Origin of the sequence: Microbacterium sp. 11MF (assembly GCF_000383475.1) — a bacterium.
Classification (GTDB): Bacteria; Actinomycetota; Actinomycetes; order Actinomycetales; family Microbacteriaceae; genus Microbacterium; species Microbacterium aquilitoris.
In genome coordinates, this window is record NZ_KB911461.1 from 54,226 (window position 1) to 107,990 (window position 53,765).

Consider the following 53,765-nt stretch of genomic DNA (forward strand, 5'->3'; position numbering starts at 1 on the left):
CGCGCGTTCCAGGAGCCCAAGGGCATCCACACCGAGTCGTGGGGCCCCCTCGGGCAGGGCAAGTACGACCTGTTCGGCGAGAAGGCCGTGGCGGATGCCGCCGAGGCCCACGGTGTGAGCCCGGCTCAGGTCGTCATCCGCTGGCACCTGCAGGAGGGCCTCATCGTCTTCCCCAAGTCCTCGACGCCCGAGCGCATCGCGACGAACTTCGACGTGTTCGGCTTCGAGCTGAGCGCTGACGAGGTCGCCGGTATCAACGCGCTCGACCGCGGCCAGCGTGTCGGTGCCGACCCGGACACCGCCACCTTCTGATCCATCCACGAGGGGAGGGCGCCGAGGAATCGGCGCCCTTTTCTTGTGCGACCCCCCTTTCGGCGCCCAGGGTGGGCTCGGTACAATCGATCGTCCTCGAATCGATTCGAAATCCCCCGAAGCCCCGAAAGCCCGCATGGCCACCTCTTTGACGACGGGCCGCCCTTGGCGCGTCATCCTCCTGTTCACCCTGCCGCTCATGATCGGCAACGTGGTGCAGCAGATGTACCACTTCGCCGACACGATCGTCGTGGGTCGGCTGCTCGGCGTCGACGCGCTCGCCGCCGTCGGCGCCACCGGGAGTCTGCTCTTCCTCCTGCTCGGCTTCGCGTGGGGACTGACCTCGGGTTTCGCCATCCCGACCGCGCAGGCCTACGGAGCGATGGATGCCGCGGGCGTCCGCCGCTCGGTCGCGACCGGCGCGTTCCTCAGCGGCATCACGACGATCCTCCTTACCGTCGGCGCCCCCCTCATCGCCGAGCCGGCACTCGTCGCGCTGCAGACTCCGCGCGAACTCCTCACCGACGCGACGGTGTTCACCCAGATCAGCTTCCTCGGCGCCGGTGCGCTGATGTTCTTCAACTTCCTCTCCGCCGTCATCCGAGCCATCGGCGACTCGCGGACGCCCCTCATCTTCCTCATCGTCTCGTGCGGCCTGAACGTCGTGCTCGTCATCGCCGCCATCGCCTGGCTCGGCATGGGCGTCGCCGGAGCGGCCCTCGCGACCGTGATCGCGCAGGCGACGTCGGTGCTCCTGTGCCTCGAGTTCGTGCGCCGCCGCATCCCCGAACTGCACCTGCGCCGCGAGGACTGGCGCATCACCCGCGCCGACATCGTCGCGCACCTGCGCCTCGGCCTCCCCATGGGGTTCCAGGCGTCGATCATCGCGATCGGTGCGCTCACCGTGCAGGTCGCGCTCAACACGCTCGGCGGCGAGGCGATCGCCGCCTACACCGCGGCATCCCGCGTCGACGGTCTGGCCGTCGCCCTCCTGCAGTCCATGTCGCTCGCGGTCTCGATGTACGTCGCGCAGAACTACGGCGCAGGGCGCCCCGACCGCATCCGCCGCGGCGTCGTGCAGGCGACGTGGATCGCGCTCGGCACGGCGGTGGCTCTCGGCATCCTGCTGATCTCCTTCGGCGGTCCCATCGTCCGGATCTTCGTCGGCGACGGCGCGGACGAGGTCGTCCACCTGGCCGTCTCGATGCTCGTGATCAACGGTCTGAGCTACACGGCCCTCGGCGTGCTGTTCGTCACGCGCGGTGCGCTGCAGGGGCTCGGCAACGCCGTCATCCCGACGGTCACGGGCGTCGTGGAGCTCATCGCGCGCGCGGCCGCGGCGATCCTGCTCGGGTCGCTGTTCGGCTTCATCGGCGTCGCGTGGTCGAACCCCCTCGCCTGGATCTCGGCCGCCGTCATCCTCATCCCGTCGTACATCCGCGCGCACAAGACGCTCGCGACCATGCCGATGGCGCCCATGACGATCACCCCGACGACCCCGATCGCGGTCATCGGCCCGGTCGACGGATCCATGACGGTCGAGACGGTCGTCACGCAGCCGGTGCCGCTGCCGCAGCATCCGTCCCGTATGCGTCAGGCGCTCCGGCGCCGCCCCCGCGCGCCGCGTCGGCTCTCGCGCAAGCGCTGACCCCGCGGCGCCTCGCGCGGGTGCCGGCGCCGAGGTCCCACTCCGGCCGGGAATCCGCTCGACGTTACCGGCCCGGTCGGGACCTCGATCGGGCCCCAGGCCGCCGCCTGCGCGTCAGGAGGTCGCGCCGTCCTCCAGACGCGCCCGTGCGCGGTCGTGGCGGCGGCCGATCTCGACCAGTCCGGTCGCGGCCCCCAGGCCCATCGGGGGAGTGTCGACGTAGATCGACTCCGCGGCCGCGACCCGGTAGGTCTCGTGCCACACGCCGATCGCGCCCGGGTGCTTCCGCGCGTTGCGGTTGAAGCTCGTCCACGCGGGGCGGTGCGCCTGCTCGGGCGCCGACGCGTAGGCGTAGAGCTTCTCAAGCGACGACCAGTACTGCACGAGGTACGGCCCGCGGCGTCCGAGGAGCATCGTCGAACCGAGCAGGCCTGACTCGGGGTCGCTGAACAGCTCGCCGAGCATCTTCGGCATGCTGGCGGACACCGGCATCCACACGTCGGGACGCCACCACTTCTTGATCGTCATACCGATGTGGAAGACGACGAGCTCGCCGTCGTACGAGTGGGTCATGCGGGCCATGTCGACGCCTTTCGATAGTGTCACTATCCAGAATGGATAGCAGTACTATCGATGTCAAGGGGGAATCGATGCGGATCTCAGAACTCTCCACCGAGACGGGCGTCCCGGTCGCGACGATCAAGTACTACCTGCGCGAGAAGCTGCTCCCCGAAGGTGAGCGGACCTCTCCGACGCAGGCCGTGTACGGCCCTGCACACGTCGAAAGGCTGCGGCTGATCCGCGCGCTCGTCGACTCCGGCGTCGGGATCGCCGCCTCGCGACAGGTCATCGCCGCGCTCGACGATCCGCCCGCCAACCCGAACCATCTCCTGGGAATGGCGCATGCCGCCGTCTCGCCGCCGGCGCTCGACGATCTCGATCTGTCGGCGGCCGAAGCGCTGATCTCGCGGTGGGGATGGAACCCCGACGCCTGCGGTCCGCAGCAACTCGCCGGCGTCGCCCGTGCTCTCGACACCCTCGATCGGGCCGGCTTCACCGTGCCCGAGGCCACCATGGACGCCTACCTCGCCGGCATCCGTCGGATGGTCGACGCGGAGATCGACGCGATCCCGACGACATCGACGGATGCGGCGGTTCGGTACGTCGTGCTGGGGACGGTGCTCGTCGAACCGCTCCTCCTCGCGCTGCGTCGCGTCGCCGAGGAGTTCGTCTCGGGCGACCGGTACGGCGACGCGGTTTCCTGAGGGGAACCTGGGGGGTGCACAATCGGGGGATGACCACCGTCTTCCCCGCGTTGACCGAGACCCCCGACCCGCAGTTCGTCATGGTCGGCGACGGGTACCGGATCGCGACCTACGAGTGGGGACCGGCGGATGCCCCGACGGTGCTCCTCGTGCACGGGTTCGCCTCGAGCGCGCGTGACAACTGGGTCAACACGGGCTGGGTGCGCGACCTGCTGCGTGCCGGATACCGTGTGCTCGCCGTCGACCAGCGCGGTCACGGCGCCAGCGACAAGCCGCACGAGTCGCGGGCCTACGCGCTCCGGACGATGGTCACCGACGTCGAGGCGGTGCTCGACACCTACCTCGTCGACGAAGCGCTCTACGTCGGGTACTCGCTCGGCGCCCGCGTCGGCTGGGAGGTCGCCCGCGACCTGGAGCCCCGCATCCCGCGCGTCGTCCTCGGCGGCGTCCCCGACGGCGTTCCGCTCGGACGACTCGACCTCGACCAGGTTCAGGCGTACGTCGATGAGGGCACGCCGGTGACGGATGCCGTGACCCTGAACTACATCACCCTCACCGAGCGCGTGCCCGGCAACGACCTGCGCGCCCTGCTCGCGATCGCCCGCGGCATGCGCGCGACCGGCACCGTCGACCCCGACCCGGGCAACGCTCCCGCCCAGCCGGTGCTCTTCGCGACGGGGACGAAGGACGGCATCATCGAGGGCTCCCGCACGCTCGCGGCGGCGACCCCGCAGGGCCGGTTCGTCGAGATCCCCGACCGCCACCACTTCAACGCGCCCGGCTCCCGCGCGTTCCGCGAGGCCGCGCTGGCCTTCCTCGCCGAGTAGGGCGCGGCATCCGTCGAGGTCCCGTTCCGGCCGGGAATCGCCGGGGCATACGCGGCCCAATCGGGACCTCGCGGCGGACTACGCTCGCGTCATGACAGACCTCTCGTCGTGGGGCGTGGCATCCGACTCGCCGACGGCGGAGCACTACCGCACGTTCGGCTCCGTCGAGGCCCGCGGCTCGTCCGACACATACGAAGGCTGGGCCCTCGGCGTCGCGGACGACGCCGAGATGCTCGCGCTCATCGATGAACTCCCCCGAGCCAAGCGGCAGGCGAACCTCGTCTTCGCGGCGGTGCGCGTCGCCGGGGTGCCGGTCGCGTCGTGGCGCGATGCCCGCAGCGCGGCGATCGCGCGCTGGCCGCGCATCCGCGACATCGCACTCACCCACGCGACCCAGACGAACGAAGCCGCGCGCTGCGCCGTGCTGCTGCCGCAGCTCGCGCGCATCCCCGGTCCGCTCGCGCTGCTCGAGGTCGGTGCCTCCGCCGGGCTCTGCCTGTATCCCGATCGCTACGCATACCGCTACACCTCCGCCGACGGCACCGTCACGACGCTCGACCCGACGGAACCGTCCGGCGTCGTGATCGACTGCGACCTCTCGGATGCCGAGCCCCCGATGCGCCTGCCCGAGGTCGTCTGGCGCGGGGGCATCGATCTCAACCCGCTCGATCCCGCCGACCCCGACACGCTCGCCTGGCTCGACGCCCTCGTGTGGCCGGAGCACGAGGACCGGCGCGCCCGCCTCCGTGCCGCCATGGCGGTCGCGGCATCCGATCCCGCACCGATCCGCGCCGGCGATCTCAACGACCTGATCGCGGATGCCGCGGCATCCGCCCCCGCCGACGCGACCCTCGTGGTCTTCCACACCGCGGTGCTCGCCTACCTGAGTCCCGAGGATCGCGAGCGCTTCCGCCGCACGATGGCCGACACGGATGCCGTCTGGCTCTCGAACGAGGGGCTCGGCGTGTTCCCGGAGTTCGAGCGGATCGTCCCGCCGGGGGAGCGGCACCGATTCGTCCTCGCCGTGGACGGCGAGCCCGTCGCCCTCACTCACCCCCACGGCCGCAGCTACCGCGGCCTCTGATCGCGCTCCGGGGACGCCACGCGCCGCTTCGGCGGCATTCCCGCGACACCACGCGTCCCCGGAACCGACCCCCTCGCCCCGCACCCCCGCACCTGGCAACATCGGCAGAAGACACCGAGAGGATCGACCATGGCAGGCAAGACCAGTGACGGCGCCGGCTTCAGCGACGCCGAGAAGGCCGCGATGAAGCAGCGCGCCGAGGAGCTCAAGGCGATGAAGGGACTCAAGGGCCTCGCGAAGATCGAGAAGGAGAACCAGGCCTGCCTCGACGCGATCGAGGCGCTCGAGGGCACCGACCGCATCGTCGCCGAGCGGCTGCACGTCATCGTCCTCGAGGAGGCGCCGCACCTCAACCCGAAGACGTTCTACGGCTTCCCGGCCTATGCGAAGGACGGCAAGGTCGTCGTCTTCTGGCAGCCGGCATCCAAGTTCAAGACCCGCTACGGCACGGTCAGCTTCGACGAGACCGCGCAGCTCGACGACGGTCCCATGTGGCCGGTCTCGTTCGCGGTGATCGAGATGACGGATGCCGTCGAGCAGCGCATCCGCGAGATGGTCAGGACCGCGGCACCGCGAGACTGACGATCCGGTCGTCGCCCTCCCGCGGGGACCCGCGTCCGTCGGTGTTGTTCGTCAGGACGAACACGGTGCCGTCCGGGCCGACGGTCACGTCACGGAGCCGGCCGTAGTCGGCGCTGAGCTCGGTGGACGTCGACGGGTCCGCCACGGGGACGGCGCGCAGCACGCGCCCGCGCAGGTTGGCGATGAGGATCGTGTCGTTCACGATGGCGATGCCGCTGGGGCTGGCGGCATCCGTCGGCCAGGTCTGGACGGGATCGATGTACCCATCCGCCTCGCCGCCGGTGCCCTCGACGGAGGGCCAGCCGTAGTTGCCGCCCGGCTCGATGACGTTGAGCTCGTCGCGGTAGTTGCGACCGAATTCGCTCGCGAACATCGTCCCGTCCCTGGCCCACGCGAAGCCCTGCACGTTGCGGTGTCCCAGGCTGTAGACCGCTGACTGCGGGTCGGGATTGTCCGACGGGATGCCGCCGTCCGGGGCGATCCGCAGGATCTTGCCCGCCAGCGAGCCCGGGTCCTGCGAGGCCGGTTCGTCGCTCGTGTCGCCGTTCGCGATGTAGAGCATGCCGTCGGGACCGAACGCGATACGACCGCCGTTGTGGTGGGTGCCGGCCGGCATCCTGTCGATGACGGCCGCCGGCTCTCCGAGACCGTACGAGCCGGGAGTCCCGGTCAGCGGGTACTTCTCGACGCGGTTGCCGCTGCGGGCGGTCGAGTAGACGTACAGCGCGTCGCCGTCGGTCGCGAGGCCCAGGAGCCCGCCCTCGTCGCTGTGCACGACGCCCTCGACGGTGGCGGCGACGCGCGTGGTCCCGTCGAGGGATACCTCGAGGATGCGGGCGGTGTCTCGCTCGCTGACGAACACGACGTCGCCGACCACAGCCATCGACCAGGGAGCGTCGAGCCCGCTCGCGACGGTGCGGGGCGTCACCGGTACGGGCGTCGGTGTCGGTGTCGCGGTGGGGGTCGGGCGCGGGCTCGCGCTCGGCGTCGAGGAGGGTGTCGGGGATGCGGCGTCGGGGTCCTCCGCCGGGGCGCACGCGCTCAGCAGCAGGGCGGCGGCGACACCGACCCCGGCGACGGACGAGGAGGTGCGGCGGCGCGGCGACATGCGCCCAGTCAACCGCATCGGACCCCGCGGAGAGCGAACCCAGGTGAACGACCTAAACTGGGGGCATCCCGTTCCTGTCTGTGAGAACCACGCCTGTGTCTGACGTCGCCCCCCGCACCTTCGAGGTGCGCCACCTGCAGATGGGGCGCGCCCTCTTCGCGGCTCTCGCGGCGATCATGATCACGTTCTCGGTCGACCATTCCGCGCCGGTCGGGATGTCGGTGTTCAGCGGGTTCGCGATCGCCACCGCGCTGATCCTCCTGCTCTCGGCCTGGCTCGTCTTCCGCGCCGGCGAGCGTTGGCAGGCGGTGCTCCTCGGCTCCCTGACCCTCGTCGCCGGGATGGTCGCCTCGTTCCCGGCGCTCCGCACGGTCGACGGGTTCTTCACGACCGTCCTCGTCTGGGCGCTCGTGACGGGGGCGGCCGAACTCGTCATCGGCATCCTCGGACGCCGTCGCGGCGACGCCGCCGCGCGCGAGGCGGTGTTCGTCGGCAGCCTCACGGTGCTCCTCGGCGTCGCACTGCTGTTCGTCCAGCGGGACTACCTGCTCGAGTACTACATCGCCCAGGCGCGACAGTCGTTCAGCCTCACCGGCATCACGATCGGCGTCGGCGTCCTGGGAGGCTACGCGGCGATCGTCGCCGTGTACCTGGGAATCGCGGCGTTCTCACCCCGCCCCGACGCGGCGGCCGCCGTCGAGACGGCCGACACGGATGCCGCTGGAGGCCGCGCATGAGCGAGAAGAACCCCACCCGTCGCGATCTGATGCGTCCGGTGCAGCTGCTCGGATTCGCCCTGCTGGCGGCGGTGTTCGCCGGTGTCGTCACGCTCGTCTCGATGGGCGTGCTGCAGGATCAGCGGCCGGGGAGCGACGTCGACCAGCACCTGCGTGCGTGGGCTGTCGCCGGCATCGTCACGGGCATCACCTTCATCGCGACCCTCGTGATCATGGCGCTGTCGCTGCTCGCCGTCGACCCCGCGCAGATGGCCAAGCCGGTCGAGCGGGGACTGCTGCTCGACGCCGAAGACGAGTCGACGCCCGGTGACGGCGACGCGGGTCGCCGTCCGGCCCCGCCCTCCGGGGACTGACCCAGGCTTCGGCCTGCGCGGTGCGCCGGCCAGCGCTGCGGCATCCGCTCGGCTCGGTTGCCGCGTTCAGTCGTGTCAAAGTGCGAGTTCGCGCGCGCTGAACCCGCCTTTCGGCGCGACTGAACGGTAGGGCCGGCGTTCAGCCGCGTCAAAGTGCGACTTCGCGCGCGCTGAACCCGCCATTCGGCGCGAGCGGATGCCGGGGCCACACGCCCCCGCCCCCGCCCCCGCGCGTCAGCGCAGCAGGTCGACGAGCCGGTCGGCGAGGCCCGCGTAGCCGGCGGGCGTCAGGGCGAGCAGGCGCTGCTTCGCGGCATCCCCGATGTCGAGCCCGTTCACGAACTCGGCGAGCTCCGGAGCGCCGACGCGGCGGCCGCGGGTGAGGTCCTTCAGCAGCGCGTACGGGTCGGTGATCTGCGAGCGACCGGCGACGATCTCGGCGCGGACGACGGTCTGGATCGCCTCGGCGAGCACTTCCCAGTTCGCGTCGAGGTCCGCGAGCAGCACGTGGCGCGACAGCGAGATCTCGGTGAGACCGCGCTGCAGGTTGTCGAGCGCGAGCAGCGAGTGCCCGAACGCGACGCCGATGTTGCGCTGCGTCGTCGAGTCAGTGAGGTCGCGCTGCTGACGTGAGGTCACGAGCGTCGACGCGAGCGTCCCGAACAGGCCGCCGGCGATCTCGAGGTTCGCTTCGGCGTTCTCGAAACGGATCGGGTTGATCTTGTGCGGCATCGTCGACGACCCGGTCGCCCCCGCGACGGGGATCTGGGCGAAGAAGCCCATCGAGATGTAGGTCCACACGTCGGTGGCGAGATTGTGCAGGATGCCGCCCGCGTGCCGCACGCGGTCGTAGAGCTCGACCTGCCAGTCGTGCGACTCGATCTGCGTCGTCAGCTCGTTGAAGCCGATGCCGAGACCCTCGATGAAGCCGCGCGACAGGGCGGGCCAGTCGACGTCGGGCTCGGCGGCGAGGTGCGCCGACCACGTGCCGGTCGCACCGGAGAACTTCGCGAGGTACTCGCCCTGCGAGATCTGGGCGGCGACGCGCTGCAGGCGCCAGGCGAAGACGGCGAGCTCCTTGCCCATGGTCGAGGGCGTCGCCGGCTGACCGTGCGTGCGCGACAGCATGACGGCATCCCGGTGCTCTTCGGCCAGCTGCGTCAGCGACTCGACCACGGCATGGAGCTTCGGCAGCCACACGCGCTCGACGGCGCGCTGGACGGTGAGGGCGTACGAGGCGGAGTTGATGTCCTCGCTGGTGCAGGCGAAGTGCGTGAGCTCGGCGATCGCGTCGAGTCCGAGGGTCGAGAGGCGGTCGCGGACGAGGTACTCGATCGCCTTGACGTCGTGGCGGGTGACCGCTTCCTTCTCGGCGAGCCAGCCGATCTCGTCGGCGCCGAAGTCGCGGTAGAGGGCGCGGAGCGACTCCTTCTGCGCGTCCGTCAACGCGGACGAACCGAACAGTCCGCGATCGGTGAGCGTGATGATCCACTCGACCTCGACCTCGACGCGGGCCCGGTTCAGGCCGGCTTCGGAGAGGTACTCGGTCAGGGGAGCGACGGCGGGGGCGTAGCGTCCGTCGAGGGGGCTCAGCGACATCGAGGGCAGGGAGGACACGCGACTCCGTTCGGTGGGGGGTGCGCTCACCGGCGAAGCGCGGGTTCGAGCTGCCGGAACAGAGCCCGGCTCGCGCTCTCGATCATACCGAGCACCTCGTCGAACATCGTGGGGCCGCCGTAGTACGGGTCCGGGACGTCGAGCGCACCGTCCGCGCGCGCGTCGAAGTTCAGCAGGAGGGCGAGCTTGTCGACGTCAGCGGGGCTCCGTGCCCACTCCGACAGGATCCGTTCGTGCGAGCGGTCGAGCGCGATCACCAGGTCGTTGCGGTCGAAATCCTCACGCGAGAACTGCTTCGCCCGGTGGCGGGTGCCGTCGTAGCCGCGCCGCTCGAGCGCATCGAGGGTGCGGCTGTCCGCGCGCTCCCCGACGTGCCATTCGCCCGTGCCGGCGCTCGTCGAGACGACGCGGTCGCCGAGTCCCGCCTGATCGGCGAACCACCGGAAGACGACCTCCGCCATGGGGGAGCGGCAGATGTTCCCGGTGCACACGAAAACCACGCGAAAAGCATCATCGGGCGCGGGCACCACTCCATTGTGCTGATCGAAGCGCCTTCTGCACAGACCGGGGGGTTCCTGAGGCATCCACCGGGCTTCGTCAGGGTCGCTCGCAGACGGATGCCGCGGGCCACCCTCGACGCATGTCCGATGTCGTCGCGCCCTACCCGTACCTCTGGGGCACCCCTCTCGAGGAGCGTCTCGCCACCTTCGATCAGGCCCTGGCCCTCCTGAGGCAGGCTGACGGGGAGGCACTTCGCCTGCTCGCCGACGTCCGCGGTCTCGCGCACCTCGTGGATTGGAGTGCGGATGCCGCCGATGCATTCCGCGCAGCGGTGTCGGCCTGGGAGAGCGAGCTGGTGCAACTGACCGCCGCCATCCAGGCCGTGATCGACCAGACCTGTCTCGACCGGCGTGTGGCGGAGGCGGCGGGCTGATGGGCGATCTCGAGATCCGCAGCGGGCGGGTCGTCGCGGTGGACACCGAGACGCTCCGACATGCGGCCGCGCGAGCCGACCTGGCCGTGGCCGATGCGGAGACGCTCGGCACGACGCTGCGACAGGCGGACCAACTGCTCGACATCACCGTGACCGGTGTGATGGTCGGCCACCCCGTGACGATCGCTCAGACGGTGACCGAGCAGGGGCGGATGCTGGTGACCGCGCTGCGCGACACCGCCACGGCCTACGAGCTCGTCGAGCTGCAGGCGCGTCACGCTGCCGCGGCGGCAGGGGACGCCGCGGATCGTCGTGACGCGGTGCTTCTCGCCCGCCGGATCGAGCAGCTCGAAGCATCCTCTCCCGCGGCCGCAGCGCTCGCGGAGCAGGCGGTCGCCGATGCTCCGAACCCCTTCGCGACGGTCGCGCGCGAGCTGTTCTGGCCGAGCCTCCTTCTCGGCACGCTCGGCGCCGGCACCATGGGTCTCTACGGCGCGGGGACGCTCGCGATCCGCGCTGCGGGGAAGGGGGCGATCCCCGACGGCAGCAGACTCGTGGGAACGCCGAGGACACCGACCGTCTCGCTGATCACGGTCGCGAAGGGCACGGCGCCCGAGTCGATGTCGGCCCTCGCCCGGCGGCAGCCGTCGACGGAGCGACCGGGAGACATCCGCGTCGAGCGGTACACGATGCCCGGCGGAGGTCGGCGGTTCGCTCTCTACGTCTCGGGGACGCGCACCAAAGGGGACGTCGGCACCTTCGGCATGGGGACGAACGTGCCGCTGTACCTCGGTGCCGCGTCGTCGTCCTATGAGTCCGTCCGGATCGCGCTCGAGAAGGCGGGCGCGAAGCCGGGCGACTCGGTGATGGTCAGCGGGCATTCGCAGGGCGCGATGATCGCCAGCCGCGTCGCGCTCGAAGAGGAGTACGAGGTGCCGATGCTGGTCGGATTCGGCAATCCCGTGCAGGCCGACGTCGGCGCCGACACCCTGCAGGTCGACCTCCGCCACAGCGACGATCTTGTGCCCCTCCTGGCTGCCGGAGGGCATGACGGATCGATCGGCGCTCAGGGCAGCATGGTCGTCGAGCGGGACGTCAGTCCCTGGCCGGGTCTCGACTCCCACCAGATGGACGCCTACACCGAGACCGCCGAGATGCTCGACGCATCCTCCGACCCGCGGGTGGATGCCGTCCGGCAGCGTCTCGCCGAGTTAGGGCAGGCCGAATCGGTCGAGGTGTTCGTCTACGACACCGAGGAGGGTGTCACGCCTTCGTCTGCGGACGCAGGATAATCCCGAAGACGAAGTTGATGATCGAGATGATGAGGGCGGCGACGACGCCGAGCCAGAAGGACTCGACCGTGAGGCCCCAGCCCCACCACTCGGTGAACCATCCGGTCAGCCAGAACAGGAAGCCGTTGATCACGAGGGAGATGAGACCCAGGGTCAGGATGTAGAGCGGGAAGGCGAGGATCTTCAGCACCGTCCCGATCACGGTGTTCACGATCGCGAACACGGCCGCCACGGCGAGGAGCGACAGCACGAGCTGCAGCGTCTCGCCGGGGGCGAACGGGGTGACCTCGACGCGCAGCGGCTCGATGAGGGTGACGACCCAGATCGCGAATGCGTTGATCACGACGCGGATGATGAAGCGCATGCTCGCAGTCTCCCACGCGCGCCGCCACGCCGCTCGTAGACTCGTCGCGTGACCGACATCCCCATCCGGGTTCGCCCTGAGATCGCCGCCCTCCCTTCGTACAAGCAGGGCAAGCAGGCCGGCGCCACCGCCTACAAGCTCTCCAGCAACGAGAACCCGTTCGAGCCCCTGCCCGGCGTCGTCGACGCGGTGCGGGGTGCGGTCGCGTTCAACCGCTACCCCGATGCGCTCGCCGGCCGGCTCCGAGCCCGGCTCGCCGAGCGGTTCGGCGTGAGTGACGACCGCATCCACATCGCCGCGGGCTCCGTGTCGATCCTGTACCAGCTCGCTCAGGCCGCGGCATCCGTCGGCGACGAGATCGTCCTGCCGTGGCGCTCCTTCGAGGCGTACCCCGGCATCGTGACGGTCACGGGTGCGACCCCCGTCATGGTGCCGCTGAATGACGACGCCGCCGTCGACCTTCCCGCGCTCGCGGCGGCCGTCACCGACCGCACCCGCGCCGTTTTCGTCTGCACGCCCAATAACCCCACCGGTGCCGTCGTGACCCAGGCCGACTTCGACGCGTTCGTCGCGGCCGTCCCCTCGGATGTGCTGATCGTCCTCGACGAGGCGTATGTCGAGTTCGTGACGGATGCCGCAGCGGTCAAGGGCGAGCAGGTCATCGCCGCCGGGCATGACAACGTCGTGATCCTCCGCACCTTCTCGAAGGCCTACGGGCTCGCGGGTCTGCGCATCGGCTACGCCGTCGGGCACCCCCGCATCCTCGATGTCGCCCGCAGCGCCGGCATCCCCCTATCCGTCACGGCGCAGGCCGAAGCGGCGGCTCTCGCGAGCCTCGATGCCGAGGACGAGCTGCGTGAGCGGGTCGCCGTCGTCGCCGAGCGGCGCGACCGCTTGGTCACGCGGCTGCGCGAGATCGGCTGGGACGTCCCGACCGCGCAGGGCAACTTCGTCTGGTTGCCCGCGGGGGAGCGCTCGCTCGAGGTCGCAGCGGCGTTCGAAGCCGCCGATCTCGTCGTCCGGCCGTTCGCCGGCGACGGCGTCCGTGTGTCGGTGGGCGAGGACGAGTCGATCGATCGCGTGGTCGAGGTCGCGGCATCCGTCCGTCCCTGACCGGGCCCTGAGACGACGACGTCCCCGGAGCCCTGAATCGGGCACTCCGGGGACGCGTCGTGTCGGGGTCTGTGTCGTGTCTGTGTCTGGCGGTTCGGGCGACGTCTCGCGTCCCCGGAACCCGTCGCGGCTCAGCGCGAGGACTTCTCCTTCTGCTTGCGCACGAACAGGGTCTCGGTCTGCTCGAGCTCCATGCCCTTCGTCTCGGGCACGCGCCAGGCGACGTACACGAACGACAGGGCCGCGAAGAGCGCGTACATGCCGTAGGTGAGCGGCAGCGACCAGCCCGACATCGCCGGGAACGACACCGTGATGAGGAAGTTCGCGATCCACTGCGCGGCGGCCGCGACACCGAGCGCCTTGCCACGGATGCGGCTGGGGAAGATCTCGCCGAGCAGCACCCAGACGAGTGGACCCCACGACGCGCCGAAGCCGACGACGAACAGGTTCGCGGCGACGAGGGCGATCGGACCCCATGCACCGGGCAGCGAGACCTCGCCGTCCACGGTCACCGCGAAGGCGAACGCCAGTGCCATCGTCGCGAGCGACAGGGTCATGAGCACCGAACCGGTCAGCAGGATCGGCTTGCGGCCGACGCGGTCGACCAGCCAGATGGCGATGAGCGTGACGACGACGTTCGTGATCGAGGTGATGACGCTGATCGTCAGCGAGTTGCTCTCGTCGAAGCCGACCGCCTTCCAGAGCGTCGTCGAGTAGTAGAAGATCACGTTGATGCCGACGAACTGCTGGAACGTCGACAGGATGATGCCGACCCAGACGATGCCCTGGAGCCCCAGGACCGGGCCACGCAGCGACGCGCTCTTGCTCTTGCGGTCCTGCTCGATCGCCGAGCGGATCTCGTTGACGGACTTGTCGAGGTCGGCCTGGGGGACCAAGCGCGAGAAGACCTCTCGGGCTTCGTCGTTGCGGCCCTTGGCGAGAAGGAAGCGCGGCGATTCCGGCATCGTGAAGGCGAGGATGCCGTACACGGCCGCCGGGATGACGCCGACGAGGAACATCCAGCGCCAGGCCTCGAGCCCGAGCCACAGCTGCTCCGCGGCACCGCCGGCACTGTTGGCGAGGACGGCATCCGACAGGAGGGCGGCGAAGATGCCGAGGGTGATCGCGAGCTGCTGCAGCGACGCGAGGCTGCCGCGGATCTGCCGCGGCGCGATCTCGGCGATGTAGGCGGGGGCGACGACCGATGCGATGCCGATGCCGATGCCGCCGATGACGCGCCACACGATGAGGTCGGGCACGCTGAAGGTCAGACCGGAGCCGATCGACGAGACGAGGAACATGACGGCGCCCAGCATCATCGTCTTGAGTCGACCCCAGCGGTCCGACAGGTTTCCGGCGATGATGGCGCCGACGGCACACCCGAGCAGGGCGACGGCGACGACGAATCCCGTCAGCACCTTGTCGAGTTCGAAGTTGCCCTCGATCGCATCGACGGCACCGTTGATGACGGACGAGTCGAAACCGAAGAGGAACCCACCGACCGCCGCGGCTATCGACAGCCCGATCGCTCGTCGCCCGTAGGGGCTTTTGATCGAGAAGGCGTCTGCGGGAATCGTGCCGGTAGTGCTCATGAGGGACGAGGTTACCCCCGCTCCCACGAGCCGAGGGTGGACTTGCGCGAGCGCGAGAATCCGGTAATGGATGCCGGTCGGCCCGCGGGTTCTCATCGTCCGGGTGCCGGATGGGGGTGTGTCACGATGCTCGCATGGGGATCCCGGTCACTGACGAGCTTCGCGCGTTGCGCGCCCGCGCCTACGGGCCGGCCGCCGACATCCATCTCGATCCCGCGGCCATGCGGCGCTTGGAGGAACTTGAGGAGGCAGGGCGGCGCTCGCCCGCGGTCGCGGAGCGGACCGATCCGCCGGCGCCTGCCGACACCGACGACGCCATCGACGACGACGACTCCGACGACACCGACGACGACGCGCAGATGGATGCCGCGCGGGAAGGGCCCGCGCCTTCCCTAGCCGTCCCCGCGCCGAGCGCGTGGCGCCGCCGAGGAGCGAGGCGGGGTCTCTGGGTGGTCTCGGTGGTCGTCGCCGCGGCGGTGGGTGCGGGGCTCGCGTACTCGGTCGCGGAGATCACGCCGGTCCCGAGCTCCGCGGGAATCCGGCAGAGTGCGACCCTCGAACCGACGAACGGCGTCGAGGTGCCGGTCGGCTTCTTCGGGCGGAGCGAGGACACACCGATCTTCGAATACGAAGGCCTCACGCTGTTCGTGCAGACGGTGGACTACGGGCCGGAGGCGAGGGTCGACCCCTTCCCCTGCCTGGCGGTCGCGCCCACCTCGCTGATCCCGTCAGCCAGGGAGTTCGATCCCGACACCGACCAGGGGATCGACGGGCCGATCTACAGCGGATGCGAGACGGGCGCCTTCCCCGCGACGGTCACCTTCGGCCTCGACGACTTCTCGCCCGGTGCGCTCCCCGGCATCCGCGAGGGTCGCGCTCTCCAGTTCGTCCTCGAGGGGGATCGCGTCGGCGTCTTCCTCGACCGGGGCTGACCCCGGCGACGGGTCAGGACGACAGGCGGCGGTAGGCGTCGCCGAGCCAGCGGTCGTAGGCCGCCCAGGGCTCCCCGATCCGGCTGCGCACGTCGGCGATGTGCGTCGCCAGGTCGCCGGTCAGCGTGAACCACTCGCCTCCCTCGCGGAGGTCGGCGAACTCCACGTGCCGCTGATGCTCGACGTGGCGATCACCCGGTTCGAACGCGAGCAGCTCGTCGTGCATGATCGCGGCGAGGCGGCGTCGCGGCGTCGCGGACGTCCCGATCTTCACCCGGTCGCGGAACCGCAGGTAGTAGACGACGTCCATGCGCGGTCGGGGAAGGTCCGTGTCGGGGGCGTCGCCCAGTCGCCAGCCGCAACGATCGCAGTACCAGGCGTCGTCGAGACGATCGCCGGTGACGCCTCCGCACACGCGGCACGGGCGGGGGAGGGATGCGGGCACGCGCCCATCCTCGCCGCGACCGCCGACACCCGTTCGTCCGGCGGGAGGGTCCCGGGTCGGAGTCGAGGGGGGAGATCGACTCGACGAACCGGGCCCCCGGATGCGTCACTGCGACGTGCAGAAACGCGATCCCGCGCGGACACCCGGGGCTGGGTTGTCGGCGACGATACGCGCACGCACGCCGGGGCGGAACCCTCTATGGACGAACCCGGCTGGAGAGGGGCGTCCCCCTGACCCCAGCCGGGTCGTGTCGCTGTAGCGTGGCCCGCACGCGGGAACGCCTGGAATCCCCCAGAAACCAGTCCGGGTGCGGGCTAACCAGCTCCCCAACTGTTGGTCTACAGCAGGACGAATATAGAACCTCGCGAGGAGCGATTTGTCCCCCTTTCGGGGGACAAGCCAGATGTGCTAAAAACTTCTCCCCACTCCCGCGAGGCGGCCAGGATGGAGGGATGTCCACCCTCATCGTCGTCGCACACCCCGATCCGGCCTCCCTCACCCACCACGTCGCGAAGCGTCTCGCGGCGACGCTCGCCCCGGGTGACGTCGAGGTCGCCGATCTCGCCGCCGAGGGCTTCGACCCGCGATTCTCCCCCGCCGACCGGCACTCGTACGCCGTCGCGGGCGAGTACCCGGACGACGTGGCAGCCGAGATCGCGAGGATCGAGCGCGCGGACCACATCGTCCTCGTCTTCCCCGTGTTCTGGTGGTCGATGCCCGCCCTCCTGAAGGGCTGGATCGATCGCGTGTTCGTCAACGGCTGGGCATTCGGCGTCGGTGAGGGCGGCGGCATCCGTCCCGGACTCGGACGTCTGACCGCGCACCTGGTTCCCCTCGCGGGGTCGGATGCGGCGCTCTACGAACGGCGCGGGTACGACGTCTCGTTCTCGACGCAGATCGCGACCGGCATCTTCGACTACTGCGGCATCCGGCGCGGACTCACCGAGTTTCTGTACGAAGCGGATGCCGGTGTCGCGGCATCCGACATCGACACGGCTGTCGAGCGCATCACGGCTGCCATCCGCGGCTGAGAGCTCGCCGGCCTCACCGCAATCCTCATCGGAAGGCGTCGACGACCTCTGTGCGGCGCTGCGGAACGGTCTGCGAGACGGAGTCGAATACGCGGGTCGCGCGCGTCGCCCCGAAGGCCGGCCAGCCCGGGTCGCCGGTGCGGATGAACGACACCCACGCGCCGTGCATCTCGTCGGCGAGGGACTGCGGGGCGTCCTCTCCCGAGAGCGCCACCGCGTCGGGGCCGCTCAGCCGGCCGAACGCGAACGCGATCTCGACGGCGTGCGCGGCGCGCAGACCGCGGACGGGGCTCTGCCAGGCGAACTCGTACACGAAGGTGCGTTCGGGGCGGCCCTGCGCGAGCCGCGTCGCGGGCGCGCGCAGGATCTTGTCGCTGAGCGCCTGACCGAGCGCTTCGGCGCCGCGTGAGCCGTCGGCCCGGGCCGCGCGCATCGCACCTACCGGGATCCGCCCGAACAGGGCGAGGGCGGCGACCTTGAGCGGGCCGAGCGCGGCGATCGCGGCCGGCGACAGCCAGAGTCGGTACTCGTCGGTGTTGGTGCCGAGGAGGATCGGGGCCGCGGCATCCGTCAGCGCCTTCTCGGGAGCGCGGGGCACCGACGCGGGGGCGAGGGCGAGGGCGAAGCCGCCGACGGGGATCGGCGACGACTTCCGCGTCAGCTCGAGTCGGGCCTCGACGAGCCGCTGCGGGCTGACGGTGGCGAACGCATCTCGGGTCGCGGGGATGCCGAGGTGCTTCGCGATCGCCCGGGTGACGCGGCCGGCGCGTTCGGGGGTCGACGCGTCGAGCGGCCCGGACTGGATGATCGCGCCGTGCGCGCGCTCGCCGATGCGGGGGATCGCCATGGCGGCAGCGACCAGTGCACCACCGGCGGACTCGCCCATGAGGGTGACGCGCTCGGGGTCGCCGCCGAACGCGGCGATCTCGCGGAACACCCAGTCCACGGCCGCCCCGACATCGAGCAGCCCGAGGTTGCGAGGCACCCCGTCGAGCACCGAGAACCCCTCGCTCCCCAGGCGGTAGTTGAGCGAGACGAAGACGACACCGTCGCGGGCGAACGTCGTACCGTCGTACCCCTCGAGCGCCGCCGTGCCGCGCTCGAGGGCGCCACCGTGCACCCACACCACGACGGGGGCGGCGTCGGCATCCGCGGGGGTCCAGACGTTGACGGTCAGGATGTCCTCGCCTGGGATCTCGACGCTGCTCAGCAACGTCGCCGAATCGCCCTGGTACGGACTCTGAGGTGCGGTGGGCCCCAATCCGGTCGCCTCGCGCACACCCTCCCACGCACGTGCCGGGACGGGGGCGGCGAACCGCCGGTCGCCGAAAGGCGGTTCCGCGTAGCGGATGCCGAGGAACCGGCGGACGCCGGCGCTCTCCGTCCCGGCGACGGTGCCCGTCGTGAGGGTGACGCGGGGTGAGGGGTGAGGCATCGGCATCCTTCCGAGACGGCGCGGCGGATGATGGCCGCGGCAGTCATCGTGGCATCCGGGGCTATGCGAACGCCATGCTCGGGTGACGGACGCCGACGGGCGCGGACCCCGAAGGATCCGCGCCCGGAGCGAGGGATGCCGCGCCGCGGCATCCGCTCAGTCGTCGATCTCGGTGGCGATGACCTTCCCGCCGGCGTCGAGGGTGACCTCGACGATCTGGCGGTCACCGGTGAGGATCGACACGTCGAACGGCGAGCGGTTGTCGTCGTCGGCGTCGATCTCGAGGACGCGGCCGGGCTGCTCGGCCAGTGCGGCGTCGACCATGGTCGCGAGGGTCTTCGCGTCGAGCACGTTCTTCGGGGCGCGGTCGTCCGCGTCAGCGGCCTCGGTCTCGCGGACGACGGCCTTCCCGTCGGCGCTCACGTGCACCTCGGTCTCGGCGCCGTCGGGTGCCGTCAGGGTGACGTCCCAGCTGCCGTCGCGGTCGGCGTCGATCGAGGTCGGAGCACCGTCGGCCACGCCCTTCGCGGCGCTGACGGCGGCGCTGAGCTCGTCGGCGCTCGCCGCGCCGATGGATCCGGATGCCGCACCCGCCGCGTCGTCGTCCGCGCGGTCGTCGGTGCGGTCGTCGTCGGTGTCCGTCGTCGTCGCGGCGGGGACCCCGCTGGACGGGGCGTCGGACAGCCGGCTCGAGGCGACACTGTCGAGACCGTCCTCGTCGCGGTCGTCGGCCACCGCGGAGCCGATGGCGACGCCCCCTCCGACGAGGAGGAGCGCGCCGAGCGTGGCGCCGCCCGCGATGAGGGCCTTGCGTCCGCGCCGCTTCGGGGCGGTGGGGGCCTCGGCGATGGTCGCGTACTGCTCGGTGGGGGCGGTGGTCTGGTCGGGGGTGGTGTTGTTCTCGCTCATGACCCCAGAGTGCCGAGTGGGCACTGAAGCGGACCTGAAGCGACCTGAAGCCGTCTTCAGGATGCCGGGGTGAGAGGATCGACGGATGTCCGAGAGCCTCTCCTCCGCCGCCTTCCCCCTCGACCGCGACGCCGCCGACCGGATGTGGGCCGACTACCGCGCGGCGCACCCTGCCGCCGCTGCGGCCGGAGCCGAGTACACCGTCGAGCACTTCGGCGACAGCCCGCGCCTGGCTGACCAGCTGCTCGACGCCGTCCTGAACGGTCCCAAGCGGGCGACCTCCGAGCTGGTCGCCGAGTTCTCCGAGCACGGCGACCCGCTGCCGCGGATCGGCTCGCACTGGATCGCATGCGATGGCACGGGCGCCCCGCGGATCATCATCCGCAGCACGGAGCTGCGCGTCGGGCCCTTCGCGAGCGCCGACGCGGCGTTCGCGTTCGACGAGGGCGAGGACGACCGGTCGTTCGTGAGCTGGCAGCGCGAGCACCGTCGCTACTTCACGCGGGTCGCCGCCGCGCGCGGCGCGGAGTGGTCGGAGGACGACGAGATCGTCTTCGAGCGCTTCGCCGTGGTCTGGCCGCCCGAGCACGCCGACTGAGTCTCAGCGGTCCGGCTCAGCCGACGGCGGGGATCAGCCTGCCGCCGGCAGCCGAACCGTGAAGCGTGCGCCGCCCCAGGGCGACTCGCCCACCGCGACGGTGCCGCCGGAGGCCCGCACCACGCCCGCGACGATCGCGAGGCCGAGGCCACTGCCCCCGGCATCCCGCGCCCGTCCCTCGTCGAGACGCACGAAACGTTCGAACACGCGCTCGCGCTCTGACGCGGGGATCCCGCTGCCGTCGTCGTCGACCGTCAGTACCGCGTCCGCTCCGTCGCGCGCGACGCCGACGGCGACGAGGGATGCCGCGTGCCGGGCCGCGTTGTCGGCCAGGTTGCGGGCGATGCGGCCGAGCAGGCGTTCGTCGCCCACGACCTGCACCGCCGTGATCGCGGAGCCGTCGACCGTGACCCCGGCGGCACGCAGGCGCGACACCTCGGCGAGCGCGAGGTCGTCGAGGTCGACGACTCCTCGCCGCTGCGGAGCCTGTTCGTCGAGGCGGGTCAGCACGAGGAGGCCGTCGACGAGGTCCTGCATCCGCACACCCTCGGCGGCCACCACTTCGGCGAGGTCGTCGAGCGTCGTCGCATCGGGATGGGCGCGGGCGAGCTCGGCGTGCTGTCGCATGGTCGCGAGCGGGGAGCGCAGCTCGTGCGAGGCATCCGACACGAACCGGCGCTGCGCGGTCGCGGATGCGTCGAGCCGGTCGAGCATGCGGTTCATCGTGACGGCCAGCGCGGCGATCTCGTCGCCCGACGAAGGCTCGGGCACGCGACGGTCGAGTCGGTCGGCGGTGATGTCCTCGACCTCGCGACGGATCCGGCCCACGGGACGGAGCGCCCGCCCGACGACCCACCAGGTGACGGCGGCGACCACGAGGACGACGAGCAGAGTGGATGCCGCGAGCAGCCAGCCCGCCGTGGCGAGCGTGGCCTCGTCGCCGTCGACCGGAGTCGCCAGCACGACCCGCATGTCGTCGTCGGTCTCCTCCACGACGATGAGGACCGGGTCGCCGTCGTACGTCACGACCTCGCCGTCGCGATCCGCGGGCAGGGTGCCGTCCTCCGCGTCCTCGGATGCCGCGATCACACGACCCGACTCGTCGATCACCTGCACGATGTCGTCATCGAGGTCGGGGATGCCGGCGGTGCCCGTGTCGTCGATGCGGGTGGTCAGCTCGGAGGCGCGCGTCTCGGCCGCTCGGGTGGTCGCGTCCCGCACCTCCGAACCCAGCACCGCGCTGAACCCGATCGACGCGAGAATCATGACGACCGCGACGATGACGGTCGCGGCGGCGGTGATGCGCGCTCGCAGCGTGCGGAGCACCGGCATCCGTCCGCTCGTGGACGCGGGGTCAGCCACCGTCGGCCGCCAGTCGGTAGCCGGCGCCGCGCACCGTCTCGATCGCGGTCCGGTCGAACGGTCGGTCGAGCTTGCGGCGCAGGTGCCCGACGTACACCTCGACGATGTTCGGGTCGCCGTCGAAGTCGTCGTCCCAGACACCGGCGATGAGGTCGCGCTTGGAGACGACCTGTCCCTTGTGGCGGATGAGGTGCAGCAGCACGGCGAACTCGCGAGAGGTCAGTTCGATCGCGGTGTCGCCGCGGTGGACGCGTCGCGCGGCCGGGTCGACGTGCAGGTCGCCGGCCTCGAGCGCGACGGGGCGCTCGACTCCGCCGCGGCGGATGAGGGCGCGGAGCCGCGCGACCAGCACGGGGTAGGAGAACGGCTTCGTGACGTAGTCGTCTGCTCCGGCATCGAGGGCGTCGACCTGGTCCCACTCGCCGTCCTTGGCGGTCAGCATGAGGACGGGGGTCCAGTTCTCCTCGGCTCGCAGCGCCTCGCAGACCTTCCATCCGCTCATCCCCGGCATCATGAGGTCGAGCACAATCGCGTCGTACCGCGTCTCGCGGGCGCGCCACAGTCCATCGACGCCGTTGTGCGCGACGTCGACGGCGAAGCCCTCGGCCTCGAGCCCGCGCCGTACGCCGTCGGCCAGGCGCACCTCGTCGTCGACCACCAGAACACGCATGCGCCCAGTGTGACGTGCGCACGCTGAAGCGGGGCTGAAGCGTCGCATCCCGCGACCGGCTTGTCCTGAACGCACGGCGAATCGCGGCATCCGTTGTCGACCTCATGCAGAACCGGCCATGCGTGGGGGGTTAGCGTGGGAGGGTGACCCCCTCGTTCGAGGCTCCGGCCGAAGCATCCGACGTCGTCCGCGTCCTCGCCGCCGACGGTTCGTACGCCCCCAGTGAGGCGGCCGAACGCTACCTCCCCCTCATCGACGCGCTGACCGACGCCGAGCTCGAGACGTTCTACCGCGACATGGTCGTGGTGCGCGCCTTCGACCGGCAGGCGACCAACCTGCAGCGGCAGGGACAGCTCGCCCTGTGGCCCCCGTCCCTCGGACAGGAGGCCGCGCAGGTCGGTTCGGTGCGCGCCGCCCGCGCGCACGACCACGTCTTCCCGTCCTACCGCGAGCACGTCGTCGTGACGACCCGCGGCGTCGACCCGATCGACATCATCCGCCTGATGCGCGGCTTGACGCACGGCGGCTGGAACCCGGCCGACCACCAGAACACGCACATCTACACGCTCGTCCTCGGTGCGCAGACCCTGCACGCGACGGGCCTCGGCATGGGCCTCGTCTTCGACGGCCGCACCGGTACCGGCGACCCCGAGAAGGACGAGGCGGTCATCGTCTACTACGGCGACGGCGCCTCGAGCCAGGGCGACGTGCACGAGGCGATGGTCTTCGCGGCCAGCTACCAGACGCCGCAGGTCTTCTTCCTGCAGAACAACCACTGGGCGATCTCGGTGCCCGTCTCGACCCAGTCGCGCGTGCCTCTCGCTCGCCGCGGCGAGGGCTACGGCATCCCGTCGGTGAGGGTCGACGGCAACGACGTCCTCGCCAGCTACGCCGTCAGCAAGCTCGCCCTCGACGAGGCGCGCGCCGGTGGCGGTCCCCGCGCGATCGAGGCGCTCACCTATCGGATGGGCGCGCACACGACGAGCGACGACCCGACCAAGTACCGCACGAGCGACGAAGAGCAGTCGTGGGCCGAGCGCGACCCGATCGCGCGCATGCGGGCCTTTTTGCAGAACCGCGGCACACCGGCTTCCTTCTTCGACGAGGTGGATGCCGCAGCCGCCGCCTACGCCGACGACGTGCGCGTGCGCACCAACGCCCTCGGCGACATCCCGACGGGCATCATGTTCGACCATGTCTACGGCGACGCCCACCCGCTCGTGCAGGAGCAGCAGCGCTGGCTCGCCGAGTACGAGGCATCCCTCGAGGAGGGGAACGCGTGAGCGACATCCAGACCCTGCCCTTCGCGAAGGCGCTCAACGCGGGCCTTCGCGCGGCGATGACCGCGGACGACCACGTCCTGCTGATGGGCGAGGACATCGGTCCGCTCGGCGGCGTGTTCCGCGTGACCGAGGGCCTGCACGCCGAGTTCGGCTCGCAGCGGGTGCTCGACACACCCTTGGCCGAGTCCGGCATCGTCGGCACCGCGATCGGTCTCGCAATGGCTGGATTCCGTCCCGTCATCGAGATCCAGTTCGACGGCTTCGTCTTCCCCGCGTTCGACCAGATCACGACGCAGCTCGCGAAGCTCACGAACCGCCACGAGGGGAACGCGAACTTCCCCGTCGTCATCCGCATCCCCTACGGCGGGCACATCGGCGCCGTCGAGCACCACCAGGAGAGCCCCGAGGCGTACTTCGCGCACACCCCGGGTCTGCGGGTCGTGTCGCCGTCGACGCCGAACGACGCGTACTGGATGATCCAGGACGCGATCGCCTCGCCCGACCCGGTCATCTTCCTCGAGCCCAAGGCGAAGTACTGGATGAAGGGCGAGGTCGACGTCGCCGAACGCGCCCTGCCGCTCCATGCCTCGCGCGTCGTCCGCAAGGGCACCGATGTGACCCTCGTCGGTCACGGCGCCATGGTCACGACTCTCCTGCAGGCGGCCGCGCTCGCCGAGGGTGAGGGCACATCGTGCGAGGTCATCGACGTCCGCTCGCTCGCGCCGATCGATTACGAGCCGATCCTCGAGTCCGTCCGCCGCACCGGGCGCATGATCTACGCCCAGGAGGCCCCCGGCAACGTGTCGGTGGGCTCCGAGGTCGCGGCGACCGTCATGGAGAAGGCGTTCTACGCCCTCGAGGCGCCGGTCCTGCGGGTCTCGGGCTTCGACGTGCCGTTCCCGCCCGCGAAGCTCGAGGGCCAGTACCTCCCCGACGCCGACCGCATCCTCGAGGCCGTCGACCGCGCCCTCGCCTACTGACCCCCGACGATGCCCCCCTACCCGCGACCCCCGCACGTCCGCGAGACTGCACGTGTGCGCCGAGACTGCGGCGTCAGCCCGCTGTCTCGACGCGCGGCTGCAGTCTCGCGGGGATGGAGATGACATGAGCACGCAGACCTTCCACCTGCCGGACGTCGGCGAAGGCCTCACCGAGGCCGAGATCGTGCAGTGGCGTGTGGCGCCCGGCGACAGCGTCGACGTCAACGACGTCCTCGTCGAGATCGAGACGGCGAAGTCGCTCGTCGAGCTGCCGTCGCCATTCAGCGGCACGGTCGGCGACATCCTGGCCACCGAGGGCACGACCGTCGAGGTCGGTGCGGCGATCATCACGATCGCCGGTGGCGAGGGGCAGCCGGATGCCGACATCGGCCGCTCCGAGCATGGTGAGAAGCCCGCCGAGGAGCCCGGTGGCTCGGTGCTCGTCGGCTACGGCACCGGTGGCGAGGTCAAGTCGCGTCGCCGCAAGCCTGCCGAGAAGCCCGTGACCCGTGCCGTGGGCGTCGTCGCGAAGCCCCCGATCCGTAAGCTCGCGCGCGACCTCGGCGTCGACCTGGCCGACGTGTCGCCGAGCGGCACCGCCGGCGAGGTCACCCGCGAGGACGTCGTCCGCCACGCCGAGCAGGCCTCGGTCTTCCGCAACATCGCGACCCCGGAGCTGCCCGAGGAGCGCGAGCTCTCGATTCCCGTGGCGGCACCCGCGGCATCCGCTCCGGCTCCTGCAGCACCCCAGGCTGATGCCCGCGAAGAGGCCATCACGGTGAAGGGCGTGCGCAAGGCGACGGCCAACGCGATGACCTCGAGCGCGTACACGGCGCCGCACGTGTCGGTCTGGACCGACGTCGACGCGACCCGCACGATGGAGCTCGTCAAGCGGCTCAAGGCCTCGCCCGACTTCGCCGACGTGAAGATCTCGCCGCTGCTGATCTTCTCGCGGGCCGTCATCTGGGCTCTCCGCCGCACGCCGATGATCAACGCCGCATGGGTCGAGACCGAGAACGGCGCCGAGATCCGCGTGCGTCACTACGTGAACCTCGGCATCGCGGCGGCGACCCCCCGCGGTCTGCTCGTCCCGAACATCAAGGACGCGCAGGACCTCAACATGCGCGGCCTCGCGCGGGCCCTCGAGAAGCTGACCACCACGGCGCGCGACGGCAAGACGACGCCCGCCGACCAGCAGGGCGGGACGTTCACGATCACGAACATCGGCGTCTTCGGGATGGATGCCGGGACCCCGATCATCAATCCGGGCGAGTCCGGCATCATCGCCATGGGCACGATCCGGCAGAAGCCGTGGGTCGTCGACGGCGAGGTGCGTCCCCGTTTCGTGACGACGGTGTCGGGATCGTTCGATCACCGCGTCATCGACGGCGACGGCATCAGCCGCTTCATCGCCGACGTCGCCTCGGTGCTCGAGGAGCCGGCACTCCTACTCGACTGAGGCCGGCGACGCCGACCTCAGGCCCGGCCGGCGACCGCTTTGTCCGTGAACCAGTCGCCGAGGGCATCGGTCGACCGACGCGTCGACTGCTCGTCGACGGGCTGCTGCAGGGCGGTGACGGCGTCCCCTGAGCCGTCGCCGGGGACGGTCGGTTCGTAGCCCATCGACCAGGTCGCGTACTTGCGTTCCGGGACCTGCTCGTCGAGCAGGACGCGGACGTCGGTGTGGCGCGGGTCGCGGCCGATGCGCTCCAGGAGGGCGCGGACCGCGGCATCCGGTCCTTCGAGGATCTGGATGAAGTCGGGCTCGCTGTAGACGAGCATGCCCGTGATGCCGTCGCGGGAGTTGTTCGCCCGGCTCTCGGTGAGCAGGTCGACCAGGCGCGCGTGATCGAAGGATGCCGTGGCGCGGCTCGCGTACGCGATGAAGGTCAGCTGCTCGGTCATGTGCGAATCCCCCGGGTGATGGTGCGCCGGAGGGTGCGGGTGCCGCCCGGTCCGATGACAGTAACACCGGGTGGCGGGCGTTTCCGCCCGGTGCCGCGATACTGTCCTCTCGTGACGCGCATCCGGATGAGGCGGCTCCATGTCGGTCGATTCGGGGACGGCGGCGCCGCATGGCGCGATGTGGACGTGCCGCGCCGTCGCCCGGGCACGGTGCGTGTGCGCGTGACGCACGCGTCGGTCGGCGCGACGGACGTCCTCGCGGCGGCCGGCGGATACCTGCTGCATCCGCTGCCGGGGTTCGCGACGGGGTACGACATCGCGGGCGTCGTCGAGGAGGCGACCGGGCGGGCCCCCGGTATCCGTCCCGGCGACCGGGTGGCTGCACTGCTCCCCGGCATGGGCGGTCACGCCGAGTACGTCGACGTAGCGCCCGCGAACCTCGTGCCGGTCCCGGCGGGGATGGATCTCGCGACGGCGGCGCTCCTGCCTCTCGACGGGATCACGGCCGCGCTCGTCGCAGCGCACGCCGAAGGCGCGGGAGTCGTGTTCGTGGCCGGCGCGAGCGGCCCGGTCGGGTCGCTCGTCGCGCAGCGCGCGCTCGCCGCCGGCGCGACCGTCGTGGGGTCCGCGTCGGCCTCGAACATCGCCGCCCTCGAGGCTCGGGGCATCCGCGGCGTCGACCACTTCGCTGCGGACTGGATGCAGAATGCTCGGGATGCCGCGGGCCGAGACGTCGACGTCGCGGTCGACCACCGCGGTGATGACCGCCTCCGATCGCTCGTCTCACGCCGGGGTGTCGTCGTCCGCACCTCCTTCATCGGTCGTCCGGGTCACGAGCGGGGAGACACTCTGCGGGGGAGCCTGAGCTCCGCGTTCCGACGCGCTCCGCGCGAGACGGTGGTGTCCACGCCGCTCACGGCGCTCTTCGAGCCCCGGCGGACCTCCCGGCTCCTCGCCCGGGTGGTGGGGGACGTCAGTGCGGGCACGCTGGCGCCTGCGGAACCCGAGATCGTCCGTCCCGGCGACGTACTGCGGGACGGGCGTTTCGTCGCGCACGCCGGACCTGGACGGAAGTACGTGGTCGCGTTCGAGTGATGAGTCCGCTGAGCGTTGCCCGCTGAGTTTGAGAACCGTTATCAACAGGCGGTACAGTCAGGACATGACCTCTCGTGTGCCCGCCCTCGCCGCCCTCGCGGCCGGATCCGTCCTCGTCTTCGCCGGATGCGCCACGGCGACACCGGCCGGTTCGTCCGGCGGTGACGCCTCCCCCCTCAAGGTCGTCGCATCGACCAACGTCTACGGCTCCCTCGCCGAGGTCATCGGCGGCAAGGACGTCGAGGTCACGTCGATCATCCACTCGATGTCACAGGACCCCCACTCCTACGAGGCATCCGCCCGCGATCAGCTGACCATCTCGGACGCCGACCTCATCCTCGAGAACGGCGCCGGCTACGACAGCTTCCTCGACTCGCTCGTCGAGGCGAGCGGCACGAAGGCTCCGGTCCTCACCGCCGTCGAGTACTCGCACGCGTACGAGGACGCCGACCCGCAGCACGCCGACGACCACGGCCACGGGCACATCGAGGGCTTCAACGAGCACGTCTGGTACGACCCGCACGCGATGGAGGAGTACATCACCGCCATCGCGAAGGAACTGGGCACGCTGGATGCCGCCAAGGCCGACACCTTCACGAAGAACGCCGACACCCTCATCGAGGGCATCAGCGGTCTCGAGACCTCGCTCGACGGTCTCAAGGCGAAGTACGACGGCGAGAAGGTCTTCGTCACGGAACCCGTGCCGCTCTACCTGACCGCTGCCGCGGGCCTCGAGAACGCGACCCCGGAGGCGTTCAGCGAAGCCGTCGAAGAGGGTCAGGACGTCCCGCCGGCGACGCTGCTCGAGGCCACGAAGATCCTGGAGTCGGGCGAGGTCCGTACGGTCGTCGTCAACGCGCAGACCGGTGGTGCCGAGACCAGCGAGATCGAGAAGCTCGCGAAGACGAACGACATCCCGGTGCTGAAAGTCACCGAGGTGATGCCCGAAGGGCTGACTTACGTGACGTGGATGCAGAAGAACATCGACGAGCTGGCGGGTACGCTGACCCGGTGACCCGGCACGCATCACCCCCTCTCGAGATCCGGGGTGCCGCGCTTCGGCGCGGCGGACGCGAGCTCTGGAGCGGACTCGACCTCACGGTCGAGCCGGGCGAGTTGATCGCCGTCCTCGGCCCCAGCGGTTCGGGCAAGACCACCCTCCTGCGCGCCATCCTCGGACTCGAGGACCTCAGCGAGGGCACGATCGAGGTCGACGGCAAGCGGGTCGCCCGCGCGGGGAACCGCGGTATCGGCTACCTGCCGCAGACCCGGCCGCTCCCGCGTGACACCGCACTCCGCGGCCGCGACCTCGTCGCCCTGGGGGTCAACGGGCACCGCTTCGGGCCCCCGATCCCGCGGCGCAGAGACCGCGAGCGGGTCGACGAGCTGATCGCCGCGATCGGCGCCACCGACTTCGCCGATCGACCCGTCGGCATCCTGTCGGGTGGGGAGCAGCAGCGCCTGCGCGTCGGTCAGGCCCTCGCCGACGACCCCCGTCTGCTCCTCTGCGACGAGCCGCTGACCAGTCTCGACCTCGCGAACCAGCAGGCCGTCGTCGGTCTCATCGACCGGCACCGCCGCAGCGGTGCCGCGGTCCTGCTCGTCACCCACGACATCAACCCGCTGCTCGGCAAGGTCGACCGCATCCTCTACATCGCGAACGGGCGGTTCACCCTCGGCGCACCGAAGGACGTCCTCACCTCCGAGGTCCTCACCGACCTCTACGGCGCTCCCGTGTTCGTGCTCGAAGCGGGCGACCGTCTGGTCGTCGTCGGCGCTCCCGACGCCGAGGCATCCCACCACCATCACGAGGACCACGCATGAACTGGGACGACATCGCGAACGCCATGTTCGGCGGCGTACCCGTGTACGGGCAGATCCTCGCGCTCGTGCAGAACTCGGTGTGGGCGGGTGCCATCCTCGGCCTCGTCGGCGGGCTCATCGGCGTCTTCGTCCTGCAGCGCGACATGGCGTTCGCCGTGCACGGCATCAGCGAGCTCTCGTTCGCCGGTGCGGCGGCAGCGCTCCTGATCGGCGCGGACGTCGTCACGGGGTCGATCGTCGGGTCGATGGTCGCCGCGGCGTTGATCGGCTGGCTCGGCTCGCGCGCCCGCGACCGCAACTCGATCATCGGCGTGCTCATGCCGTTCGGTCTCGGCCTCGGCATCCTCTTCCTCGCGCTCTACAACGGGCGGAGCGCCAACCGGTTCAGCCTCCTGACGGGGCAGATCGTGTCGGTGCAGTCCGACCAGCTGACCTGGCTGATCGCGATCTCCGCCGTCGTGCTGGTGGCGCTTCTGCTGATCTGGCGACCGCTGCGATTCGATTCGCTCGATCCGCAGTCCGCGGCGGCGCGCGGCGTGCCGACGGGGCTGATCTCGCTCGCGTTCATGCTGCTGCTGGGACTCGCGGTCGCCGTGGCCGTCCACATCATCGGCGCGCTGCTCGTCCTCGCGCTGCTCGTGACGCCGGCCGCCGCCGCGGCGCGCATCGCGCACGGCCCCGTCGCGGTCCCGCTGCTCGCGGCCCTGTTCGGCATCGTCTCGGCGGTCGGCGGCATCCTGCTCGCCGTCGCCGGAACCCTGCCCGTGAGCCCGTACATCACGACGATCTCGTTCGTCATCTACCTCGTCTGCCGTGTCGTCGGCGACCGGCGGGGCCGGGTGGAGCGCACGGATGCCGCGCACCGCACCCAGCCCGTCGCTAGCGTCCGCGCGTAGAATCCGCCCCATGGCCCAGCGCAACACCTGGCAGCGAGAGCGCGTGCGCTCGGCGCTGTCCGACGCTCCCGGGTTCGTGAGCGCCCAGGATCTGCACGCCGCCCTTCGCGACGAGAACACCGGCATCGGTCTCGCGACCGTCTACCGGGCGCTCGCGACCCTCGCCGCGAGCGGTGAGGCGGATCAGCTCCAGTCGCCCGAGGGTGAGGCGATCTACCGCGCCTGCGCCAGCACCGGCCACCACCATCACCTCATCTGCCGGGTGTGCGGCAAGGCCGTCGAGATCCAGGCCGACGAGGTCGAGACCTGGGCGAAGCGGACGGCGGCGGCGAACGGGTTCACCGATGCCGAGCACGTCGTCGACATCTTCGGCACGTGCGCCGAGTGCTCCGCGCGGATCGCGCAGGGCGACGACCGGCCTGAGGCTCGTGCGGACTGAGGTCCGCCCCGCGGCATCCCGAGCATCGTCGACCCCCTCGCCGGGGTCGGCTGCGCGCGGCGCGCTCTGGCTGGGGCTCGGGCTCCTCGCCGTCCTCGCGCTCATCGGCGTCGCGCTGTGGAGCCCGTCGCCCGAACTCCCCACGCGAGCGCAGGACGGCCTGACCCTCGCCCTCAGCGTGCTCATCGAGTCGCTGCCGTTCGTCATGCTCGGCGTGATCCTGTCGATCGTCGTGCAGGTGTGGGTGCCGCCGGGGGTCATCGAACGGTGGATGCCGCGGAACGCGTGGGGTCGCCGCGCCGTCCTGTCGCTCCTCGGCATGCTGATCCCGGTGTGCGAGTGTGGCAACGTCCCGTTCGCCCGCGGCCTCATGATGCGCGGGTTCTCGGTCGCCGAGACGCTGACGTTCCTGGTGGCGGCGCCCATCGTCAACCCGATCGTCATCATCACCACCCACCAGGCCTTCGGCTTCGACGACGGCATCCTCGTCGCCCGTCTGCTCGGCGGCTACCTGATCGCCAACGTCATCGGATGGCTGTACAGCCGGCATCCCGATCAGGACGCCCTCATCACCGACCGCTTCCGTGACGCGTGTCTGGCCGAGCAGGGCGTGAGCGGCGACCGTGCCCGCCGCAGCCTCGCCCAGTTCGTCGTCGAGCTGCGCGCGGTCATGCCGGCCCTCATCATCGGATCCGCCGTCGCCGGCGCCGTCCAGGTCATCGTCCCGCGCAACGTGCTGCTGTCGATCGGGTCGAACCCGGCCCTGTCGATCGCCGCGATGATCATGCTCGCGATGATCGTGTCGATCTGCTCGAACGTCGACGCGTTCTTCGCGCTGTCGTTCGCCTCGACGTTCACCCCCGGTGCGATCGTCGCGTTCCTGCTCGTCGGACCCCTCGTCGACGTGAAGATGCTCGCGCTCCTGCGCACGACCTTCCGGACGCGGGTGCTCGGCGTCCTCGTGGCGACGGTCGTCCTCGCAGCGGCGGCGATCGGAGGGGTGGTGAACCTCCTTGCGTGACACGGTGTGGTTCCGGATGCTGGGCGTCGGTGCCGTGGCATCCATCGCCGCCCTGACGATCGCCCTCGCGGTCACCGGCCGGCTCGGTCTGTACATCAACCCCGAGTCGTCGTGGTTCGCCGTGTCGATGGCGGTGCTCGCGCTGGTCGGCTCGGTCCTGAGCTTCCTGCTGCCGCTCGGCGCAGCCGAGGACCACGGGCACGACCACCGCGATGCTCCCGCGGCGGATGCCGACCACGACCACGACCACCACGATCACGCGCCGCGGACGAGCCGGCAGCTCGTGGGCACAGCGGCGACGGTCGCGGGCGGCGTGCTCGCCCTCGGGGTCGCCACGACGATGCTCGTCGTCCCGCCGGCGACGCTGTCGGCGGAGCTCGCGGCCTCACGCAACACGGGAGCCCCGCCGCTGTTCCAGGGATCCGACACGGTGGCGCTGGCGATCACCGGAGACACCGCCTCGTTCGGCATCGGCGATTGGGCGAGCGTGTTCGCGACGGCGACCGACCCCGAGGTGTTCGACGGCACCGAGATCTCGCTCACCGGGTTCGTCGCCCCCGGCAAGGGCGGCTTCGACCTGACGCGGCTCATCATCACGCACTGCGTCATCGACGCTCAGCCGGCGAGCCTGCCGGTCACGGCCGACGACATCCCGGACGACGGCCAGTGGGTCACCGTCACGGGCACCATCCGCGACGTGAACGGGCAGCTGCAGGTGGCGGCGGCATCGGTGAAGCCGATCGCCGAGCCCAAGGATCCGTATGAGTTCTGACAGCCGCCGCTCCCATCGCCAGCGGCGGCGGGCGCGCGGGTTCTCGGTGCGCGTCCTCGCGGTCGTCGCGGTGCTCGGCGTGGTGGCGCTCGCCGGCGGCCTGGTGACCACCCTGCAGGGTCCCCGCGTCACCTCGGTGCAGTCCGACGCCGCGGCCGCGGTCAGCTCGGCCGGCTCGCGCCTCATCTTCGAGACGACGCAGTCGCTGCAGAAGGTGGATGCCTCGCAGGTCACCGTGACCCCCGCGGCGCCGTTCACCGTCGACACGTCGGGGCGGAGCGTCGGCATCCGTTTCACCGACCCGCTCTGGGACGAGACGACGTACACGATCCGCATCGACCGGCTCGCGGGCCTGGGCGGCGGGCCGACCTCGACGGTCGAGGAGTCGTTCTCGACCCCGAAGCTGCACTCCTACGTCCTGCAGCGCGGCGAGGGCGGCGACAAGATCTACCGCGTCGGCCTCGACGGCGACAACGAACCCGTCTTCGAGGACGAGCACATCGAGGACTTCCGGGCCACCGCAGCCCGCCTCGTCGTCTCGACCGTGAAGGACGGCGTCTCGCACCTCGTCGTCACCCGCACCGACGGCACCCACCGGCAGGAGCTGACCCTGCCGGGCAAGGGCGTCGTCACGAACCTGCAGAGCGCCGAGCGGGGGAACACGATCGGCTACACCTTCACGGATGCCGACATCTCGGCATCCGGCGGCCGTGAGAGCCTGCTCTTCACCGGATCGACGGCCGATCCCGCGGCGAAGCCGACCGAGATAAAGGTCACCGGTGCTGACCCCCGCGTCGAGGACTGGCGCTTCGTGCCGGGCACCGACACCATCCTCATGCTCACCTTCGACGGCGCCCTCAGCCTCGTCTCGTCGACGGGCGCCGCGCCCGTGGAGCTCGGCAACGCGACCGGCATCGACGACATCTCGGGCACGACGGCCTACATCGAACGGCTCGAGGGACCCGTCGTCGTCGACCTCGCCTCGGCGAAGGAGAAGCCCCTGCCCCCGACATCCGCCGAACTCGGCCAGACCGGGTCGGTCCTCGCGATGTCCGACGGCTCGACGCTTCGCGCGCTCACCCCGTTCGACGGACTCAACCCGCTGGGGACGAACATCCTGCGAGTGGATGCCGCGGGCAAGACGAGCGTCGTCGCGAAGGTCGACATCGCCGACGGTCTGCTGCAGACCTGCGTCTCGCCGAGCGGGCGATACGTGGCCCTCGTCATCGCCCCCGACGTGGTCGACAACCCGTACGACGGGTACACGCTGCCTCTCCCGAAGAAGCTCGAGACCCGGATCTTCAGCTTCGACGGGAAGCAGATCACGACGCTCGAGGGGTTCGACGTCGCGTGGTGTCGCAAGGCTCCGTCGCAATGACCTCGCTGGTTCCCGCGACGCGCGAGGCGCTCGAAGGGCTCCCGGCCGAGGTCGCCCCCGCGTTGCTCGGTGGCGAGCTGCGGGTGCAGACGTCGACCGGGTCGGTGGCGCTCCGCATCACCGAGGTCGAGGCGTACCACGGGCGGGGAACCGGCCCGCAGGTCGACCCCGGCTCGCACGCCCGCATGGGGCCGACCGCCCGCAACGCGACGATGTGGGGCGAGCCGGGCCATCTGTACGTCTACTTGAGCCACGGCATCCACTCGTGCGTCAACGTCGTGAGCGGTCCGGAGGGCGTCGCCGGCGGGATCCTGCTGCGCGCCGGAGAGGTCGTCGACGGAGCGGATGCCGCGCACGCCCGCCGTCCCGCGGCGCGCGTCGCGCGCGACCTGGCCCGCGGGCCGGGCCGCCTCGGCGATGCGGTGGGGCTCCGGCATCCGATCCACGACGGGATCGACGCGGTCACGGGGGAGGAGCGGGCCGGCGCGAGCGCGCGGCTGTTCCTGCTCGCCGAGCCGCTGGCCGAGATCGCGACGGGACCCCGGGTCGGCGTCGCGGGGATCGCCGGGACGGATGCGTTCCCGTGGCGCTTCTGGATCCCGGGCGATCCGACCGTGTCTGCCTTCCGCTGGGGCCGCGGCGCGCGCGAGGCTACGGGCTGATTCGACGACCGGGAACACCCGCCGGCCTCGGCGCGTTGCCGTGAGGGTGGGATGCCGCCTCCCACCCGACCCCGTGAGGTGACCCGTGACCGACACCACCGCCGCAGACCGCCTCGAGGCGGCGCTCGCGTCGCTCGACCCGTCGGCGCGTGTGCAGGCCGCGATGACGGCCGGCACCCACCCGCGCTCGGAGTACATCCCGGTGCTCGTGGCGCAGTGCCGCATCGAGCCGCAGTTCCTCGTGCGCGAGATGCTGACCTGGGCGTTGACCCGGCACGACGCCGATGAGGTCATCGACCGGCTCCTCGTCGAACTCGGATCGCGCGGTGCGCAGATCCGCGCGCAGGCGCTGCACACCATGTCGAAGATCGGCGGGCCGCGCGTGTGGCCGGCGATCACCTCCGACCTCCTGAAGGATGCCGACGACGCGGTCGCACGCGTGGCCTGGCGCACGGCGGCCCGGCACGTGCCGGCAGCCGAGGCATCCGCTCTCGCGACGACCCTGGCGACGCAGTTCGCCCGCGGCGAGGACGACACTCGGCGGAGCCTCAGCGAGGCGTTCGCGACGCTCGGCGAGCCCGCCCGCCCGCAGGTCGACTGGGCCCTCGCGACCGGCGGCCCGTACACGCGCGCCCATGCGGCCGTGACGGCTCGACTCATGGACGACCCGGAGCAGACGTACGACGAGGCCGTGGCCGCGGCATCCGCCTGAGTCACGGCGACACGCCCGGCCGTGCTAGACTGACTCTTCGTCTGCGCGCACTCCAGCACGCAGTTCGCATCCCACCCTCAGAAGACGGCCTACAGCCGTGTCCGGGAGCGGGGTGCAGACAAGGGATCTTGGGTGGCACCGTCCGGTGTCACGGTACTAAGGAGAATCACTATGGCAGCAGTGTGCCAGGTGACTGGAGCTGTTCCCGGCTTCGGTCACAACATCTCGCACTCGCACCGCCGGACGAAGCGCCGCTTCGACCCGAACGTGCAGAAGAAGACCTATTTCGTTCCTTCGCTTGGTCGCAAGATCACGCTGAACGTCTCGGCTAAGGGCATCAAGGTCATCGACGCCCGCGGCATCGAGTCGGTCGTGAAGGACCTCCTCGCGAAGGGTGTGAAGCTCTAATGGCGAAGAAGGCTCAGGACGTTCGTCCGATCATCAAGCTGCGTTCGACCGCCGGCACGGGGTACACCTACGTGACGCGCAAGAACCGCCGCAACAACCCCGACCGCATCGTGCTCAAGAAGTACGACCCGGTGATCCGCAAGCACGTCGAATTCCGAGAGGAGCGCTGATCGCATGGCGAAGAAGAGCAAGATCGCGCGCAACAACCAGCGCGAGGTCATCGTCGCCCGCTACGCCGAGAAGCGTGCCGAGCTGAAGAAGACCCTCGTGGACCCGAACGCGACCGACGAGGCCCGCGAGGCCGCCCGCGTCGGCCTGCAGAAGCTTCCCCGCAACGCGTCGCCGGTGCGCCTGCGCAACCGCGACGCCATCGACGGACGCCCCCGCGGCCACCTGTCGAAGTTCGGCATCTCGCGTGTCCGCTTCCGCGAGATGGCACACCGTGGCGAGCTGCCCGGCGTGACCAAGTCGAGCTGGTAAGCACCACTTCCGCACGAAGCCCCCGTCTCCGGACGGGGGCTTCGTCGTTTCCGGGGGCTCAGTCGGCCCGACGTTCGATGAGGATCGTGTCGCGCCAGGTGCCGGCCCACGGGCCGTGGGTCATGTACGCGATGCGTTCGCGGCGACCGACCTGGCGGAAACCGGCCCGCTCGTGCAGCGTCAAGCTGGCGATGTTCTCGGGGAAGATGCTCGCTTGGACCGTCCAGATGCCGGCGGCGGCGGCATCCGTCACGAAAGCCTCGAGGAGACCTCTGCCGACGCCCCGGCCCTGGGCGCTGTCGGCGACGTAGACGGAATGCTCCACGACCCCTCGGTAGACCTCACGCGTCGAGACGGGGGAAGCGGCGATCCAGCCGAGCACCGTGCCGGTGGGGTCGGCAGCGACGAGTCTGCCGACCTGGAGCTTTGCTCGGTCGAACTCCTCCCACGACGGGGGTGCGCTCTCGAAGGTCGCGTTCCCCGCTGCGATGCCTTCGCGGTAGATCGACTCCACCTGGGGCCAGTCGTGCGCGGTCAGGGCCCGGATGGTGGCGTCGGTCATGGGCGGAGGGTCTGGGATGCCGCGTCGAGCGCGTCGGTGACGACGCGGTAGTAGGCCCATCGGCCCCGCTGCTCGCGCGTCGCGAGTCCCGCGTCGACGAGCTGCTTCATGTGATGGGAGACGGTCGGCTGAGACAGCCCGACGGGCTCGGTGAGATCGCAGATGCACGCTTCGCCGTCGGCGGAGGCGGCGATCAGGGAGAGCAGACGCACACGGGTGGGGTCGCCGAGCGCTTTGAAGACCCGCGCGGTGCGCTCCGCATCCTCCACCGAGATCACACTGCCCGTGACCGTCCCGCAGCACACTGCACCTTCGGACGGGGCGAGAAGCGGGAGGTGTGCAGGCATGCGGTCATCTTCTCACGTCGTATTGACATCTGTCGATGGATCTGTGCATCCTCTATCCATCGAGCTTTGTCGATGCGTGTGAGGAGGCCCCAGGTGGACGATGTCCTGCCCGTCGTCGTCATCGGTGCAGGTCCGCAGGGGCTCGCCGCTGCGGCACACCTCGTCGAGCGGAACATGCCCGTCGTGGTCCTCGAGGCCGGTGCTGCTCCTGCTGCGGCTGTCGCGGAGTGGGGCCACGTCCGCTTGTTCTCCGAATGGCCCGAGCTCATCGACGCGTCCGGCGCCCGCCTTCTGCGCACGTCGGGGTGGCAGGCGCCCGCTGCCGGATACCCCACCGGCGACCAGTGGATCGGGAAGTACCTCGCCCCCCTCGCCACGGCGTTGGGTGATCGGATCCGCTTCGGCTCCCGCGTTACGGGTGTCTCCCGGATGGGTCGGGACCGGCTCGTCGATGCCGACCGCGGGGAGCAGCCGTTCACGGTCCACATCTCGCCCTCCGAGGGGGAGGAGTACCGGCTGCAGGCGCGGGCCGTGATCGACGCATCCGGCACGTGGGCCAGTCCGAACCCTGCCGGAGCCGACGGCCTGCCCGCGCTGGGGGAGGCCTCCGCGGCGGACCTGCTCTCGTACCGCATCCCCGACTTCCGCGATCGGGCGGGTTTCTCCGGCAAGCACACGATCGTGATCGGCTCCGGGCACTCCGCGGTGACCGCCGTCCTGGCCCTTGCCCGTATGGCTCGTCGCGACCCCTCGACGACCGTGACCTGGGCGCTGCGCCGCGCGACCGCCGGCAACACGTTCGGCGGAGGGGATGCCGACGAGCTGCCTGCGCGCGGCGCCTTGGGGATCCGGGCGAAAGAGTATGTCGAGGCCGGTCTCGTCTCCCTCGTCACCGGGTTCCGCGTCGAGCGGGTCACTCATGACGGAGAAAGACCCACTTTGGTCGCGGAGGACGGCCGCACCCTCACCGCCGACCGCGTCGTGGTGTTGACCGGGTTCCGTCCCGACCTGTCGTTCCTCTCCGAGCTGCGATTGGAGCTCGACCCGACACTCCAGGCTCCGGTGCGGATTGCCGCGGAGGTCGATCCGAACGTCCACTCCTGCGGTTCCGTCGCCGCGACGGGCGCAGCGGACCTCGCTCAGCCGGAGCAGAACTTCTACCTGGTCGGGGCGAAGTCCTACGGTCGTGCGCCGACGTTCCTCGCCCTCACCGGGTACGAGCAGGTGCGCAGCGTCGTGGCCGAGCTGGCAGGCGATCACGAAGCCGCCCGCCGCGTAGAGCTGGTCCTGCCGGACACCGGCGTGTGCGGCGGCGCGGGATTGTTCGATGCGTCCGGAGCCTCGCTCGGCGGTGCCTGCTGCGCCCCGCCTGTCGCGCTCGTGCAGGTCGGCCGCGCCCCGGCATCCGTCTGATCCGTGGATATGCACACTGCATCGTCTCGGCCACCGCTGGTGCGCCGGATGCTGGCCGAGTTCATCGGAACGGGGATGCTCGTCACCGTCGTCGTCGGCTCGGGGATCGCCGCCCAGCGACTCTCCCCGAACGACGTCGGCCTGCAACTGCTCGAGAACAGCCTCGCAACGGCTCTCGGCCTCGCCGTGCTGATCCTCATGCTCGGCCCCGTGTCAGGAGCGCATCTCAACCCCGTCGTCTCGCTCGCGGACTGGGTGCTCGGTCGGCGCTGCGCCGGCGGGCGTCCTGCGACCGACCCCGGGGGCTACCTGGCAGCTCAGCTCACGGGCGGTGTCGCCGGGATGCTCCTGGCGGGCGTGATGTTCGACGTCGCACCCGCGTTCTCGACGCATCAGCGAGCAACTCCCGGGCAGCTCATCGGAGAAGTCGTCGCCACCGCCGGGCTCGTGCTGCTGATCTTCACCCTCGCCCGTACGAGCACGCCGAGCGTGACCGCCGCAGCCGTCGGGGCGTACATCGGCGCTGCGTACTGGTTCACCAGCTCGACATCGTTCGCGAACCCTGCGGTCACGGTCGCCCGCATCTTCACCGACACCTTCGCCGGAATCGCCCCGGCATCCGCCGTGCCGTTCATCCTGGCGCAACTCGTCGGCGCCTCCATCGGGCTCGGCCTCTTCCTCGTCCTCCAGCCGGCAGCCACACGCGCAGCCGGCCGTGCCGTCATCCCCACCGAACCCGAAACCACCCCGCAGGAGCACTCATGACCGAGACCACCAAGCCCGCCGTCCTCTTCGTCTGCGTCCACAACGCCGGCCGATCGCAGATGGCGGCCGGATACCTCCGCGCGATCGCCGGAGACCGCATCGACGTGTTCTCTGCCGGGAGTGAGCCCGGCAACGCCGTGAACCCGAACGCCGTCGCCGTCATGGCGGAGGAAGGCATCGATCTCGCCGGTGCCGTCCCCCAGATCCTGACCACCGACGCCGTGCGTCAGGCCGACGTCGTGATCACGATGGGATGCGGCGACGCCTGCCCGATCTTCCCCGGTAAGCGCTACGAGGACTGGGAACTCACCGACCCCGCCGGGCAGCCCCTCGACGTCGTCCGTGAGGTCCGCGACGACATCCGCGGGCGGGTCGAAGGACTCGTCGCCAGCCTGCTCTAGGTTTTCTCGCCACGCCATCGTCGCGGGCGCTGACGGTGAGTTGCCGGGTCATCGCTCTCAGTCGCGGCCTGATCCACCTTCTTCCATCCAGTCGCTTACTCGCGCGCTCTCGTCACTCAGGTCGCCTGCATCTGGCGGCGTGAATGCGATCGATCCGGCTAGCACTGCAACCGCGGCGGCGCGCGCCTTTTCCTGATGCGACGCGTCCTGGAACCGGTGGGCGTCGGCGTTTCGCTGGATCGCCAGATGAGTGTCGATGTCGCCCAGGCGCTGTGCGATCACGGAGGCGAGTCCATCACGGAGCTCTTCGAGATTGGTGTTGTGGATCTCAAGCCGACGGTCGGACACCCGCAGTTCCGCGGTCGAGTACCCGTGCGCGGACAGCTGCGCGCGAGTCTCGTTGCCTTGAATATCGGCTACCTCATCCGGCTCCACCCTGCGGGTGAAGACAGCTTCGACGGTGTATCGGTCGGGTGCATCGACGGTCATCAGCTCCGACGGGAGGGTGGTGACCAGGATCGACCGGAGGCCCAACAATGCGGGGCCACTGCCCGCGCTCTTCACTTTTGCATTCATGAACCGACGTTACGCCTCCGGCCTGGGCGTCGCACAGAAACCGTCGGCTGCCCCGGCCTGTCGCTGGAGCGGGGACCTCGCCAGGCGCGCACTGGGGGTTGCGTCGGCCTCAGAAGACGAGGTCCCCTCTCAAACGGTCGTGCAGAAAAACAGGATCCCCTCACAAACACCCCCCAGGTGAGTGCAAGGGGATCCACCCATCTCCAAAACACGAGGATCAAAAGATCTGCGGTGCTGGCGGGGCTTCTCCAACCGGGCGGGCCCCCCGACCGCCCTCATTGCTGACAGTGTCACGGATCCCTGCGCACCGATAGGGGGGTGGCCGGATACCACCCGGCCGTACACTTCGGGGGCGTTGGTCAGATGACGTCTGCGGCCGCTTCGGCGCGATGGTCATCCGGCGGCTCGGACACGAGGTAGAGCCCGCTGGTCGCGTCGGCAAGGCGCGCGAGCTTGCTCAACCACGCCCTGTTGATGGTCGGCGCGCGGCTACCGCGGTACGTGAAGCTGAGCTTCGAGTCGGAGTGGATCCAGACCGCTCGTCGGCCGTCATCCATGCTGAGGTCCTCGCGCCAGGTGAAAAAGAACGGCTCGCCACGTTTCAACTTGTTCCCGATCACGATCTGTAAATGCGCGAGCGCGCGATCTTCGATGTCGGTCTTCGCGTTGGTGCTGTAGTTGAAGCGCCCCATGGTGGTGACCTTCCCTTAACCGGACGCATCCCATCAGACACACTGCTGAGCAGTGCTGCGGATCCAACATGCTGGTGCCCCACTCTGCAGGTTCCTCGCGTCACGCCGATCGGGCGAGGGGTTGCGCGCCACACGACAACGTGATGGGCGGCGGGTGGCAGATCGAGATGTACGACTTATCCGGCGAGGTGGTTCCAGATGCCTGTGATGCCGGCGGCGCGTGCGATCGTGCTGTGGCTCGACTCGATAGTCTTGCGGCACATGGCGAACGGCTTCCCGCCGGTACGGCAGGCCACCCGGCTGCACGCGCCGTTCCGTTCGGTTCGGTTCAGCGGGCACGCTGGCCGCGAGGGGTCGTCAGATGGGGCAGACGTGCACGGCAGGCAGGTAGCGGCTCGCTGCGCTGATTCGCCCCGCGGCGGTCTGCGGTTCAGATCGGTGAGGGAATGACGGTCAGCGAAACCGTCGCGAAAGGGACGGCGTCGCTCGTCGTCTTCGCCGCGGCGCTCGTCGTCACGATGGCGGGGTCGTGGGTGCCCTCGTTCTGGTACGACGAGGCCGCCACACTGCAGCTCGCACGGCTGCCGCTGCCGGAGTTCTTCGGCTTCGTGATGCAGCGGGATGCCGTCCACGGGCTGTACGCGTTCATCATGCACGGGTGGATCCAGGTCTTCGGAGAATCCGAGTTCTCGGTTCGGTTCCCCTCTGCGCTCGCCGTCGCGGTCGGGGCGACCGGTGTGTTCCATCTCGGCCGTCGGTGGTTCGGGGTGGCCCCCGGCATCGTGGCGGTGGTGGTCTTCGTCGTCCTCCCGAGGATGACGACGCAGGGCATCGAGGCGCGGTCGTATGCGATGGCTACCGCCCTGCTGGTCGTCGCCGCCGTGCTCGTCGCGTGGGCGCGTGAGCGCCGTGGCTGGGCACCGTGGGTCGCTGTGGGGGCGGCTGCTACGGCTTCGGTGTGGATGTTCGCGTATGGCCTGTTCGTGCTTCCCGCGCTCGCGCTGCTCGCGGACGACCCCACCCTTGCGTGGCGCACGCGCGTCGTTCGGGTTTCGGCCGCGCTGGTCGTTCCCGGATTGCTCGCCGCGCCCCTCGTGCTCGCGATGATTCCGCAACGAGGTCAGGTGGCGTGGCTGTCCGAGCAGGACGTCAACCTCTACACCGTGCTGATAGAGCCGATGTTCGGCTCGGCGTTCTGGATGGCGATCGGGTTGGCGCTGTTGGTCGCAGTGGCGGTGCGAGCGGGGTGGCGGGTCACGCTGTCGAGCCCCGTGGTATCGCTCCTCGTCTGGCTGTTGCTGCCCGGCACCGTGCTCGTGACGCTATCGCTGGCGGGGATGCCGGTGTTCACTCCGCGCTACCTGACCGTCTCGGCGCCGGCACTCGCGCTCCTGGTCGGCTCGCTTCTGGGGGGCGCACGTCGCCGGAGCCTCGTCGCTGCGACCGTCCTCATCTGCGTACTCGCCGTGCCGCACGTCATCGCGTCGCGGTTGCCGACCGCGAAACCCGGGGGCATCGACCTTCGCGCCGCGGCATCCTTCATCGCGTCGCATGCCCGACCGGGCGACGCCATCCTGCTCGAGGCCGGAGGCCCGGCGGGAACCCGGCCACGCGTCGCCATCGCCGCCTACCCAGACGCCTTCGCAGGCCTCCGGGACATCGCGTTCGCATCGAGCTACGTCGGAACCGGCACCTACTCAGACTCCCTCGTCGATCCGAAGTTCACTGAGGTTCCCGGCGACGCCGACATCTGGGTCGTGACGAGAGACGGGTCGGCGTTCGCGCAGCAACTGGCCGCGAACGGATACGCTCCGGCATCCGTTCGAGACGTCGGTGGTCTGACGGTGGGCGAGTGGCGCCGGGATGACGCGCGCTGAGCGGAAGGTCAGAACGGCAGGTCGCGTGACCCCGGCGGGGCGATGAGGATGCCGGTGATCTTGCCGGAACCGTTGTAGGCGACGCGTCCAATCCACTCGCCGGCCTCATGCTGGAGGGTCACCTGCACGATCGCTCCCGTGCTCAGATGCCGGTTGGCGAGCTTGGCCAGTGGTGTGCTGCCGTCGGCCGTCCGCACCGTCGCCTCGACACACGCGTCGAGGCGACCGGATTCGCCCCGGACCTCATCCCACACGCCCATCAGCTTGCGTTTGGTCAGCGCGCGGCCGCAGGTATACGTCATGTGCGCCCGCACCGCCTCGTAGTCGCCGGCGTCCAGGTGCGCGAACACCTCGCTGGTCCGATCCGTCAGGTCTATCCCCGGTGCTGCCATCGTTTCCCCCTCGCCCTTGGCGCCGAATCGCTTGAAGGCCGCCTGTCGGCTGACCCCGAGCGCATCACCGATCTCCTGCCACGAGACGTCGTGAGAACGCGCAGTGGAAACCACCTCCTGCAAGCGCTCGCGCGAACGTCGCACCAACTCGTCGGCGTGACGGATGCCCCGAACCTCACCACCCGAATCGGGAGGGGCGCCTGCTCCGGCGGCCTCCACGAGTGAGGCGAGCTCGGCAAGCGACATGTCGCTCGTGGATGATCCGGCCATGGGGCGAGCGTACGAGCGAAGATCGTGAGTGTCAACCAAAGGGTGACATCACGCAATGCGACGGCGTGACACACTCACGCTGGCGGGCTGGTTGGCTCGATTCGATTGAGAGGATCATCGATGGCGGATGACGCCGGTTCCGATGACGAGCGCTGGCTCACCATCAACGGGCGGCGGTGGCGGCGCACCGATCCGTCCTTGCCCGCAGACCTCGTGGCGGCGCTGACCTCCCACCTCGGGCGCGGTCGATCAGGTGTGCGCCGCGCGAAGGAAGATCCCGACGCCACGTCAGCGGCACGCCGACGGGTCGATCTCGCGAAGCACGGGCTCGGTGAGCGGGGCCCATATTGGTGGGACGAGCCGGAGGACGAGCGTCTCCGCAGAGCGAAGCAGGCGCTCGCCGAGTTGGAGGAACTCGAGGACTGAGAAGCTCAACGTCTTTCAGCGTGCTTCATCGACCTCCACGGCATGCATCAGGTCGCTGCTCGCGGAACGCGTCCTCGCGGCGCGAGCAGGGTGGGTTGTGGCCCGGAGTCGTGGGTCAGGAAGCCATTCGCCACCGCCGATGGGCTTAGTTACTCGTCTGTCCGGCGAAGGCTGCGTCTCGGGAATATCGACTTTAGGTCGACACGGGGAACGTTATGGTCGGAGCAACCTTGGGCAGCGGGTTCCCTGAATGCGCCGTTGTCGGGTTCGTCCGTGGTGCGGTGTCCCTAACATTCTGAGAAGCCCCGACCTTGAGTCCTTGTACTCACGTTCCGAGCTGTTGTTGATCGGGGTAGGGGGACTCATCCGTTCCTTTCCCGCCTCAATAGGCTGGTACTCATGTCTCCCGTCGAGTCCGCTCTTGCCGCTCAGCCCGTGCTCACCACCGAGCGCCTGACGCTCGTGCAACTGGGCCCGGACTATGTAGAAACCACGCTGGCGGGCCTCGAGGATCCCGATGCCCTACGTCTCACGGGCACCCGCGGCGAGTTCTCGCGCGAACGCGTCAACGCGCATCTCCAGCGTCTTCCTGGCGCACCCGACCGGGCGGACTTCGCCATCCTCGACCGGGACGGCATGCACATCGGTGAGGTGGTGCTGAACGAGCTCGACCTCGACAACCTCGCAATGAGCTACCGGATCGCGCTGACCGACTCCACCGTCCGCGGCCTCGGGTACGGCACCGAGGCCGGGCGTGCGGTCGTCGAATGGGGATTCTCGATCGGCCTGCACCGCATTTACCTCGAGGTATACGCCTTCAACCCGTCGGCGCAGCGCTCGTACGAGAAGATCGGTTTCCGTCACGAAGGCCGCGCCCGCGAGGCCCTTCTCTGGGACGACGAGTGGACCGATGCCGTTCTCATGTCGATACTGGCGACCGATCCGCTTCCCTGACCCCCGCTGAGTATGGTCGTCGCATGCGCCCTCCGTTCATGAATACCCCGGAGCAGCTCGAATCTCTCGATGGGCAGCAGTACCTGGTGCTTCGCCCGACTTCAGAGGTGGCGGATCGCTATGCGATGGAGCAGAACGACGCGTTGGCTCTGGGGGGACTTCCACACCCGCACACCGGGCACGTGACGCTACGAGGCTTCTACGAGCCAACACGTCGGGGCGAGCTCACGGCGCTGGTCCGCAGTTGGGCTTCCCAGCAACAGCCGATCGAGATCGTCGGCGACGCCGTCGACTCATTCCCTGAGCCGTGGCAGATCCTCATTCTGCGACTTGCTCGTACTCGCTCTCTCATCGCCGCCTACGCAACGTTGACCGACTTGTTGGATCTGACCGATTTCCACCGCCTCGGTGAGCTGCCCCTCGATGACTGGACCTTTCACATGTCCGTCGTCTACGGCAAGACACTGTCGAGTGAGGGTTGGAAGGCGATCGAATCCGCACGAGTTCAGGAGTTCGAGCATCCGGTTCGCGAGACCGTCAACGAGATAGAGCTCGTCTCGTATGCAAACGGCGAGGAGCACAGCGAGGTCATCCAACTCGGCATTTGAGGTGCGGCTCGCCCGCGCACCTATCGCTTGCGAGCGCCACGACCCGACCGCCGGAAACGATCTTTACCGGCGGAGGAGCGACCGAGCAGCTACGGGGCACCCAGAACAGTCGCGCGAAACCTACTGTCGGCGGGCGTCAGAAGGGCCGTTGTTGTCTCGATCTTGCCGTTCGCGTCTCCGCAGTTCGGCAAGCAGAATGATCATCGCGGCGCAGGTGCACACAGCCCCGAGGACTGACCACCAGTTGGGTGGCTCATCGAAGATGAGCGGAAGCGCGACGGCTGTGAAGATCGCCACCAGCGCCGAAATCGTCAGCACCACGATGACCATAGTGCGCTGTTTGCGGGGCGTCATGAAAGCCATGCTTGCATCACTCACAACACCCGCGTCGGTGGGTAGTTCGGCCTGCCGAAAACGATCGTTTTCGGTGTGTGCCTCCGAGATGCCGAGTATGGTTCGCCACAAACGGCAACCGCTACCTAGTTTTGGCAGACGTTTCTGGTGCACCTGCGATTAGCGGCAGGGGCGTCCAGAGCTGTTCCTAGTGGTGTTCGTACTCGCCGAGGCTCACTCGACGATCAGCCCACATGCGTTGCTCTGAGCGGATTCGAGAAATCAGGTTGGGATCTATGTCAGCTATGGCCATCCCCTCGGCGGTGGGAACGTGAGCGATACGTTGTCCAAGCGGGTTGAACACGGCGGATCCGCCGATGAACTGATGAGTGCCTCCGATGAGGCCGCTGAAAACGACGTACATGCCGTTGTCGAGTGCTCGCGCGGCGTAGTGCAAGTCGCGTCGGTGCTCGCCGCCGGGGAAGTACGCGCCGCTGTTGATGTAGACAACCGCACCGTTGAAGGCGGCCGCGGCCGCGTGCTCCGGGAAATTTGCGTCGTAACAGACCGACAACCCCAGTCTCAGGTCACCCGCGGATAGCGAGCACCCGTGATCGCCCGCAGTGAACCAGCGGCGTTCGCTGTCGTAGAGATGCTGCTTGTCGTACGCCAAGACCGGGGCTCGACCGGGTGCGAGAACGATGTCCGTCAAGGTCGATCGCCCGCCGCGGTCGAGGGCGGTGTTCAAGATGACCAGCAGTCCCGTTACGTCGACGGCTTCCTGGACGCGATCGAGCCAGTCGAGCTCTGCTGATGCAGGCAACGATCCGGTGAAAGCTGCGTCGTCGTAGCCCGTGACGAAAGCCTCCGGGAACACGATGACGTCGACCTTCTCCGAGGAGGCCCGCTGGATGAAATCGACGGCCTTCGCGATGTTGCGGTTGACCTCACCCGGCGAGGCCTCGGCCTGAACGGCCGCTATGCGAAGAGTCACCTTCACACTGTCGCACCTGGCGGGGTTGTAGCTCTCCGCAACCGGCCGAAACTGATGGTTCCTGACCGGGGGCATCTCGTCGACTGGGCCAGCCGGCATTAGACATCGGGCCCGCGGGATCCCCGTCCTCTCAGACTCTCGCGGCCCGATGAGACGGCTCCCAGCCCCAGACCGATGAGCGCGCCCACCAACCCGGATACGGTCCCAAAGGTGCCACTCCAACCCATCAGAACGTTTCGCGGGTCGACGAACTGCCGATTGTCCGCGAAGCTGGCCATTGCGTCAGGAAACCAGGCGATGAGCACATACAAGACGCCGAGGAGCACACCGGCCGCGAAGCCGGCAGCGACCCAGGGCAGCAGACGGAAACGATCGTTTCCGGCGGCCCCGAACGAGAGGCAGCAATGTGCCCACCGGAAACGTGTATCAGAACCTGGTTTCGGCGGACCTTTTCGGGAGAGTTGGCGACACGCGCTGGGGTGAGTGTCAAAGCTGCGCGGTACTACGAGCAGCCGGGGTTCACGAAGCTGTCTATGCATGCGCTGGACACGTTCTGTGGGCGTGCCCAGCACACGCATACGAAGATCAGCAGGGCTGGCTGACCGGCGCAATCCTCCCGTAGTCTGCGGAGACCCAGCACTTTTCAGGACTGGCCTTCCAGGCCCGGGTTTCGTTCAGGGTGCTGCGGGAAGTTGCATATTTCCAGGCGGGGTCGACACCTTGAAGTCCCATGCAGTCGGTGAACGCGAACGTTCCGTTGAAGGTACAGAGCGAACTGTCGACGAGCTGAAGGTTGCCACTGACAAGGCTCGAGGTCTTAGTCCCTACCTTCGCGTCGATGAAGGTTTCGAGGCTGGCATTCGGCCCAGCGGGGAAGTTTGGCAGATCGTAGGGAGACGCCAGCCCAACAGCCATCGAATTCAATCCACACGGGTCGAACAGATCGTTCAGATCAGCGTAGGGATAGGCCTTGCTGACGCCGCCGTAGTACGACGAAATCGACCAGCTGTTCAGGTTGTAGTTCTTTGCGATGAACTGATCCCGGAAGTTAGGCCCGCAGATCTGACCAGGAACCACGCTTCCTCGAGTGCCTGAGGCTCCGTTTTGGATGTTTATCTCGAACTCGATGCCGATTGGCCCTGTCAAGGTTTTCGGTCCGTAAGGGGCGTACCAGTCCAGGCTGTTGTAGAAGTACTGTGATTTGCCGCTCCGTATCGTTCCTGCATAGACGACCTGTGGTTGCCATCTGACCGTCGTGGCGGCGGCCGCCGCGGTAGCTGACGAGGCGGATACCTTCTGCGAGTCGGCGGACACTGTCTCAGGTCCCCCCCTGTTATTCTCACGCAGCTCTGCTGCATCCTCGGACGTCATCCGGGGCGCGACAAATGGAGTTCCCGGAACGTCGATCTCAGCAAGGGGCTCATATGTGGGCGAGCTCCCACGCGCGCTTCCAGCTAGTTCCGGATCGCGATAGTCGACAGCGACGAGGAGCGAAGAAGCCTCGGGCTGGGTGCCGTACATGTCAGCGAACTGCGCGAGAAACTCCGCTGGGCTCTTATCGCCGCCTAGAAAGTACTCCCCGACGACCTGATCGTTCTCGAAGCGGACGCCGACCACGTCACCGGGGTAGGACTCGCTGATGTTCAGAGCGTCATCGAGCTCGATGTGATGACTGAAAGCCGCTTGAAGGACGGATATTTTGCCAAGCTCCTCCTCCGTCTCGGCAGGCGTTGCCACTACGGCAGAAGACGCACTAGCCGGGCCGACGATGAGTATCGCCGCGGCCAACATTGCCCCTGCAGTTGTGCTTGTTTTCCTCACACTTACCCCCCGATTTTGCGTTTTGAGCGCACGGAAGCGTAGATCCCCCCAACAGCAAGAGCCATTCCCCCGTACACGATCAACGTACGAGACCACCCATCGTCTGTCCACACGCGACCGTCCTCCACCGGCCACGAGCAGCGGAGCATCAGAGGAAAGACTGTTGTCTCGCCGCGCACCTCAGCTTCAGTGGCCTCCGTGAGCGGCAAGGCGGCAGGCGGGGCGAGCTCCTTTGTCTGCAGCACACAGCGGCGGTCTGGATCCTCTTTCCAAAAGAGAAACGGCGCGGCAACGGCCCCGACCAGAAGCAGCAGAACAATCGAGACAGTGAGCAGCGTCACCCGCAGCAACTTACGGTTACCAGTCGACGTCGGCGCCATGTCGTCACTCTAGGTGGCTCGCCTTATGCCTCGCATTCTTGAGCTCCGACGACGGAGACGCCAGAAACGATCGTTTTCGGCGCGCGGCCGGTCAGGGCCTTGCGGGCGTCCGACACGCCGTGGATCGACCCGCCGAAAACCCCCACCGAAATCTGCGCTCGCCGAAACTCCCCGCGAACGTTTTCGGTGGGGGCCTGCGGCCCCACCTCGACACCGCCCCACGGCCGCGCCCGGGGCTACGCTCGAACGGTCGGAGGGAGCCCAATGCCGCTGGATCCGTTCTTCCGCGAGCGCCTGCGCACGCATCGCCGGTACCTCGCGAAGAAGGCGTGGACCGACCTGACCGCGCGGTTCCGGCCGGTGGCGCCGGCGGCGACGGCATCCGCTTCAGCCAAGAAGACGGTGCCGCTCACGCCGCGCGAGCGGCACCGTCGCGCGGCGCTCAACTGGGACCGCATGGAGCTGCGCAACGCCGGCATCCCCGGTCCCGACATGGAGACCACCGACGTCACCGTGCCGGTCGAGGGGTACCCCGACGTCCGCATCCGCATCTACCGTCCCGCCTCCGCGCCGACCCCGGCACCTGCGTGCCTCGTGATCGCCGGCGGTGCGTTCCGCATCGGGGGCATCGACTATCCGACGGCGGATGCCTCGTGTCGCCGCCGCGCCGACCGCTCCGGCGTCGTGCTCGTCACCGTCGGGTACTCGCTCGCTCCCGAGCAGCGCTATCCGACGCAGATCGAGCAGGTCCACGCCGCCTGGGTGTGGCTGCACGCGCACGCGGAGGAGCTCGGGATCGACCCGGACCGGATCGGCCTGAACGGTGCCTCGGCGGGCGGATGCCTCGCGGCATCCCTCACCCTCCTCAACCGCGATCGCGGCACGCCTCAGGCGACGCTGCAGATCCTCGAGGTTCCGGTCACCGACCTCACCGGCCGGTGGATCGACCTGCGCGCGACGTACGCCTTGGGCGTTCCCGCCTTCATCGCGCTGCGCGAGCTGCGCTCCGTCGCGAGCACTTACCTCGGCGACCGGTCGCGGGCGCGCGAGCAGTACGCGTCGCCGATGCGGGCCGCCTCGCACGCGGGCCTTCCGCCCGCCGTCGTGCTCACGGCGGAGTACGACCCGCTCCGCCGCGACGGCGCGACCTACGCGGCGAAGCTGCGGGACGCCGGCGTCGACGCGAGCGCGACCCGCTACCTCGGCGTGACGCACGACACCCCTCTTTATGTCGGCGCACTCCCGGCCGCGCGCCGCTGGGAGGACGACGTCGTCGCCGCGCTCCGCCGCATCTGAGGCGCACTGGTAGCGTGCGCGACGTGCATCCTCCGATCGAACCCCACGCCTCCGGAATGCTGGACCGACCGGACGGCGCCCGCCTCCACTGGGAGGTCTCGGGCTCCGACACCGGCCGCGCCGCGCTCTACCTGCACGGCGGACCCGGCGGCGGCCTCGGCAAGGGCGGCTACCGGCGCGTGTTCGACCCCGAGCGTTATCGCATCGTCGGTCTCGACCAGCGCGGATGCGGCGCCAGCACGCCCTGGGCGATCGACGACCTCGAGAACCTCGACACCAACACCACTCCCACGCTCATCGCCGACATCGAGGCGCTCCGCGAGCACCTCGGCATCGACCGCTGGCTCCTCTACGGCGTCTCGTGGGGGTCGACCCTCGCCCTCGCCTACGCGCAGGCCCACCCCGAGCGGGTGAGCGAGATCATCCTCCTCGCCGTCACCGCCGGTGCGCGCGACGAGATCGAGTGGATCACCGACGGGGTGGGACGCATCTTCCCCGAGGCCCGCGACCGGCTCGGCGACCTCGTGCCTGCGGGCGAACGCGTCGTCGACGCCTACGCGCGGATGCTGCGCGACCCCGACCCGGCCGTCCGCACCCGTGCGGCCGACGCGTGGGATGCATGGGAGTCGGCGCACATCACCCTCTCGCCCTGGGCGACACCCGGCCCGCTGCACGACGACCCGCGCTCGCGCGAGAACTTCGCCACCCTCGTCACGCACTACTGGTCGCAGGACTGCTTCCTCGACGCGCCCGTCCTCGAGCGGATGGACCGGCTCACCGGCATCCCGGGCGTCCTCATCCACGGCCGACGCGACGTGAGCGGTCCCGCACTCACGCCGTGGCTGCTGCACAAGGCGTGGCCGAGCAGTCGGCTGCACATCCTCGAGGAGGAGGGGCACGGCGGTCCGGCATCCGCGCAACTCGCCTGCGACGCGGCCGACGAATTCGCCCGCGAGTGACCCGGATTCGGACATGTGCGCCGGATTCGGACGGGAGAGCGCTCCCCGGTCCGAATCCGACAACATCGTCCGAATCCGGCAACAGGCGGACGCACACGCAAACACGGCACGCGAAAGCAACCCCCTCCGCGGAATTCCGCGGAATCCGGCCGAAACGGCCTCATTCGCCTCAAAAGTCACATCCGACACGCGACACGCCGTCCGATTACGGACCAGATGACCGAAAATCCGCGGAATCACGGGGTTCGTGGGTATATTCGGGACCGGTCGCAACGACCAACCGGCGGTCACCCCGTCGGTCCGAGTAACTGAAGACGGCGATCCGCCGTCTGGAGGAGCACCATGGCCATCACCAAGACCGAACTCGTCGCCAGCATCGCCAGCGCCACCGGCGAGAGCCAGGCCACCGTCTCGCGCGTCGTCGACGGCCTGTTCGCGTCCGTGTCCGAGGCTGTCGCCAAGGGCGAGAAGGTCTCGATCCCGGGCTGGATCGCGTTCGAGCAGGTCGAGACCTCCGCTCGCACCGGCCGCAACCCGCAGACGGGTGCCGAGATCAACATCCCCGCCGGCAAGCGCGTCAAGGTCAGCGCCGGCTCGAAGCTGAAGGCTGCCGTCAAGTAAGACGCTGCAGTCGTACGAAGGGGGATGCCGCGAGGCATCCCCCTTCGGCGTTCCCCCACCTGCCCGCGCGTAGGCTTGCAGGGTGAATCCGCGTGCTCTCCGCTTCGCCGGGCCCGCGATCCTCGCAGGCGCCGGTCTGATCGCGCTCCTGCTGGGTCTGGCCTACGGCGGCGGCGCCACGCCCCTCGTCATCGGCGATCCCGGCCCCGTCGTCCGCTGGGTGCTCCCGATCACCGAGCTCACGGTCAACCTGTCGGCTGCTGTGCTCGTCGGCTCACTCGTCCTGGCCCTCTTCTCGCTGGTCGCCGGGTCGAAGGAGTTCGACTTCGCCCTGGATGCCGCCTCTGCCGGCGCCGCGATCCTCACCGTCGCGAGCGGTGTCACCGGGTACCTGACGTTCCTCAAGGTGATCCCCGCGCGGCCGAGCGCCGACGCCGCGTTCGGCGAGCAGCTCGGTCGCTTCCTCGTCGACACCGATCCCGGTCGCGCGTGGCTCATGACGACCGTCGCCGGAGCGGTCCTCACCGTGCTGGCCTTCGCCGTCCGCGGGTGGCTGCCCACGCTCCTCGTCGCCGTGCTCGCGATCGCCGCCATGGTGCCGATGGCGACGGCCGGCCACACCGGCAGCGAGGCGAACCACAACATCGCGGTCACCTCGCTCGCCCTCCACATCATCGCCGCGGCGGCGTGGCTGGGCGGGCTGCTCCTGCTGATCCTCCTGCGCCCGTTGCTGACGCGCGACCGGCTCGCCGACGTCCTGCAGCGCTACTCGAGCATCGCCCTCGCCGCCTTCGTCGTCGTGACCCTGTCGGGCATCGCGCGGGCGGCCATCGGCATCCTCTCGTTCCAGAACCTCTTCTCGGCCTACGGCGCGATCCTCATCGTGAAGGTCGTCGCGCTGCTGGCCATGGGCGTCCTGGGTGCCGTCTACCGGCGTCGGTTGATCGCCGGCATCCGTGACACCGCCGTCGCGGCCCGCTTCTGGACGCTCGTCCTCCTCGAGGTCGTGTTCATGGGGATCGCCTCCGGCGCCGCCGTCGCCCTGTCGCTCACGCCGCCGCCCGTCGACACCACGCTGCCGCTCGATCGCACGCCGGCCGAGGTGCTGACGGGCTCGGCCCTTCCGCCCGAGCTCACCATCGACCGCTTCTTCACGGCGTGGGACGTCGACCTGATCTGGGCGTTCGCCGTCGGCTTCGGACTGTTCTTCTACCTCGCGGGCGTCCGCCGCCTCGCCCGCCGCGGCGACCGTTGGCCGGTCGGCCGCACGGTGCTCTGGATCACCGGCCTGGTGCTCCTCTTCTACGTCACCTGCGGTCCCGTGAACGCCTACCAGGACTACCTGTTCAGCATGCACATGGTGGGCCACATGCTGCTGTCGATGGCGATCCCGATGTGCCTCGTCTTCGGAGCCCCCATCACCCTCGCCTCGCGCGCGATCCGCAAGCGGGACGACGGCACGCGCGGCGGTCGCGAATGGATCCTGTGGGCCATCCACAGCCCGTACGCCAAGGTGATCACGCACCCGCTCGTGGCCGCAGCGCTGTTCATCGTGTCGCTCTGGGCGTTCTACTACACCGACATCTTCCGGTGGACGCTTTACGACCACCTCGGGCACGAGTGGATGGTGCTGCACTTCCTGACGGTCGGCTACCTCTTCGTGATGTCGCTCGTCGGCATCGATCCCATCCCGTACCGGCTGCCTCACGCCGGTCGCCTGCTGACCCTCATCGGCGTCATGGCGATGCACGCGTTCTTCGGCATCTCGATCATGATGTCGTCGGGCCTGTTCGTCGCGGAATGGTTCGGGTCGATGGCCCGCCCGTGGGGGCTCGATCCGCTCGCCGACCAGTACATGGGCGGCGGCATCGCGTGGTCCATCGGCGAGATCCCGACGCTCATCCTCGCGATCGTCGTCGCCGTGCAGTGGAGCCGCTCGGACGAGCGCCGTCAGCGCAGCAGCGACCGTCAGGCCGATCGCAGCGGCGATGCGGAGCTCGAGGCCTACAACGC

62 protein-coding genes (2 of these 62 only partly in view) are annotated in these 53,765 nt (G+C 69.6%); 41 read left to right on the top strand and 21 right to left on the bottom strand.

The features are described 5' to 3' along the window. A protein-coding gene (locus H286_RS0112305) for an aldo/keto reductase (RefSeq protein ID WP_020098387.1) crosses the window boundary here: on the top strand, window positions 1-312 show its 3' portion. It extends 519 nt beyond the left edge of the window; the window shows 312 of its 831 coding nt (coding positions 520-831); its start codon lies beyond the left edge, outside the window; its stop codon occupies window positions 310-312. 136 nt (window positions 313-448) lie between these two features. Further along, a complete protein-coding gene (locus tag H286_RS0112310; RefSeq protein ID WP_020098388.1) occupies window positions 449-1,960 on the top strand; it encodes an MATE family efflux transporter in 1,512 nt (503 codons plus the stop codon). 114 nt (window positions 1,961-2,074) lie between these two features. Here the strand turns inward: H286_RS0112310 and H286_RS0112315 are convergent, their stop codons facing one another. Next, the gene (locus tag H286_RS0112315; protein ID WP_018187694.1) at window positions 2,075-2,542 is read right to left on the bottom strand and encodes a DUF4188 domain-containing protein; all 468 of its coding nucleotides are present in this window, start codon (window positions 2,540-2,542) and stop codon (window positions 2,075-2,077) included. A gap of 68 nt (window positions 2,543-2,610) precedes the next feature. Here H286_RS0112315 and H286_RS0112320 point away from each other — a divergent pair, with 68 nt between their 5' ends. From H286_RS0112320 to H286_RS0112335, 4 genes are all read left to right on the top strand, one after another. Further along, complete coding sequence (locus H286_RS0112320; protein ID WP_020098389.1) at window positions 2,611-3,225, top strand: MerR family transcriptional regulator; 615 nt, start codon at window positions 2,611-2,613, stop codon at window positions 3,223-3,225. Window positions 3,226-3,254: 29 nt separating this feature from the next. Further along, complete coding sequence (locus tag H286_RS0112325; RefSeq protein WP_020098390.1) at window positions 3,255-4,052, top strand: alpha/beta fold hydrolase; 798 nt, start codon at window positions 3,255-3,257, stop codon at window positions 4,050-4,052. A 91-nt stretch (window positions 4,053-4,143) separates the two neighbouring features. Beyond that, on the top strand, window positions 4,144-5,136 hold the full coding sequence (locus tag H286_RS0112330) for a DUF2332 domain-containing protein (protein ID WP_020098391.1): 993 nt from the start codon (window positions 4,144-4,146) through the stop codon (window positions 5,134-5,136). 129 nt (window positions 5,137-5,265) lie between these two features. Continuing rightward, entirely contained in the window at window positions 5,266-5,718 is a 453-nt protein-coding gene (locus H286_RS0112335) for an iron chaperone (RefSeq protein ID WP_020098392.1), read from the top strand. Here the strand turns inward: H286_RS0112335 and H286_RS0112340 are convergent. After that, window positions 5,693-6,826: a PQQ-dependent sugar dehydrogenase gene (locus H286_RS0112340; protein ID WP_020098393.1), complete on the bottom strand. Its 1,134-nt coding sequence runs from the start codon at window positions 6,824-6,826 to the stop codon at window positions 5,693-5,695. The two genes, H286_RS0112335 and H286_RS0112340, sit on opposite strands and share 26 nt — an antisense overlap. Window positions 6,827-6,921: 95 nt before the next feature. On the opposite strand from H286_RS0112340, the gene H286_RS0112345 reads away from it, so the two are divergent. Then, on the top strand, window positions 6,922-7,563 hold the full coding sequence (locus tag H286_RS0112345; protein WP_018187688.1) for a hypothetical protein: 642 nt from the start codon (window positions 6,922-6,924) through the stop codon (window positions 7,561-7,563). Next, window positions 7,560-7,916, top strand: a complete 357-nt coding sequence (locus H286_RS0112350; protein ID WP_020098394.1) for a hypothetical protein — start codon at window positions 7,560-7,562, stop codon at window positions 7,914-7,916. The genes H286_RS0112345 and H286_RS0112350 overlap by 4 nt, the downstream gene beginning before the upstream one ends. A gap of 234 nt (window positions 7,917-8,150) precedes the next feature. On the opposite strand, the gene purB is transcribed toward H286_RS0112350, so the two are convergent. Further along, a complete protein-coding gene (purB, locus tag H286_RS0112355; protein WP_028497508.1) occupies window positions 8,151-9,533 on the bottom strand; it encodes an adenylosuccinate lyase in 1,383 nt (460 codons plus the stop codon). Between the two features lie 26 nt (window positions 9,534-9,559). Then, a complete protein-coding gene (locus tag H286_RS0112360; protein WP_018187685.1) occupies window positions 9,560-10,033 on the bottom strand; it encodes a low molecular weight protein-tyrosine-phosphatase in 474 nt (157 codons plus the stop codon). Window positions 10,034-10,173: 140 nt separating this feature from the next. Between H286_RS0112360 and H286_RS0112365 the strand changes: the two genes are divergently transcribed. After that, window positions 10,174-10,467, top strand: a complete 294-nt coding sequence (locus tag H286_RS0112365) for a hypothetical protein (protein WP_018187684.1) — start codon at window positions 10,174-10,176, stop codon at window positions 10,465-10,467. Beyond that, window positions 10,467-11,759 (top strand): hypothetical protein, encoded by a 1,293-nt coding sequence (locus H286_RS0112370; protein WP_020098396.1) that lies wholly within the window; start codon window positions 10,467-10,469, stop codon window positions 11,757-11,759. Before H286_RS0112365 ends, H286_RS0112370 begins: the two co-directional genes overlap by 1 nt. On the opposite strand, the gene H286_RS0112375 is transcribed toward H286_RS0112370, so the two are convergent. Further along, window positions 11,731-12,123 carry a phage holin family protein gene (locus tag H286_RS0112375; RefSeq protein ID WP_018187682.1) on the bottom strand — a complete coding sequence of 131 codons (393 nt, stop codon included), beginning with the start codon at window positions 12,121-12,123 and terminating at the stop codon, window positions 11,731-11,733. The genes H286_RS0112370 and H286_RS0112375 overlap by 29 nt on opposite strands. A gap of 48 nt (window positions 12,124-12,171) precedes the next feature. Between H286_RS0112375 and H286_RS0112380 the strand changes: the two genes are divergently transcribed. Then, a complete protein-coding gene (locus H286_RS0112380) occupies window positions 12,172-13,236 on the top strand; it encodes a histidinol-phosphate transaminase (RefSeq protein ID WP_020098397.1) in 1,065 nt (354 codons plus the stop codon). 131 nt (window positions 13,237-13,367) lie between these two features. Here the strand turns inward: H286_RS0112380 and H286_RS0112385 are convergent, their stop codons facing one another. After that, window positions 13,368-14,828: a sugar porter family MFS transporter gene (locus tag H286_RS0112385; protein WP_018187680.1), complete on the bottom strand. Its 1,461-nt coding sequence runs from the start codon at window positions 14,826-14,828 to the stop codon at window positions 13,368-13,370. A 134-nt stretch (window positions 14,829-14,962) separates the two neighbouring features. On the opposite strand from H286_RS0112385, the gene H286_RS14720 reads away from it, so the two are divergent. Next, complete coding sequence (locus H286_RS14720; RefSeq protein ID WP_020098398.1) at window positions 14,963-15,760, top strand: hypothetical protein; 798 nt, start codon at window positions 14,963-14,965, stop codon at window positions 15,758-15,760. A 13-nt stretch (window positions 15,761-15,773) separates the two neighbouring features. Here the strand turns inward: H286_RS14720 and H286_RS0112395 are convergent, their stop codons facing one another. Then, window positions 15,774-16,205 carry a hypothetical protein gene (locus H286_RS0112395; RefSeq protein WP_020098399.1) on the bottom strand — a complete coding sequence of 144 codons (432 nt, stop codon included), beginning with the start codon at window positions 16,203-16,205 and terminating at the stop codon, window positions 15,774-15,776. A 452-nt stretch (window positions 16,206-16,657) separates the two neighbouring features. Here H286_RS0112395 and H286_RS0112400 point away from each other — a divergent pair, with 452 nt between their 5' ends. Continuing rightward, complete coding sequence (locus H286_RS0112400; protein WP_020098400.1) at window positions 16,658-17,236, top strand: NAD(P)H-dependent oxidoreductase; 579 nt, start codon at window positions 16,658-16,660, stop codon at window positions 17,234-17,236. Window positions 17,237-17,261: 25 nt separating this feature from the next. Here H286_RS0112400 and H286_RS0112405 read toward each other — a convergent pair whose 3' ends face one another. Both H286_RS0112405 and H286_RS0112410 read right to left on the bottom strand, forming a co-directional pair. Next, window positions 17,262-18,671, bottom strand: coding sequence for a carboxylesterase/lipase family protein (locus H286_RS0112405; protein WP_020098401.1), 1,410 nt, complete (start codon window positions 18,669-18,671; stop codon window positions 17,262-17,264). Between the two features lie 156 nt (window positions 18,672-18,827). Beyond that, the gene (locus H286_RS0112410; RefSeq protein WP_020098402.1) at window positions 18,828-19,580 is read right to left on the bottom strand and encodes a PepSY domain-containing protein; all 753 of its coding nucleotides are present in this window, start codon (window positions 19,578-19,580) and stop codon (window positions 18,828-18,830) included. A gap of 85 nt (window positions 19,581-19,665) precedes the next feature. Between H286_RS0112410 and H286_RS0112415 the strand changes: the two genes are divergently transcribed. Then, on the top strand, window positions 19,666-20,178 hold the full coding sequence (locus tag H286_RS0112415) for an ASCH domain-containing protein (RefSeq protein WP_020098403.1): 513 nt from the start codon (window positions 19,666-19,668) through the stop codon (window positions 20,176-20,178). A gap of 33 nt (window positions 20,179-20,211) precedes the next feature. Here the strand turns inward: H286_RS0112415 and H286_RS0112420 are convergent, their stop codons facing one another. Then, window positions 20,212-21,540: a sensor histidine kinase gene (locus tag H286_RS0112420; RefSeq protein ID WP_231370960.1), complete on the bottom strand. Its 1,329-nt coding sequence runs from the start codon at window positions 21,538-21,540 to the stop codon at window positions 20,212-20,214. Then, window positions 21,533-22,210, bottom strand: coding sequence for a response regulator transcription factor (locus H286_RS0112425; protein WP_020098405.1), 678 nt, complete (start codon window positions 22,208-22,210; stop codon window positions 21,533-21,535). The genes H286_RS0112420 and H286_RS0112425 overlap by 8 nt, the downstream gene beginning before the upstream one ends. Before the next feature lie 143 nt (window positions 22,211-22,353). Here H286_RS0112425 and H286_RS0112430 point away from each other — a divergent pair, with 143 nt between their 5' ends. The 3 genes from H286_RS0112430 (at window position 22,354) to H286_RS0112440 (ending at window position 25,932) form a co-directional block, all read left to right on the top strand. Further along, window positions 22,354-23,493, top strand: a complete 1,140-nt coding sequence (locus tag H286_RS0112430; RefSeq protein ID WP_020098406.1) for a thiamine pyrophosphate-dependent enzyme — start codon at window positions 22,354-22,356, stop codon at window positions 23,491-23,493. 56 nt (window positions 23,494-23,549) lie between these two features. Further along, window positions 23,550-24,473, top strand: coding sequence for an alpha-ketoacid dehydrogenase subunit beta (locus H286_RS0112435; protein ID WP_051090683.1), 924 nt, complete (start codon window positions 23,550-23,552; stop codon window positions 24,471-24,473). 124 nt (window positions 24,474-24,597) lie between these two features. Further along, window positions 24,598-25,932: a dihydrolipoamide acetyltransferase family protein gene (locus H286_RS0112440; protein ID WP_018187669.1), complete on the top strand. Its 1,335-nt coding sequence runs from the start codon at window positions 24,598-24,600 to the stop codon at window positions 25,930-25,932. A gap of 17 nt (window positions 25,933-25,949) precedes the next feature. On the opposite strand, the gene H286_RS0112445 is transcribed toward H286_RS0112440, so the two are convergent. After that, window positions 25,950-26,378 (bottom strand): BLUF domain-containing protein, encoded by a 429-nt coding sequence (locus H286_RS0112445; protein ID WP_020098408.1) that lies wholly within the window; start codon window positions 26,376-26,378, stop codon window positions 25,950-25,952. A 111-nt stretch (window positions 26,379-26,489) separates the two neighbouring features. On the opposite strand from H286_RS0112445, the gene H286_RS14625 reads away from it, so the two are divergent. The 13 genes from H286_RS14625 to rpsN all read left to right on the top strand — a co-directional run bounded on the left by H286_RS14625 (window position 26,490) and on the right by rpsN (window position 36,065). Further along, the gene (locus H286_RS14625; RefSeq protein ID WP_020098409.1) at window positions 26,490-27,473 is read left to right on the top strand and encodes a quinone oxidoreductase family protein; all 984 of its coding nucleotides are present in this window, start codon (window positions 26,490-26,492) and stop codon (window positions 27,471-27,473) included. Window positions 27,474-27,537: 64 nt separating this feature from the next. After that, window positions 27,538-28,488 (top strand): metal ABC transporter solute-binding protein, Zn/Mn family, encoded by a 951-nt coding sequence (locus H286_RS0112455; RefSeq protein WP_028497509.1) that lies wholly within the window; start codon window positions 27,538-27,540, stop codon window positions 28,486-28,488. After that, window positions 28,485-29,297 carry a metal ABC transporter ATP-binding protein gene (locus tag H286_RS0112460; RefSeq protein ID WP_020098411.1) on the top strand — a complete coding sequence of 271 codons (813 nt, stop codon included), beginning with the start codon at window positions 28,485-28,487 and terminating at the stop codon, window positions 29,295-29,297. The genes H286_RS0112455 and H286_RS0112460 overlap by 4 nt, the downstream gene beginning before the upstream one ends. Next, window positions 29,294-30,193, top strand: a complete 900-nt coding sequence (locus H286_RS0112465) for a metal ABC transporter permease (RefSeq protein ID WP_020098412.1) — start codon at window positions 29,294-29,296, stop codon at window positions 30,191-30,193. The genes H286_RS0112460 and H286_RS0112465 overlap by 4 nt, the downstream gene beginning before the upstream one ends. 10 nt (window positions 30,194-30,203) lie before the next feature. After that, window positions 30,204-30,632 (top strand): Fur family transcriptional regulator, encoded by a 429-nt coding sequence (locus H286_RS0112470; RefSeq protein ID WP_018187664.1) that lies wholly within the window; start codon window positions 30,204-30,206, stop codon window positions 30,630-30,632. Then, window positions 30,622-31,653, top strand: coding sequence for a permease (locus tag H286_RS0112475; protein WP_020098413.1), 1,032 nt, complete (start codon window positions 30,622-30,624; stop codon window positions 31,651-31,653). Before H286_RS0112470 ends, H286_RS0112475 begins: the two co-directional genes overlap by 11 nt. Before the next feature lie 4 nt (window positions 31,654-31,657). Beyond that, the gene (locus tag H286_RS0112480) at window positions 31,658-32,425 is read left to right on the top strand and encodes a TIGR03943 family putative permease subunit (RefSeq protein WP_020098414.1); all 768 of its coding nucleotides are present in this window, start codon (window positions 31,658-31,660) and stop codon (window positions 32,423-32,425) included. After that, window positions 32,415-33,803, top strand: coding sequence for a hypothetical protein (locus tag H286_RS0112485; RefSeq protein WP_028497510.1), 1,389 nt, complete (start codon window positions 32,415-32,417; stop codon window positions 33,801-33,803). Before H286_RS0112480 ends, H286_RS0112485 begins: the two co-directional genes overlap by 11 nt. Beyond that, the gene (locus H286_RS0112490; protein ID WP_020098416.1) at window positions 33,800-34,465 is read left to right on the top strand and encodes a DNA-3-methyladenine glycosylase; all 666 of its coding nucleotides are present in this window, start codon (window positions 33,800-33,802) and stop codon (window positions 34,463-34,465) included. Before H286_RS0112485 ends, H286_RS0112490 begins: the two co-directional genes overlap by 4 nt. A gap of 85 nt (window positions 34,466-34,550) precedes the next feature. Next, window positions 34,551-35,177 carry a HEAT repeat domain-containing protein gene (locus H286_RS0112495; protein WP_020098417.1) on the top strand — a complete coding sequence of 209 codons (627 nt, stop codon included), beginning with the start codon at window positions 34,551-34,553 and terminating at the stop codon, window positions 35,175-35,177. A 171-nt stretch (window positions 35,178-35,348) separates the two neighbouring features. Next, window positions 35,349-35,585 carry a 50S ribosomal protein L28 gene (rpmB, locus tag H286_RS0112500; protein WP_018187658.1) on the top strand — a complete coding sequence of 79 codons (237 nt, stop codon included), beginning with the start codon at window positions 35,349-35,351 and terminating at the stop codon, window positions 35,583-35,585. Continuing rightward, the gene (gene rpmG / locus H286_RS0112505) at window positions 35,585-35,755 is read left to right on the top strand and encodes a 50S ribosomal protein L33 (protein WP_005051772.1); all 171 of its coding nucleotides are present in this window, start codon (window positions 35,585-35,587) and stop codon (window positions 35,753-35,755) included. Before rpmB ends, rpmG begins: the two co-directional genes overlap by 1 nt. A gap of 4 nt (window positions 35,756-35,759) precedes the next feature. After that, window positions 35,760-36,065: a 30S ribosomal protein S14 gene (gene rpsN, locus H286_RS0112510; protein ID WP_018187657.1), complete on the top strand. Its 306-nt coding sequence runs from the start codon at window positions 35,760-35,762 to the stop codon at window positions 36,063-36,065. Window positions 36,066-36,123: 58 nt separating this feature from the next. Here the strand turns inward: rpsN and H286_RS0112515 are convergent, their stop codons facing one another. Together H286_RS0112515 and H286_RS14630 are read right to left on the bottom strand one after the other, a co-directional pair. Then, complete coding sequence (locus tag H286_RS0112515) at window positions 36,124-36,627, bottom strand: GNAT family N-acetyltransferase (protein WP_020098419.1); 504 nt, start codon at window positions 36,625-36,627, stop codon at window positions 36,124-36,126. Continuing rightward, window positions 36,624-36,974, bottom strand: a complete 351-nt coding sequence (locus H286_RS14630; RefSeq protein ID WP_026302933.1) for an ArsR/SmtB family transcription factor — start codon at window positions 36,972-36,974, stop codon at window positions 36,624-36,626. The genes H286_RS0112515 and H286_RS14630 overlap by 4 nt, the downstream gene beginning before the upstream one ends. Before the next feature lie 93 nt (window positions 36,975-37,067). On the opposite strand from H286_RS14630, the gene H286_RS0112525 reads away from it, so the two are divergent. From H286_RS0112525 to H286_RS0112535, 3 genes are read left to right on the top strand one after another with little or no spacing between them, the layout of a single operon-like run. Continuing rightward, window positions 37,068-38,387 (top strand): FAD-dependent oxidoreductase, encoded by a 1,320-nt coding sequence (locus tag H286_RS0112525; protein ID WP_020098420.1) that lies wholly within the window; start codon window positions 37,068-37,070, stop codon window positions 38,385-38,387. A 9-nt stretch (window positions 38,388-38,396) separates the two neighbouring features. Beyond that, window positions 38,397-39,152 (top strand): aquaporin, encoded by a 756-nt coding sequence (locus H286_RS0112530; RefSeq protein ID WP_028497511.1) that lies wholly within the window; start codon window positions 38,397-38,399, stop codon window positions 39,150-39,152. Continuing rightward, complete coding sequence (locus H286_RS0112535) at window positions 39,149-39,553, top strand: arsenate reductase ArsC (RefSeq protein ID WP_020098422.1); 405 nt, start codon at window positions 39,149-39,151, stop codon at window positions 39,551-39,553. The genes H286_RS0112530 and H286_RS0112535 overlap by 4 nt, the downstream gene beginning before the upstream one ends. A 57-nt stretch (window positions 39,554-39,610) precedes the next feature. Here the strand turns inward: H286_RS0112535 and H286_RS0112540 are convergent, their stop codons facing one another. Together H286_RS0112540 and H286_RS0112545 are read right to left on the bottom strand one after the other, a co-directional pair. Further along, on the bottom strand, window positions 39,611-40,129 hold the full coding sequence (locus tag H286_RS0112540; protein ID WP_051090677.1) for a hypothetical protein: 519 nt from the start codon (window positions 40,127-40,129) through the stop codon (window positions 39,611-39,613). A gap of 359 nt (window positions 40,130-40,488) precedes the next feature. Further along, on the bottom strand, window positions 40,489-40,821 hold the full coding sequence (locus H286_RS0112545) for a DUF7882 family protein (RefSeq protein ID WP_020098424.1): 333 nt from the start codon (window positions 40,819-40,821) through the stop codon (window positions 40,489-40,491). 446 nt (window positions 40,822-41,267) lie between these two features. Here H286_RS0112545 and H286_RS0112555 point away from each other — a divergent pair, with 446 nt between their 5' ends. After that, window positions 41,268-42,698: a glycosyltransferase family 39 protein gene (locus H286_RS0112555; RefSeq protein ID WP_020098425.1), complete on the top strand. Its 1,431-nt coding sequence runs from the start codon at window positions 41,268-41,270 to the stop codon at window positions 42,696-42,698. An 8-nt stretch (window positions 42,699-42,706) separates the two neighbouring features. Here H286_RS0112555 and H286_RS0112560 read toward each other — a convergent pair whose 3' ends face one another. Next, window positions 42,707-43,360, bottom strand: a complete 654-nt coding sequence (locus H286_RS0112560) for a hypothetical protein (protein WP_018187650.1) — start codon at window positions 43,358-43,360, stop codon at window positions 42,707-42,709. 120 nt (window positions 43,361-43,480) lie between these two features. Here H286_RS0112560 and H286_RS0112565 point away from each other — a divergent pair, with 120 nt between their 5' ends. The 3 genes from H286_RS0112565 to H286_RS0112575 all read left to right on the top strand — a co-directional run bounded on the left by H286_RS0112565 (window position 43,481) and on the right by H286_RS0112575 (window position 45,348). Then, entirely contained in the window at window positions 43,481-43,786 is a 306-nt protein-coding gene (locus H286_RS0112565) for a hypothetical protein (protein ID WP_020098426.1), read from the top strand. Window positions 43,787-44,185: 399 nt separating this feature from the next. Continuing rightward, on the top strand, window positions 44,186-44,740 hold the full coding sequence (locus H286_RS0112570; RefSeq protein WP_020098427.1) for a GNAT family N-acetyltransferase: 555 nt from the start codon (window positions 44,186-44,188) through the stop codon (window positions 44,738-44,740). A 23-nt stretch (window positions 44,741-44,763) separates the two neighbouring features. Then, window positions 44,764-45,348: a 2'-5' RNA ligase family protein gene (locus H286_RS0112575; protein ID WP_020098428.1), complete on the top strand. Its 585-nt coding sequence runs from the start codon at window positions 44,764-44,766 to the stop codon at window positions 45,346-45,348. Window positions 45,349-45,468: 120 nt separating this feature from the next. On the opposite strand, the gene H286_RS0112580 is transcribed toward H286_RS0112575, so the two are convergent. The 4 genes from H286_RS0112580 to H286_RS0112595 form a co-directional block, all read right to left on the bottom strand. After that, entirely contained in the window at window positions 45,469-45,711 is a 243-nt protein-coding gene (locus tag H286_RS0112580; RefSeq protein ID WP_020098429.1) for a hypothetical protein, read from the bottom strand. A gap of 178 nt (window positions 45,712-45,889) precedes the next feature. Further along, window positions 45,890-46,675 carry a carbon-nitrogen hydrolase family protein gene (locus H286_RS0112585; RefSeq protein WP_196800639.1) on the bottom strand — a complete coding sequence of 262 codons (786 nt, stop codon included), beginning with the start codon at window positions 46,673-46,675 and terminating at the stop codon, window positions 45,890-45,892. A 585-nt stretch (window positions 46,676-47,260) separates the two neighbouring features. Then, entirely contained in the window at window positions 47,261-48,412 is a 1,152-nt protein-coding gene (locus H286_RS0112590) for a hypothetical protein (RefSeq protein ID WP_155900375.1), read from the bottom strand. A gap of 86 nt (window positions 48,413-48,498) precedes the next feature. Beyond that, the gene (locus H286_RS0112595; protein WP_020098432.1) at window positions 48,499-48,876 is read right to left on the bottom strand and encodes a hypothetical protein; all 378 of its coding nucleotides are present in this window, start codon (window positions 48,874-48,876) and stop codon (window positions 48,499-48,501) included. A gap of 264 nt (window positions 48,877-49,140) precedes the next feature. On the opposite strand from H286_RS0112595, the gene H286_RS0112600 reads away from it, so the two are divergent. The 4 genes from H286_RS0112600 to H286_RS0112615 all read left to right on the top strand — a co-directional run. Then, window positions 49,141-50,172 (top strand): alpha/beta hydrolase, encoded by a 1,032-nt coding sequence (locus H286_RS0112600; RefSeq protein ID WP_020098433.1) that lies wholly within the window; start codon window positions 49,141-49,143, stop codon window positions 50,170-50,172. A 56-nt stretch (window positions 50,173-50,228) separates the two neighbouring features. After that, window positions 50,229-51,131, top strand: a complete 903-nt coding sequence (locus H286_RS0112605) for an alpha/beta fold hydrolase (RefSeq protein WP_020098434.1) — start codon at window positions 50,229-50,231, stop codon at window positions 51,129-51,131. Between the two features lie 342 nt (window positions 51,132-51,473). After that, window positions 51,474-51,752: an HU family DNA-binding protein gene (locus H286_RS0112610; RefSeq protein WP_018187642.1), complete on the top strand. Its 279-nt coding sequence runs from the start codon at window positions 51,474-51,476 to the stop codon at window positions 51,750-51,752. 82 nt (window positions 51,753-51,834) lie between these two features. Beyond that, window positions 51,835-53,765: the 5' portion of a cytochrome c oxidase assembly protein gene (locus H286_RS0112615; protein ID WP_020098435.1), read on the top strand. Its footprint extends 61 nt past the window's final position; the window shows 1,931 of its 1,992 coding nt (coding positions 1-1,931); it begins with the start codon at window positions 51,835-51,837; its stop codon lies off the right edge, out of view.

Excerpts from the sequence above, each read along its gene's own strand:
- H286_RS0112310 (WP_020098388.1), top strand. The coding sequence starts at position 449 with ATGGCCACCTCTTTGACGACGGGCCGCCCTTGGCGCGTCATCCTCCTG.
- H286_RS0112315 (WP_018187694.1), bottom strand. The coding sequence starts at position 2,542 with ATGGCCCGCATGACCCACTCGTACGACGGCGAGCTCGTCGTCTTCCAC.
- H286_RS0112320 (WP_020098389.1), top strand. The coding sequence starts at position 2,611 with ATGCGGATCTCAGAACTCTCCACCGAGACGGGCGTCCCGGTCGCGACG.
- H286_RS0112325 (WP_020098390.1), top strand. The coding sequence starts at position 3,255 with ATGACCACCGTCTTCCCCGCGTTGACCGAGACCCCCGACCCGCAGTTC.
- H286_RS0112330 (WP_020098391.1), top strand. The coding sequence starts at position 4,144 with ATGACAGACCTCTCGTCGTGGGGCGTGGCATCCGACTCGCCGACGGCG.
- H286_RS0112335 (WP_020098392.1), top strand. The coding sequence starts at position 5,266 with ATGGCAGGCAAGACCAGTGACGGCGCCGGCTTCAGCGACGCCGAGAAG.
- H286_RS0112340 (WP_020098393.1), bottom strand. The coding sequence starts at position 6,826 with ATGTCGCCGCGCCGCCGCACCTCCTCGTCCGTCGCCGGGGTCGGTGTC.
- H286_RS0112350 (WP_020098394.1), top strand. The coding sequence starts at position 7,560 with ATGAGCGAGAAGAACCCCACCCGTCGCGATCTGATGCGTCCGGTGCAG.
- H286_RS0112365 (WP_018187684.1), top strand. The coding sequence starts at position 10,174 with ATGTCCGATGTCGTCGCGCCCTACCCGTACCTCTGGGGCACCCCTCTC.
- H286_RS0112370 (WP_020098396.1), top strand. The coding sequence starts at position 10,467 with ATGGGCGATCTCGAGATCCGCAGCGGGCGGGTCGTCGCGGTGGACACC.
- H286_RS0112375 (WP_018187682.1), bottom strand. The coding sequence starts at position 12,123 with ATGCGCTTCATCATCCGCGTCGTGATCAACGCATTCGCGATCTGGGTC.
- H286_RS0112385 (WP_018187680.1), bottom strand. The coding sequence starts at position 14,828 with ATGAGCACTACCGGCACGATTCCCGCAGACGCCTTCTCGATCAAAAGC.
- H286_RS14720 (WP_020098398.1), top strand. The coding sequence starts at position 14,963 with ATGGGGATCCCGGTCACTGACGAGCTTCGCGCGTTGCGCGCCCGCGCC.
- H286_RS0112400 (WP_020098400.1), top strand. The coding sequence starts at position 16,658 with ATGTCCACCCTCATCGTCGTCGCACACCCCGATCCGGCCTCCCTCACC.
- H286_RS0112405 (WP_020098401.1), bottom strand. The coding sequence starts at position 18,671 with ATGCCTCACCCCTCACCCCGCGTCACCCTCACGACGGGCACCGTCGCC.
- H286_RS0112410 (WP_020098402.1), bottom strand. The coding sequence starts at position 19,580 with ATGAGCGAGAACAACACCACCCCCGACCAGACCACCGCCCCCACCGAG.
- H286_RS0112415 (WP_020098403.1), top strand. The coding sequence starts at position 19,666 with ATGTCCGAGAGCCTCTCCTCCGCCGCCTTCCCCCTCGACCGCGACGCC.
- H286_RS0112425 (WP_020098405.1), bottom strand. The coding sequence starts at position 22,210 with ATGCGTGTTCTGGTGGTCGACGACGAGGTGCGCCTGGCCGACGGCGTA.
- H286_RS0112435 (WP_051090683.1), top strand. The coding sequence starts at position 23,550 with ATGACCGCGGACGACCACGTCCTGCTGATGGGCGAGGACATCGGTCCG.
- H286_RS0112440 (WP_018187669.1), top strand. The coding sequence starts at position 24,598 with ATGAGCACGCAGACCTTCCACCTGCCGGACGTCGGCGAAGGCCTCACC.
- H286_RS0112445 (WP_020098408.1), bottom strand. The coding sequence starts at position 26,378 with ATGACCGAGCAGCTGACCTTCATCGCGTACGCGAGCCGCGCCACGGCA.
- H286_RS0112455 (WP_028497509.1), top strand. The coding sequence starts at position 27,538 with ATGACCTCTCGTGTGCCCGCCCTCGCCGCCCTCGCGGCCGGATCCGTC.
- H286_RS0112465 (WP_020098412.1), top strand. The coding sequence starts at position 29,294 with ATGAACTGGGACGACATCGCGAACGCCATGTTCGGCGGCGTACCCGTG.
- H286_RS0112470 (WP_018187664.1), top strand. The coding sequence starts at position 30,204 with ATGGCCCAGCGCAACACCTGGCAGCGAGAGCGCGTGCGCTCGGCGCTG.
- H286_RS0112485 (WP_028497510.1), top strand. The coding sequence starts at position 32,415 with ATGAGTTCTGACAGCCGCCGCTCCCATCGCCAGCGGCGGCGGGCGCGC.
- H286_RS0112490 (WP_020098416.1), top strand. The coding sequence starts at position 33,800 with ATGACCTCGCTGGTTCCCGCGACGCGCGAGGCGCTCGAAGGGCTCCCG.
- rpmB (WP_018187658.1), top strand. The coding sequence starts at position 35,349 with ATGGCAGCAGTGTGCCAGGTGACTGGAGCTGTTCCCGGCTTCGGTCAC.
- rpmG (WP_005051772.1), top strand. The coding sequence starts at position 35,585 with ATGGCGAAGAAGGCTCAGGACGTTCGTCCGATCATCAAGCTGCGTTCG.
- rpsN (WP_018187657.1), top strand. The coding sequence starts at position 35,760 with ATGGCGAAGAAGAGCAAGATCGCGCGCAACAACCAGCGCGAGGTCATC.
- H286_RS0112515 (WP_020098419.1), bottom strand. The coding sequence starts at position 36,627 with ATGACCGACGCCACCATCCGGGCCCTGACCGCGCACGACTGGCCCCAG.
- H286_RS14630 (WP_026302933.1), bottom strand. The coding sequence starts at position 36,974 with ATGCCTGCACACCTCCCGCTTCTCGCCCCGTCCGAAGGTGCAGTGTGC.
- H286_RS0112530 (WP_028497511.1), top strand. The coding sequence starts at position 38,397 with ATGCACACTGCATCGTCTCGGCCACCGCTGGTGCGCCGGATGCTGGCC.
- H286_RS0112535 (WP_020098422.1), top strand. The coding sequence starts at position 39,149 with ATGACCGAGACCACCAAGCCCGCCGTCCTCTTCGTCTGCGTCCACAAC.
- H286_RS0112540 (WP_051090677.1), bottom strand. The coding sequence starts at position 40,129 with ATGAATGCAAAAGTGAAGAGCGCGGGCAGTGGCCCCGCATTGTTGGGC.
- H286_RS0112545 (WP_020098424.1), bottom strand. The coding sequence starts at position 40,821 with ATGGGGCGCTTCAACTACAGCACCAACGCGAAGACCGACATCGAAGAT.
- H286_RS0112555 (WP_020098425.1), top strand. The coding sequence starts at position 41,268 with ATGACGGTCAGCGAAACCGTCGCGAAAGGGACGGCGTCGCTCGTCGTC.
- H286_RS0112560 (WP_018187650.1), bottom strand. The coding sequence starts at position 43,360 with ATGGCCGGATCATCCACGAGCGACATGTCGCTTGCCGAGCTCGCCTCA.
- H286_RS0112565 (WP_020098426.1), top strand. The coding sequence starts at position 43,481 with ATGGCGGATGACGCCGGTTCCGATGACGAGCGCTGGCTCACCATCAAC.
- H286_RS0112570 (WP_020098427.1), top strand. The coding sequence starts at position 44,186 with ATGTCTCCCGTCGAGTCCGCTCTTGCCGCTCAGCCCGTGCTCACCACC.
- H286_RS0112575 (WP_020098428.1), top strand. The coding sequence starts at position 44,764 with ATGCGCCCTCCGTTCATGAATACCCCGGAGCAGCTCGAATCTCTCGAT.
- H286_RS0112580 (WP_020098429.1), bottom strand. The coding sequence starts at position 45,711 with ATGGCTTTCATGACGCCCCGCAAACAGCGCACTATGGTCATCGTGGTG.
- H286_RS0112595 (WP_020098432.1), bottom strand. The coding sequence starts at position 48,876 with ATGGCGCCGACGTCGACTGGTAACCGTAAGTTGCTGCGGGTGACGCTG.
- H286_RS0112600 (WP_020098433.1), top strand. The coding sequence starts at position 49,141 with ATGCCGCTGGATCCGTTCTTCCGCGAGCGCCTGCGCACGCATCGCCGG.
- H286_RS0112605 (WP_020098434.1), top strand. The coding sequence starts at position 50,229 with ATGCTGGACCGACCGGACGGCGCCCGCCTCCACTGGGAGGTCTCGGGC.
- H286_RS0112610 (WP_018187642.1), top strand. The coding sequence starts at position 51,474 with ATGGCCATCACCAAGACCGAACTCGTCGCCAGCATCGCCAGCGCCACC.